The organism is Bacillus fungorum, from assembly GCF_002746455.1.
Lineage (GTDB): Bacteria > Bacillota > Bacilli > Bacillales > Bacillaceae_G > Bacillus_A > Bacillus_A fungorum.
This window is the reverse complement of the sequence record NZ_NWUW01000004.1, coordinates 287,956-344,555: the sequence shown is the minus strand read 5'-3', so window position 1 is coordinate 344,555 and position 56,600 is coordinate 287,956. Positions and strand designations below refer to the sequence as shown.

Here is a 56,600-nt window from a genome sequence, read left to right as displayed (position 1 = left end):
AAAAAAATCGCCTCTGCTTTCGTGTTTTTGTTGGTGTGGTTACTTACAATTATACAGGACAAGGCGATTTTTTTGTGCAAAAAAAGGGCTGCCCATAAGTCGGTTTCACCGACTTATGGGACAGCCCTTCTTCACTTTGTCGTACTCTTATTTAGCAGATTCCCTCTAATAATAAACACAATTGTCCCTAAAACAACTAATGCAGTATATACGATCCCAACCAGATCACCTTTTACTAATCTATATAGCTATGCCTGAATATCTGCATAATCTTCCATATCTTCGTACTCTTTTTCCAATTCCTCTAAAGACAGCTCGTATAATTGTCGGTCACGAATTTTAAACACACCTGCCCCAATTAACTCATCAATTAAATGCCTCTTACGATTTTCAACAGCAAAACGGAGTTGACTACTCATCTTTAAAAAAACTCCTTTCTACGATCATTGAAAATGATAATCTTTATCGATTACCGCTTTTGATTATAAAAGATGATTCTTTATAAGTAAAGTAATCTCATGAAATATTTACCTTACAAAGTATTTGTGGCCACATTATATATATGTATGCTGTGCGAAAAATGTTATGACACTTTTTCGTATCCTTTTTCTTTCATACTTTGCAAGTTGTCTCACTATGATGAAATTCACCATCAATTTCTACTTGAATGGTGACATGTTCTACATGAAACTTGTCCTTTAATACATCCCCCAATTACCTCAGCAATCATAAAACTTGTCGTTAATAAGAAAGCAATTAGTAACGCTTTTTTATTTTTTGAATGACCGTGATCATGTGAATGTCCCATACAAATGCTCCTTTAAGCGCAATATCTGTATGTTAGTATGAAACAAACTCCCCATCTTTATCCCGCATTAACTGCCCGTAAACGCCCACTTCCTCTGTATACACACTTCGCTACTTTTCAAACAAGTCCTTTTTCTCAACAAAAAATAAGACTACTTCTTTTTCAGCTTCATATTGTTTACTAATGAAAGAATTTTTAAGGAGGTTATGAAAATGAAACGTTTATTTCTCTGTATGGAGCGTGAACTTGTTGTAGTGAAAGAACAATATGGTAACTACGAAACAGCGTATCACTTACAAAATATGCAACCTACCTGTATCGCTGTTGATCCATTTCAAAAGAATCGTGTATATTGCGGCACATTTGGAAGAGGTCTCTGGTTAAGTGACGATAGCGGAGATTCATGGAGACCGATTGGAGATTCTTATCGTTACTTTGATTTTCCAAAAGAAGATGGTATTTTACATTCTTCGATTACTTCCATTGCGATAAGCCCTAATGAACAAGTTAACGGATATGGAGTCGTTTATGTAGGGACTGAACCGAGCGCTTTATTCCGTTCAGAAAACGGTGGTGAAACGTGGACGGAACTTAAAAATATGAAATCATTATTATCTTCTTATACGTGGGCTTTCCCGCCTAGACCTTTTACCCATCACGTACGCTGGATTACAGTGGATCCAAACAATCCAAATACAATTCATGTTTCAATCGAGGCTGGTGCTGTTATTCAAAGTAACGATAAAGGGCATACATGGATTGATAAAAAATTCGGTGCTCCTATCGACGCTCATCAATTACTCATGCACCCTGAAGCACCAGATCGCCTTTATGCATCATGTGGTGACGGATTTATGGGCGGACCTGATCGCGCATATCTTGAAAGTTATAACAGTGGAAACAGCTGGATTTCATGTAGTGAAGGACTTGAGCATCATTATTTATACAGCATGGCTATTGATCCAGCTGATTGCGATACGATTCTCGTTTCTGCTGCACCGAGTGCTGATCTCGCTCATCACCGTATTCCTTATGAATCTTATATTTATCGTAAAACGAAAGATACTCCTTTCCAGCAAGTGCAGCAAGGACTACCATCAGCAATCGGTACAGTCATTTCGATGTTTGCGACAAACGAAGCCGAACCACATACATTTTACACTTTAAATAATAACGGTGTGTTTCAATCCAATGACAGCGGCGAATCGTGGGAACAACTAAACATTCCGTGGAAAGATGAGTATAAAACGCAGCATCCGCATGCGTTACTCGTTACTAGTTCTTAACGAAAAAACGACTGCCTAATTGTTTTAGGCAGTCGTTTTTTATTTCTTTAAGTCGATTACAATAGTATCTAACACCATATCCTTATTGCCTCCCAGTCTTCGAGGTACAAAACGCTCCTTTACTTGTCCTTCAACTATTGTTACCGATCCATAATTTTCAGGAGTGTGAATTCTTAAATTAACGTGAGGTGTTATTATTAACTTAGTCGCATTCTCATTAAGTTGTTGGAATGTTTTACTCCAATTAAAATTATAAGAATCTTCACCTGAACCTCCATTTCCTTCTCCATAATACTGATTACCTAAATCATCTCTCACTTCTAAATCGACATCCCCTCCATCCCATACATCCCTTATCTCTTGAGATACTTCTTGGTTGTAGTATAGAATAAACGAAATTGGTGTTATTTCCATTCTCTCCATATTTACTTTGACACCATCTTTTTCTGTACTACCTCCAATCAATTGCTCTTTATTTTCTATTCCTTTTAGATTAATATTAAAATTCCAATCCCCTTTTATCTCTTCTTCAGTTTCTAAAATAGCTATACTTTGTACACTCCATTCAACATTCACTATAGTTTCTTTACTACCAACTAGATCGCTACTTGTTTTTATTAAACCTGTATATTTTCTATCTGCGACTTTAGTAATTTTATTGCTGCCTGATTGGGCACCTGCTCCTTTAATAGTTAAAAAATCCAACGTACTTGGATTTTCGCCTAGATCTCTGTTACTTTCTATAGAATAGTTTATTGATACTGTCTTCCCATCAAAAATCGCATCATTAATCGTTATCTTAATTCCCTTGCTTTCTTTTGTCATATTTAGTACTGTAGCGTATTGTTTATAATTATAATGAGGTTCCATTATCTTCCCTGCGTCAGCTTTAGAGTTTTCATATAACCCTGTTCTACCATTATCTAAAAATCGGAATATGTCACCTACAATTGGCAATCCCCCGGCATATGTAGGAAAACCGATACCAAGCGTTGCAACTGATAATCCTACTAAAATAGATGCAACAGCAACACCCTTCTTCCAAGTTTTCATCTTTTTCTTCGTACGTATTGATTGTTTTACATTACGCTTCACTTTTTCTTTTTCAATTTCAGAAGCCTCAATTTCTTCTACTTCTTTTTCATCTATATCAATATCATTTAATAATTCATAAATGTCTTTCATATTGCACTACCTCCAAAACTAATATTCGTAGCATTTTGTTGTAGTTTCTTTTTTCCCCGGTATACACGATTATCGATCGCTGCCCTAGTTAATCCTAACTTGTCACCTATTTCCTCAGTCTTCATACCAAGTAAATATTTCATAATGAACACCTTTTGATCTAGCGGCTCTAATTGATTAATAAGCATCAATAATTCTTCTCTATCTTCCATAACAATTAATTCGTCTTCCGCTGACTTTTCCGTACTGATATGAAACTCATCCGAAATAATTTCTACTTTTTTAGTCGCTTTCCGGTAATAATCAATTGCTTTAAACTTCGCAATCGCTGCAATCCATTTTTTAAAATCACTCGGCTCTCCATGAAACTTATTTGCGTGATTCCAAATGGATAGGAAAATATCATTTACACATTCCTCTATGAGTCCATCATTTTGAACCGGGAGAAGTATTTTGTGCGTGATTCCCTTTATGAGTGGTAAGTATGTATCGACAACAAATTCTAGCGCATCTTCTTTTTGCCGCTGTAATCTTTTTATAAAATTTTTCTCATTTGATTTCATGTAGCGATTCCCCTTATTTTTTTGTAAAAGCTTTTACACCCTATATAACGTCTTACAAAATTTTTTCTCTCATCTTTTTTATTTTTTGTATGTAATGGAATACTTTCCCTTAGCTATTGTCTCACATAACTATGCATTCAAAGAAAATTTTCTCAAGTCTGCAATTTGATTCATGTAGTACACTATTTATATAGTCATTCTTTAACTTAGTGTACATTTTACCCCGTATTAACGGGCAGTAAATCCCACCTCAAAATTGTGCGAATGCGAGGAAGTTAGGCGGGAGATAACTGCCCGTAAAAGCCCGATTGGTTCAACTAATAATCAGTGAGGGATGAAAAAAAATCCCACTGATTAAAGTTTCACTTTATTTCATTAATCTACTATTTTAAATTAGGAGATGAGATGTGTATGTGTGGAATTACAGGTTGGGTAGATTGGAAGGAAAACCTTTCAAATCAACATGTTATTTTAGAAAAGATGGCAAATAGTATTCAGCATCGTGGGCCTGATGCTGAAGGTTTTTGGTTTTCACCTCGTGCGGCCTTTGCACACCGGCGTTTAATTGTTATTGATCCAGAAGGCGGGACGCAGCCGAAGGCATTTCGTGCTGGTGATTATACGTATGCTCTTACTTATAATGGAGAAATTTATAATTTCCGCGAGCTTAGAGAGCAACTTCAAAAATGTGGTCATGCATTTGAAACGCATTCAGATACAGAAGTATTACTACATGCATATTTAGAATGGAAAGAAGACTGTGTACAACATTTAAATGGGATTTTTGCCTTTGCAATATGGGATGATCAGAAGCAACAGTTGTTTTTAGCACGTGATCATTTAGGCGTAAAGCCACTCTTTTATACAGAAAGAAATAACAGTATTATTTTCGGATCTGAAATAAAAGCATTATTAGCTCATCCATCTGTTCCTGCTGAAATTGATATGGACGGCATAAATGAAATATTTGGATTAGGCTTATTTCGAACTCCAGGATGTGGCGTCTTTAAACATATTCAAGAAGTGCGTGCTGGACATTCTATAACGTTTACACGTGGCAATAAAGTAGTTACGAAGTATTGGAACTTAGAAAGTAAGATTCATACAGATTCTATAGATGAAACATCCTCGCATATTTTATCTATTTTACAAGATACAGTAAAAAGACAATTAATTGCCGATGTCCCTCTCGTTTGTATGTTATCGGGTGGATTAGATTCTAGTGGTATTACTGCACTAGCGGGGAAAGAATTTGCTGCAGAACATAAAATACTTCATACGTATTCCATTGACTTTGTAAATAGCGCAAAAGATTTCGAACTGACATTTGCTCGCACTGGTTTAGACGCTCCTTGGGTAAAACGCGTTTCTGAACATGTAGGAACATCACATCATGATATTATTGTGAATGCTGAAGAATTAGCAAATCACTTATTCGTTCCCCTCCGTGCAAAAGATTTACCGAGTGCTGGCGAAATGGAAACTTCACTATATTTACTATTTTGCGAAATGAAAAAAGATGCAACCGTAGCTTTATCCGGAGAATCTGCTGATGAAGTATTCGGTGGATACCCATGGTTTCATCAAGAAGAATTACTATATGTAGATAAATTTCCTTGGCTAACAAATTGGAAAAATACATCTCCTCTTCTATTAAATGAAGTAAATAACCAATGTAACTTAGAAGATTATATTGATACACGATTCCAAGAAGCGATACTTGAAGTACCTACTCTTGAAGGTGAAAATAAAAAAGAAGCAAAACAACGTCAAATGTTTTATTTATTTTTAACGAGATTTCTTCCGTTCTTACTTGACCGTAAAGACCGTATGAGTATGGCTGTAGGATTTGAAGTTCGTGTACCGTTTTGCGATTATAGATTAGTTGAATATTTATGGAACGTTCCTTTCAACATAAAAAGCATTGATAATATTGAAAAAGGCATTTTACGTAGAGCACTGAAAGCTGCTTTACCTGACGATGTACGCAATAGAAGAAAAAGTGCTTATCCAACTTCACAAGACCCACATTATTTACAAACAATCCGTCATTTATCACTCGACATGTGCAGTAATAAAAACAATCCTATTTTCTCACTTATTAATCATTCCACATTACTTGCCATTGCCGATCAAAGTAATAAAGAAATTAACAATTTTGAAGCAAAAAGTGCTATGGAATACACGCTTCAAGTAAATGAGTGGTTAAAAACGTATCACATCCATATTGCTTAACAAAAAGGAGTTCAAGGATAAAAACCTTGAACTCCTTTTTTATGAATTAGCACATTGTTTATTTTCAGTATCAATGGACCATCCAATAATCGTGGCACAATCTCTCCCCTTCCACTGCAGTACATTTGTTAATACTGGTTCAATCTGCAGGCTATTTCCGTCGTGCAATATTTCTACTAAAGATTGATCATCATCAAACCTTCGTTTATCACATTCTAAAATACCATCCGTTGCCATTACAATGTGATTCATCCCTTTTTCTAACCCCCTTACACCTGACGTAAAACAAGGGGTATTTGCTGCAAAAATATTTTTCCTACCGATATATTCGTAATTCTTCCGTTTATTTAATCGTCCTTTTCCATTCTTCGTTTTTTCAGAATGGAATAAATAAGCGAAACAATTACCAACTGATAGCCAATATAAAAATTCACCTTTTCGCAAACAAATTAAACATGCAAGTTCCTCATCATCTTGATCACATTTTTCAATAAACAACTCATCTGTAAATAACGCTAATAAGTACATATGTGTATGATGAAAAGCTAAATGTATCGGGTAAGAAAATAACTCTTTTAGTTTCTCTTTTCTTTCTGAAATTGCTTCTATTATATAATCTATATTTTTTGTTTTGTGGTGTGTATCAAAAATCATAACAAATTCAAATTGTAATTCAGGATCCCACCAAGCAAGTACTGCATCTCCTCGTTCATATGCATCACTCTCTTGATTTCCCCCATATACGCCGACTGAAAGAGGACCACATTTTTCAACATGTATTTCATCTACATACATCTGTTCATGACTCATCCATTTGAATGTATTCACAGCTATCATCCTCTCTCTTGCTAAATGTATACCTTTACACATAGATTACCTTATATTTCAATAAAAATAAACTTTTTCAACATTTTTTATCCAGATAAAAGGATTTTATTTCTATATTAACGAATATATCTTATTATACGATATAAAAAGTAGGAGGATTTATCATTATGAAAGACATCAATCAGCATTGGGAGAGCATTTATTATCACTTACGATATGAATATGAAGACAACCTTTCTCACCAAGCCATTCGTATTTTACAAATCGTTTCTCGTGAGAAAGATATAACAATTGGAAAAGTCGCTGCTGAACTTAGCCTCTCTCATAACACAGCGTCTGAACACGTAAAGCGCCTTATTCAAAAAGGATTTATCATGAAAGAAAGAAACAAACAAGATGAAAGAGTTGTGAACCTTACATTAACGAAAGAAGGCATTGAAGTATTAGAAAAGCATACTTTACTAGATAAAGAAAAGATAAAAATATTAGAATCACAGTTATCAAAAGAGGAACAACAATTAATCGAAAAAGCTTTTTCGTTATTAGCGAAGGAGGCAAAATATGCATTTCCTCGTTAAAGTAATCGTTTCCGCACTTATTATCGGTGTTATTACTGAAGTCGCTAAACATTATAGTACGATAGGTGGGTTTATTGCTGCCCTTCCTCTCGTAAGTTTACTGAGCCTATTTTGGATTTCTTTCGAAGGCGGGAACAAGCAAGAATTAAGTCAATTTGCTATAGGCGTATTATATGGATTTCCTGCATCCGCACTATTATTATTTATCGTCTATATGGGTTTAAAAAACTCATTTTCACTTAGTACATCTGTCCTATTCGGTATAGGTGTTTGGTGCATTGTTTTTGCTTGTCAAAAATTATTTCAAGCTTAGGGGCATAAAAAAAGGAAGCAACTAAAGCTGCTTCCTTACTTATCTATTCATAATCTTCTTCATCATCGATTTCTTCGTAATACGAATTCCCATTACTTACATATATAGGACCATTCGCAACGTCAATACGTAATACCCATGCCCATGGCACAGCTAAACGCTTATGTATTGCTCGCCAAAAGCTCATTGATTTTCTTTCGTACTCCTGAAACTCCTGAAGTAACTCTTTGTAGGAGGAACCGTCTAACTGAATATTTGCTTCTAACAAACGAGAATGGGCATAGTACTGCAGCTCTAGTTCAGCAGCAATTTCCATTTCTTCTTCCGTTGCCATACCAATAATTGTTCCATCTGCTGGTGCAATTTCATATACGTTGTGAACTTCAATAAGCCCTTCTTTCTCTTTCTCAAACATGTAAACAGCCTCCTTTAACATATATTTTTTATGTTACAAAGTCATACTTCTACAATAACATCTCTCTTTCCTCTTTTTTTGATAAACTTTTACAAATTATTTATCTGATAATCTGCAGACTGTATTCTTTCTGCAGAAATGAAACCATTATTATCAAAAGTTAATTTATACACGTCAGGCATATGAGGGGTTTTCCAAAACTGAAAATCATATTTCGAGTCGAAATAATTCATTAATAATACCATAATATTCCCATGAGTACCTATTACAATATTCTTACCTTTATATTTTTTAAATATACTTTGCATACATATTACAGCGCGTCTTTGTGCTACATCATTTGATTCTCCGCCTTCGTATGCAAAACTCCAATCTTCCCACACATTCTCAATGGCATCATTAAAATCTGCTACTGGCTCTGAACTTAATAACCTTTCTCGTAAATCTTCTTCTATTTCTATTGATACATGATATGTATTCGCAATTCCTTGTACAGTTTGAACTGCTCTTTTGTACGGGCTAGAAATCACTACATCAATATGTTTATCTTTTAATAAGCTTGTTACATTCTCTGCATCCAAGTGTCCTTTTTCAGATAAAGGACGCTCCCGTTCTTCTTTTGTATAGGTAGAATGGGCATGGCGAACGAAATATATTGTTGTCATTTATTCATCTCCCTTTTTTATTTCTATCCAAATTCAATACATTACCATGAAATCCCTTTACCTTTATAATAAGTGCTGTCAAATTTGAATATTGATTTTCATACTAATAAAAGGGAAACACCTCATATGGTATTTCCCTCATTTAAAATAGACTACATTCAATTAAATACTTTATCAATTTTATTTCTATCATAATCTAATATCCAATCATTATATGTATGATAAATATCCCTAATTGTATTAGGAGAGGTAGCTAATACATCACAACCTCTATCATCATAAATGTGAAATATAGTATTCTTGTTAACATTTATGAAATACACCCTATGAAAAATACTCGGTTTGATTCCCATATCTTGATTACAAATTGCTTTTAACATAGGAATGTATTTCAAGTCAGAAACTTTACATTTCAAAGTAAATCTATGTGTTTTATACAATCCATCTTCATCATCTTCTGGAAAAACATAAGGGATTGTATTTTTCTGTAACTTAAATAAATCGGACTTCTCTTTCACATACTTAGAAAAGATATTCAATTTGTGTTTGAAAGTTTCACCGTCTGCATAGTCATTTACATCCACTACAATATAAATATTATCTTCTGTTGAATGTAAAAACTGAAATAAAGTAATCGCTCTGTTATAAACGCCTTCTAAATATGAACAATTTTCATAAATATTATTGCAATCATAGTCCACACCTAATCCAAAACGAATACTAATAGCCCAATTATAAAATAGAGGTGGTCTAAGTTCTAAATTTGGAAACTTTTCAAGCATATACTCATTCAACCTCATCTCAACACCTACCTTTAATAACATCTTGTTTACATAATAAAATTATTTCACTATAATTCACTTCTGAATTCCTCGCTTATAACAATATCTCGAATAAAGTAATCCATATTACTTAGAAGTTTTTCAAATACTTTTTCACTCAAATTGTTCATCATAAAGAAAATCTCAATCTTATTCCCTTTTTTATCAGTACCATAGAAACTATTTGTTAATACAAATGCCGTAGAACCACCTTTCTGTCCAGCAAATTCGAACATACCCTCTCCTACGGTTCCTTTAAATATATTCTCAATCTCACCTTGGATTTGTGGCGTAAAATAATTTCTGCTATTTATCTTTTCCATTAAACTCATGTAATCCTTCGCATTTGCACCTACGAACCGATCTGACCAAATACGTTGGAAGTCCATATCGGCTTTTAACGATATCCCCCGTTTTGTCCATTCTTTCTCGTCTTTCATCCATTCATGTATTTGCCATACATGTTTAATATATTCATCATTAGACATATTACGTAGCTTGTCCAATGCTTTATTTTGAGGAATATGCAGTTCTTTTTCAGCATAGCCCCTCATATATAATGCCCCTGTATACACTGGATAAAATTCATCGTGACTATTTAAGCCTAACTCTTTCAAACTTTCATTCACCCGTGCCGTTCCAAGCTTATCCAATAAATATGATGCATTCGCATTCGAACTATAATGGATCATTCCTTTCACTACTTCTTCTAAAGAAGTTTGCCCACCCTTCACTAACTTTTTAGCTTTTACATCATCTAGCCATGCAGGGTGTGCGCGGCCATCAGTGTTTTTCACATAGTATCTTTCTAATTCTTTTAATGAAATTTGCTCGTCTTTTCTTATTTTCCCTTCAGCTACTTGCTTAGCATATTCAATTGCTATAACGATTTTCGACATACTTGCCAGTGGTAGTTTCTCATTTTCATTTATTGATGTTAATGTTTCACCATTTCTTTTAACAATTAAAGAAGCTGTTTTATCATCCCCATGTTCTTTTATGTAATTTAGCACATAATTAGAATCTTCTTTTGAATTGACATATTCCTTAACTAAAAAGAAAGCTATATAACCTACTATAATAATTCCTACTATACTCCCAATAATCTTTAATCCTCTCATGATACTCCCCCTTAAAACAATTATATTATATATTAAATTAAAATATTTTATCTTTTTAATTAATAATTAGTTTGTTTATACAAATTTTCTAATCTTACACAATAAAAAAAACATGCCTTCATTAGAAAAGCATGATTTGTGATATTCTTCACATTGTTTAGTTAAAAAATAAACTTTTTACTTACCATGATGTAACATTAAATCACTAAGTTCTTCTTCAATGTGATTTAATTTCGCAACGCCTTCTTTCCATTTATGAATATAACGTGAAACCCCGACAATAAATAAAACAATAATTGTAGAAAGAATAATACCATATACGATTGTTACAGTACTCATAGTTACACTTCCTTGTAATTAGTTATATTTTTATTATAAACCTTTTTCTTTTAAAATACTTCGATTTCAACTTTTTGTAACAAAATTGACTTTTCTAACAATACTTCATAACATTATAACGCTAGAAGAAATCCCTGTCAGATTCCTTCTAGCATTATGATTCACAGAACTAAAACCCTCATTCATAATCCTTTTACTTTACACCGACTGAAACTGTTTCTGGCAATGTGCTACCCCCATCAATGACAATGTGTGTACCTGTTATGTAGCTTGATTCATCGGATGCTAAAAAACCTGCTAACTGACCTACTTCTTCAATTCTCCCTAAACGTCCTAAAGGAACACCCGAAGCAATTCCATTGATGACATTACTCGGCTCATTTGAATCAGATTCATTTGCTATTTGCTCTGCCATTGGTGTCATAATGTAACCTGGGCAAATTGCATTTACAGTAATACGATGTTTTGCTACTTCACGTGCTAGCGCTTTCGTAAATCCCCAAATTGCTGCCTTCGTCGTTGCATATGCAGTTTCACCTTCATCAGCAACCAATGTTCCTGTTACAGAAGACATATTCACAATCTTCCCGTAGTTTTTCTCAATCATATATGGCAATACCGCTTTAGAAAAATTCCATACACCATTAATATTTACTTGGAATTGAAAATCACGCATTTCATCTGACATATCTAAAAAATTTGCAAGTCGAATAACACCGGCGTTATTTACTAATATATCAATCTTTCCGTACTTCTCATATGCATCTTTCGTTACTTCTTTTACAGCAGTAATATCAGCCACATCGACTACATAACTCGTAGCATCTAACCCTTTGCTAACAATATTTTTGGCAGTCTCATGAACTGTCTCTGAAATATCAACAAGTAATACTTTTGCCCCCAGCTCTGCAAATACATGAGCAATTCCAGCTCCGTTCCCCATCGCAGCTCCTGTAACAAAAGCGACCTTACCATCTAATTTCCCCATTTTATAACCCCCTTATAATATATAGAAAACCTTTACATTTTTATCATACTAAATATTCCCTCTTATTCTTCACACATCTCCATTTGTTTAAAAAACGTTCAAAAACAGGAAACATTTTCACAAATTATACAAAACTTCACCATATGTACTATTACCATATGAGTTATATTATTAAATAGAATAAAGGGGATGATATACTATGACGACTTGGTTTATTGTAATGTTAGTTGTATTTGGAGCATTTAAAATTATCGTTTCTAGCCTTCCTAACACTGTTATTGAATCCATTATTAGCAAGTACGAAACACATCCACAGCTTGAAGAAGCGAATGTGACTGTTACAATCCATGGAAATAACGTAGAAGGCGAAAAGAAATCCAAAATTATTCATGATTTTAACGAAGGTTTATTTTTAGATCGCTATTATGCACCGCCACACAATGAGGGTACTCCTTTAATTATCAATGCAAAACGTGGCAAAAAAGATTTTACATTTTATATTTATAGTCACGAAGAGCATGTTGATGTTGTAAAACAACATAAAAAGAAGGTTGTTGCTTATAGTTTACGCTCTAAAAACCTTCAAAATAGTGATATGTTCGTGTCAGTTGATTTAGCTTAAAAGGCTGTCGTTATACACGACAGCCTTTTAAACTATAACTCTATTTATTTTTCTTCGCTTCAATTTTCGCTTGCGCCTCTTCAGCCTTATCTAATGCTTCTGAAACTTTCTTCTCTTTTTCTTTCGCGTCATCTATACTATCTACAGCTTTAATGAGTTTATCAATTCCTTCTTCTTCTACTTTTCTCCGCTTTGCTACTCTTTCATTCACTTTCTCTTCTACATCTTTTGCTTTTTGAAGCATATTCTCTGCATTTGATGTTACAGCTGTTTCAAGTGTATCGTCTTTTTTCATTTGTAATACTTCATTTGCAATGTCTTTCGCTTCTAAATACTTACCGTCTTTTAATGCTGTTGCTCCGTGATCCATTCTCTCGGCAACTTGTTTATATGATTTCGCTTCATTTCCTGACTTTTCTTTTTCCGCTTTTTCAAACCACATCGTTGCATCACTATATTTTTCATCTTTCAATGATTGCATACCTGTTTCAATATATGTGTCATAATTGCTACATCCAGCCATCACGACTAATAGAAAAAGCATAACAAAACTTAATTTTTTCATGATGTTGTCTCCTTTTCTTTGCCTGCTCACTTTACTGTAACATACATGAAAAAGAGTTTCAAAAACTAAAATACTAATTCGGTCATTTTTATAATGATAAGTCAATTTTTTATTATTTTTAAGCCGACACATTTACTTGTTTTTTCGCCATATGTTGCTTTACTCCAACTAATACAACTAACAATAAACCTCCGCCTATTGTCATCATAACAATGCTAGTTGGCAACATATCTAATAATAATCCATATACAATCATACCGAGCGGTGCGATTGCAGTAGCAATTGTTTCAAGTAGGCCAAACACACGCCCTAAGTAGCTCGGGTCTGTCGTTTTTTGCATATGTACTTGCATCGGAATGTTTACGATCATAATTGCTATACCCGTTAACATCATGAAAGCAATATAATAAATAAAACTTGCCACTTTTGGAATGGTAACTAACAACGGGAATACTGTACATAAACTCAAACCTGCAAACAAAAACAGTCCCGTATAAATAGAACGAAACGGATTATTCACTTCTTTACGCACTGATAAAGCAATCGCACCCATTAGCATCCCGACTGCTAACATTCCCTCTACAGTACCGAGTTGCTTTGAAGATAAATGCAATGTATGGACGATAATGTAGGGAAGTGCAACGGTTAGCCCACACGCAAAAAAATTTACCCACAATGCTATTTTCATTAAACCATATATTTCATGTTGTCGTTTTACATATGAAAAACCTTCTTTTACACTCGTCAAGAAATGCTCTTTACTTTCAACCATTTCTTTTTTATATAAATCAAATACAATAAATAATTGCAAAATAACCGCTAAAAAGAACGTAATACTATTTAACAAAAAGAACGACTTAATTGAAAAGAAACCAAATACAACTCCACCAATAATCGGCCCTAAAATATTTGATAAAGAAGCTGCTGTCTGGTTCAAAGCACTCGCTTTTTGAATACGTCCTTCATCTACTAAACTCGGAATAGATGAAGTTAATGCAACAGAATAAAAACTTGCACAAATTGATAATAATGCTGCTGAAATATAAATAAAAAGAAGTGATGGTCCAAATATAGTGGCAAAAATAAACATAATAAGCATCGTTAAGCTACTTAATAAATCAGTGCCAATGACAAGCCACTTTCGATTCACACGGTCTGCTACAGCACCTGCAATCGGACCACAGATCATCCTTGGAAGTGATCCGCAAACGAGCGTAGTAGCAAACCCCATCCCTGAACCAGTTGTCTTTAATACGTATAACCCCATTGCGAACGTATAAATACCTGCGCCTAATAAAGACGTCATCTTTCCAATCATCATTAAAATAATATTTCTCGTTGCAATCTTCATTTTTGAATCAGTTTGACCTATACTTACATCTTCCATTATGACTCTCTCCCCTTAAAAGTTAAATTGTGTTAAACTTATTATATAATCAACTTTCCAATTTTTACAACAAAAAGTTAAATACAATTTAACTTTTTAATTATAAAGGAGCAATAATATGGCAACTCTCGGCGAAAAAATTAAAGCATTACGAAAAGAAAAAAAACTTACTCAAACCGCATTGGCAGGTTCCGAATTGACAAAAAGCATGCTTAGTCAAATTGAAAATGGAAAAGCTACACCTTCCATGAAAACATTACAATATATTGCTGAAAAACTTGAATGTGAAACGAGTTTTTTATTAGAAGAAGATGAAGATGAAATTGTAGAACTCATTCAAAAAATGGAGCAGCTAATAAAGGCAAATAAATGTGATAAGGTGTATGAAACTTTACTTCCTATCGTTCAAAAGGAACTCCCTCTCACTTTAAATACTGCCCGATTATATAAACAATTTATAACTGGAGCGGCTATAATGAAAGATTACAACATTGAATCTTTCGTTGAAAAAGCAACTTCTATTTTTGAAAAATATACTTTATACAGAGACAGTACTGAAACAAAATTAACATTCTCTTATACGTTATTCTCACGTAAAAAGTATGAGGAATGTTTGCAACTTATTGCTCTTATTCGAGATGATTATGAAGCGAACCATTTAGAAATGGATCTTATTATACATATCAGATTGTGCTTAAAAGAAGCCATTATTTTACTCGCATGTGGCAAATATGAGGAATGTGAAAAAATCATATTAAAAGCATTAGCATTTTCAAAAAAACATCAAGTGTATTATAAAACAGATGAATTTTATCGCATATTATCTTATCAAAAAGTCATGATGGCTGATAAAGAACAGTATTTACATTACATTAAGAAATCTGAGCAATTCGCCATTTTTACAGAAGACACTTTATCCGTTGCAATCGTAGATATATTAAAAGCATATTACTACAACACGATTACTAAAGAATATACAATTGCATTAGAACATGTAGAACAATTTCGAGAAAAACTAAAAGACGAACCGATTTTCAAAGAGGATGGGTTGTACTATCTTGAAAAAGGAAAATCTTTGTATGGCTTAAAACGTTATAAGGAAGCATTGGAAATATTAAAACACGCTACCATACCAGATTATATGAGTCATCCACTTGACCAATCGTGGTTATTAACAGCTGGATCTTATCGTGCTCTTTGCTATATAGAACTTCAAGATAAAAAATCTGCCTTGAAAGAAGCAAAAGAAGCGGTTCAAGCGATAAATGGCTATCCTGATTCCATATTCACTTCATTTATTAAAGAAACATTACAAATAATACAAAAACTTTAAAAATGTCTCAAAATGGTATATTATTCCTCTTTTTTAGCAAAGATAATAATGATGGGAGGAATATAAATGAATATTCAACGTGCAAAAGAGCTTTCTGTGTCAGCGGAGCAAGCTAATGTTAGTTTTCAAGGCATGCCTGTTACAATTCAACACGTCGACGAAAGCAACGAAACCGCCCGCATATATGAAGTAAAAAACCCAGGACGCGAATTAACAGTTCCAGTTAATAGCTTAGAGGAAATATAAAAAATGCCACTTCAATTTTTTGAAGTGGCATTTTTCTTACTTTAATATGAATTCTCTATATCCCTTGTTTTAGAATAACTAAAAAAATAAGAATCTTCTACTTCTTTTCTTTTTTTAACCTGCTAAAATACAAACTATGAATGAATTATTCGCACTATATATTAAGGGGGAAAGATAATGAGAACTGATTTAGAAAAAAACAAGCATTATTATGCAGTTATATTCACCTCTAACTTATCAAATGATACAACAGATTATAGTACCACCTCTGAGAAAATGGAGGAACTTGCAAAGCAACAACCTGGATTTCTAGGTGTAGAAAGTGCACGAGATCATTTAGGACTTGGAATCACAATTTCTTATTGGGAATCACTTGAAGCAATTGAAAATTGGAAAACGAACGCCTTACATATAGAAGCGAAAAAAAGAGGGCGCGAGCAATGGTATGAAAACTTTCACCTGCGCATCTGCCTTGTTGAGAAAGAATTTAAGTTTCATAAAGGTACATTGTAACGATGAAGAAAAAATTAGCTCTCATTGCTGTTCATGAAATATATGGTGTAAACGACCATATGCATCACGTTACCCACCACTTCACTTCATCTCATATAGATGTATTCTGTCCTAATCTGCTACAATCGCAACATGCATTTCATTATAGTGATGAAGAAAAAGCATATCATTTTTTTATGAATCATATTGGATTTGATAATGGCAAAAAACAAATTGAAGAATTCATTACTCGTCTTTCTAGTAGTTACACACATATTGGACTTATCGGCTTTAGTGTTGGTGCTACCATCTCATGGCTATGTAGTAACAATCCGAAAATAGATTTTATTATCGGATGTTATGGTTCCCGTATACGTGACTATATTCATATGAAACCAACATGTGCTACCTTACTTATTTTCCCTGAAAAAGAAGTTAGTTTTTCAATATCCTCTTTAATTCAATCGTTGCAGCAACAAAAGAATCCTTTATTAGAAATAAAACAACTACACGGTGAACATGGATTTTTAAATCCGTACACTGAAAAATATAACGAGCACTCTACAAAGCAAGCATACAATTTAATAGATTCATTTCTTGTAAAGTGAAACTTTAATCAGTGGGGGTTGTTCATCCCCCACTGATTATTAGTTGAACAAATCGGGCTTTTATGGGCAGTTGATCCCCCACCTAACCTCTTTTCTTATGCTGAATTTTGAGGTGTGGGCCTTACTGCCCGTTAATGCGGGATAAAAACACTCTTATAAAGGAGACTCAAATGACGCTCACATTACTCTTACTTATTTTCATACTCATTGCCTTTATGTCAGCGCTAACTATCATTTTTGTAACAGGAAAAAAAGGGGAGTTTTTCAAACGCCCCTACTTACAATCTATTATCGTTTACATTTTATTTTTTACAAATTGGATCTTATATGTAACAACTTTTTATGGTTTACTTCCTGAGAAAGTTAGCGAATTCATATTCCTGCCCATTTGGTTTTTCCTTTGTATTTTAGGTTTTATCGTTTTCTGGCGCGAATGGAGAAACAATCGTGTGTTCTCCGTATGTATCGGTTTTCTTTCCTTTATTAGTTTTCTATTTGGGTTATTGTTGTTACTTCTTTCGGGGATGTAATTGTTGTAAAGAGGATAACATACCTCTTTACAACAACTTTTTTCGTTCCATGACGAAAGGAATCAGTAAATATAAAGCATACGCAATAACCATCCAAATGGTAAATGATATGATTTGCTGCGAGGATAATTGTGAGAATATATGAGAGGAATTATATAAGATGTAAGAATCTAAAATTAAACCGATGGCTGTACCACATATACCTAACTTAATAACTGCATATTTCGTAGTATCTAGTTTTTTGTATAACCACATTACAAAGTATAAAGCTATAGCCGTTCCTAATTCAAGAAACGTCATGTGTAGAAAAAAGCTATTTGAAGTGTATTCTAATAAAACGGAAGAACCGAAAATAATGAAGAATGTTGAGGCAAAAAGCCAAACGCCAATAGAAAATAAAATAGTGAGCCAAAGTTTATTATTCACTACCATCTCCTCCCTTTTGTAGCGCTGTAAACTTTTCCAAGAGCATATACAAATCACCATATACTTTATCTTTCGAAAAAGATGGATTGAATAATGCTTGCAATGCCAATCCGTCAATTAATGCATTACATAAAATGCTCCACGTTTCAGTTGAAATTTGAGATGTCATTGTATCTCCTACTTTTTTATTTAACACTCTTGTTAATTCTTGATTTTCATAATGTAACAGTTCACCAATTTTATCTTTCATTGCATCATTTTGTAATCCACTAGCTACTAATTGAAAAAACAAATGATGATACATTGAATCTTTCACACATCTACTTTCGGCAGACTGTAAAGCCTTTTCTAACTGTACATCCTTTCCTATTTGTTCCCACGACGCTTTACAAAACGATTCGGTCACTTCAAGTAATAATTGATCCTTCGTTTTAAAATGATAATATACGGTACCTTGTGTAACTTGAGCACTCTCTGCAACTGCTTTTAATGTCAACTTTTTCATCCCGTGCTGTGCAATCATTTCTTTTGCTGCTTCTAGTAACTTCTCTTTATTAACAACGTTCGGTTTTGCCACTTCTATGACCACCTTTTAAGTTAGTTGTATAACTAACTTAAATTATACAGAAAAATCAAATAAAAAGAAAGGAAGAAAAGCCAACTTTCAACTTTTCTTCCTTCTATGTTTACCTTTAGCTTTCACTGTCACTGATTCACAAGGTGTATAATATATTTGAGGTGTCGCCTTATCAACAAACATCATAAACGTGATGAAGCCGATAATAAAGAAAATAAACAACGTTAACAAAATTGCTCCTATCGTTAAAAGTATCATAACACCACCCCTATATCTTTCATGTTATTACACTTTTCGCTATTATATGAGCGTAATCCTTTTTAGAAAAAAAAACGTAACAAAATAATCACAATCACTCCCGTTAATACTGTACCTAATAGACTACGAGTATATATCGCTACAAGAAATGTTGGAATTGCTGCGATAAGGTAATCCCACTTCATCGTCTCATGCATAAATAATACTTGTGCTAAAAGTGCTGCTAATATCGCAATTGGTATGTAATTTAACCATTTTAAACCCCAGTCCGGAATTTGTAGTTTGCTAAATACGAGTAGAGGTAAAATACGTGGCACGAGTGTGACAGCTCCTGCTGCTAGTAAAAGTAGTATTACGTCCAATCTCATTTCCATTTTTCAATCACAACTCCAATCGTCGCGGCTAGTAATGTTGCGATAATAACCGCTATACTATCTGGCATAAATAAGTGTGAAACGTATGCAATCATAATCGCTACAATTGCAACAGTAAGATGAATTACTAGTTTCGGTTTACTACTTATGAGCTGAAGTACAAATAATCCGATAAACATTGCTGGTAATGCATAATCCATGCCGTACGTATGCGGATCTGGTATCCACTCACCAAACAACCCGCCAATAATAGTAGCAAGAATCCAATTTAAATATGCTGTGACATTTAAACCCATCATCCATCTGTCACCTACATATCCTTTTTGCGCTGCGTGCTGCACTGCAACGCCGAATGTTTCATCTGTAATTTGAGAACCGATCATTACGTTTTTTACTAGGGGAAGTTTCGTAAAGTACGGCGCGAGCGCAGCACTCATTAGAAGATGACGTAAATTAACAAAAAAGACGGTGAAAATGATTGCTGAAGCAGGTGCACCAGCTGCATACATACCAGCTAATATAAATTGGGCAGAACCCGCATAAATTAAAGTGGACATAAACGCAATTTCAATGACGGAGAAACCTGCTGTTTTTGCAATTACACCAGCTGCTATACCGATGCTTAAATAACCAAATACAGTTGGTAAACAATCTTTTACTCCTTGTTGAAATGTATCCTCGCTTTGCAAAGCTACATGTGCCTGAGCTTTACTCATCTCTATCATCCACCATTCCTTTTAAAGTTCGTTTTCCTGTTACGACATGAACTAAATCTATATTTTCACGCCATAACGTATCTAACTTATCAGCTCCAAATTCCTTCGTGATTTCTTCAACCATAATATCGTGCCGCACATACTCTGTAGCAACGAGAACTAACGCTGGGTCATACGTTGTAACGGCCCATGAAGTGCTATCATTTGAAAAGTTCGCAATTAATACTTCCTCTCCATCACGAGCAATAACAGTTAAATGACCACCCATTCTCTTTTCAACAACGTGGGGCGTCATATAATTATGGTGAAACGTCGCACCTATTTTTGTATTTGGAGCACCAAATAAGATTGAAAATATATGTACACCTTCCTCTTCCTTTTGATGAATATATGGTTCAATTTCATGCACTTGATCTTCCCATACAGAAATCCACAACTCTTCCTTCGCCCTATTAATTATATTGCATATTTCTTTTATAACACGATCATTTGAGCGAATATGCGAAATTACATCTATTTGTCGCTCTTGTTCTAAACCGTTTAATTTCTGGTCTAAAAATTCAAATGACTTTTCAAAATCTTTTCGCATTCGATTCATTAACTCCGTAGCTGGTACTGGTACATATTTTACTGGTTCAGTAGGAACGATATGCACTGCTCCTTTATCCATCAATTTACCGAGAACTTCATAAACCATCGAACGAGGTACCCCTGTTTGTTTACTCACTTCATATCCTGTTACTGGGGAATGTTTTAGTAATCCAATATACGCTTTACATTCGTATTGGGAAAAACCTAATTTTTGTAATTCCTTTATAATTTCATCCATTGGTAATCCCCTCTCATTCTATATAACTCTCATCTCAAAACGACACATATATATTAGTAGTTATTAGTATACCTACTAATATAAAAAAACAGACCTATAAAGTCAATTGATAATTCTGAATTTTAAACCAAAAATAAAAAGCCTCCTTACGAAAGGCTTTTCTACATAGTATCTCACTTATTTTAGCTGCAACGTATTTGATAAATTCTCCTCCAAATGTTCCCGTAAAGTAGAGCCTGTATACTCTTCCCTAAATACACCAGCCTTTACGAATAAAGGAATGACTTCACTAAAAAATAGATCTAGTGACTTTGGAGGTCCTCCTGGAATAGCGATAAATCCATCTAACGCTCCTGCCTCAAATCTATCCATAATTTGCTTCGCAACGTCTTTTGGTGTACCAACTGCAACCCAATGAGCAGAACCAACAACTTCTGGTCGTTCTAGTATTTGTTCAACGGTTGGTTCATTATTAATGATGAAATTCCGTAATAATTCTGCATGTGTTTTACTACGTACAGTTTGATCCCGACTTGGCAGCATATCTTCAGTTACCTTACTTTCTAGTGGAATTCCTCTAGCGTCTAATCCAAGCACCATTTCAAGTAAAGCGAATCTCTTCTCTTTTGTGAGATGTTGATGAGCTTGCCTATGCATTTCTAACGCTTCTTCATATGTATCACCTATAAAGAAATATAATCCAGGTAATACGCGTATATCATCTTGGTTACGACCATGTTTTTCTGCTCTTCGTCTTAAATCTTGACGCAGTTCCATTCCTGCCTCTACATCTGGCGTTGCAGCAAAAATTGCATCCGCAACAGAAGCCGCAAAATCCCGGCCCGACTCTGAAGCACCAGCTTGAAATAATGGCATTTCCCCTGAAATATGCTGCGGAATATTAAGTGGTCCTTTCACCTCAAAGTATTCACCACTATGCTCAATAGGCTTTACCATCTCTCTAATGACTTCCGTGTTATCTACTTTCAAAACTTCATAAGGATGGCTTCTCCAAAGTTTTCTTACTAACTCTGTACATTCTGCCGCTTTCGCATATCGTTCCTCAGATGGCGGCATCCCTGTCTCACCAAAGTTTCCTGCACCATCAATGGATGTGACAATATTCCAACCTACTCGGCCATTACTAATCCAGTTTAAAGATTGTAATTGCCTTGCAAGTATGTATGGTGGATAAAACGATGTGGAGGCAGTCGTAACCACTCCAATTTTTTCTGTTGCATACACAATAGCAGTAAACAATAATGTCGGATCTAAAATTACATTCCCTTTATTTCGGGCAATTAAATCAGGGTGCGCCACTAAATAATCTGCTTTAAAAACAAAATCTAACTTCGATTTTTCTGCTCGTTTCGCTAACTCTACTTGTTCATCAATTCCCGAATCAAATATACACTCTTCCTCTTTCTTTCTCGAAATTAAACATAATCCAATGCAAAGTTGTTTTTTTGTAGACATATACACACCATCCCCTTGTTTTTAATTCACTTAGTTAAATAAATATTACTGTCATTATGAAATTCCATTCTTATAAAAATAGATAAAACGATATTGATAATCATTATCATTTTATGATGTAACTGTAATAAAAGCAATAATAAAAAAAGACTCCCACTAACGGGAGTCTCCTATCTCAATATTTCATTCGCTTCTTTTTCATAAATTTTATCAAATGAAGTCATAATACGTTGTGACGCTTGAATCATCTTTTGATTCGTCATTAAATCTGTCATCTCTTTCGTCATATCTACATTTGAATTTTCTAGCATATGATTTTTTACTGTCCCTGTTCCGTTCGGTAAATTAGTAATGTTTCCTTCTGCTAGTGTAAAGCTTTTGTTTTCTCGTTGCACAAGACGAGCATTCGTTTCTGCATCTACTGTTTTTGTTTGCAAACGAGCAATATTGTTTTGTGTTACTTCATCATACAATGTACCGTCTGCTTGTACAGCGATCTTTGCTCCTTCTGGAATATGAATACGTTCATTATTCTCACCCATTACGAAAGCACCAGATGATGTTTGTAAATAACGGTCACTATTTACTGTAAAATGGCCATCCCTCGTTAAAAATGTTTCATCATTTTTTGAAGTAACGAAAAATGATGCTGTACCAGCCGTCCCGTCATCTAAGAAGAAATCTGTAGGGCTATTTGTAATTTGTATATTACCTTGCACTAAGTTCACATGCGTTGCAGCTGGCACTACAGCGTAATCGACTGAGCCGATATTTGTTACAGCCCCATCTCCGCGGCGATATGTGTCTTGTACATCAAATACTTTAGAAGTCATATTTTCTGCTTTAAATCCCGTTGTTTGGGCATTTGCGACGTTATTCGCATGTACATTTAAATGCTGCATGTAATTCATCATACCCATAGAACCTATATAAATACCGTTCATACTCGTTCGAATAAGACAATTGCCTTATTCTTCACCTCTTTTCTTACGATGTTTGTAACATTTGTTTCGCTAAATGTTCAGCTGTAGCAATATGTATATGTTGCTTTACGTCTTGTCCATCTGTCATTAACACAATTGGAGCTGATGATACTGCTGGAATTTTCAACAATTCACCACTACTTGCTGTTTCATCAAGTTTCGTAAACACGATACCATCAATATGAATATCTTTAAAGTTCGTAATGATTTCAATCATGTCTTTACTTTTCATAGAAGCTGATAACGTTAAACAAATATAATCTGGCTCTACTTGCCCCATCGTCTCAATCATTTCTTCAACCGTTTCTGACGTACGATAATTTTTCCCAGCTGTATCTATTAAAATATAATCGACGCGCGCTTCTTCTTTAAAATACGTAAGTGCTCTTGCCATTGCAGCTTCATCTCGTACAGCGATAACTTCTGCTCCAATTGTTTTTACGTAATCTTGTAGCTGCTGCACTGTCCCGATGCGAGAGTGGTCTGTGGTAATAAAACCAACTGTTTTTTTCTTACCATGAAACTGCCATGCCATTTTCGCAAGTGTCGTCGTTTTCCCGACTCCAGTTGGACCGATTAATGCAATTGTTTGTACTTCTTTTTCAAATACGTTTTCAGTATTGAAATGAGATCTCATATCTTCCAATATATAACCGATGACTTCTTCTTCAGTAATCATCGTTGCATTCTCAAACTTCACTTTTAACTTCTCAGCATATGCATGAATGAAATATTGTTCTACATCGTTTTTCTCTAGCATCCTAATTACTTTTTGAATAATAAACGGTACAGATTCTTGTTTTTCTTGCTTAACAACTACTTCTTCTTTCTTTACAGGAACAACTTGTTTCACAGCAGGCTGTTTTTTCGCTACTTTCGTCTCTCCTGTATGCTTCACAACGACAATACCTTTTTCAAACAGTTGTAATAGTTTCTCTTTTTTTCTCGTCCATTCTTTACTATTTCCTGTTTGCATCGCTGCATACGGCATAGAAGTCGTTACGTTTTCTAAATTGTGTAGTACCGACTGAATTCCATTTGCCTTCACAATTTCTTCTGAAGGTTCATTCACAATATCCATTAATTGTTCATGAAATTGATTTGCTCCTTCGCTACTTTCTCCCTGTTTATCCTCAGGAAAAGCGACTAACATTTCATAGTTCTTTTTCCAAAAAAACGGGATATTTCTTTTTACACTTTCATCGACAACGTAATAATAATCTGTACCATATTGGTCAAATAACTTTCGATACAATTCATTTTTCGAAGCTGCTTTTATTCGCAGTAACGCTTCTTTTTTTTCTGTACTCTCCATTACTTCACCTCCTACTATTCAATATAAGCAATTTGATCTACAACAATTTCTGGTGCTAATTCGCTAATACATAATACTTTTGCTTCTATTTGATAACGCTCAAGAAGTCTCACAATAGCAAATCTGAAATCTTTTCTACGCGTTAATAATACTGGTTCTCTTCCCATTAAACGAGCTTGTTTGAAGACGCGCTGTACTTGTTCAACTACACGCGTTTCTAATTCTAAATCCCAGTTTAATAAATAACCTTGGTATGAATTGTTAACAACATCCGCATCTAACTCAAGCGAATCCGCGAAGAGTGCTGCATAAATTTTTCCGTCAGGATTTTTCGCATGTTCACAAATTACTTTAGAAATACATTCGCGAACAAATGCGGTAACGCCGTCAACTTGATTTTGATAAATTTCTTTACCATCAATAATTCCTTCAATAATTGTTGGTAAATCTCGAATTGAAATACCTTCTTTTAGAAGCTGCTTAATTACATTTTGAACTAGTGATAAGTCAATTTCTTTCTTCTTAATTTCTTCTAGTAGAACACCGTGATCATTTTCAAGTGACTGAATTAAATCTTTCACATGTTGACGCTGGATTAGCTCATGAAGATTACGGCGAATCATTACATCTAAATGCGTAATTAATATACTAAGCGGCTCTAATACTTGATAACCTTTCATCTGCGCATCTTGAACCATATGCTCTAAAATCCAATATCCATCTTCACCGAAAATTGGATCTTTCGCTGGTTCCGCATCTAAATCAGCCATTACATTCGGCGTTTTCAATGCTAATAAATACCCTGATTTTAAAACACCTTCTGCGACTTTAGCACCTTTAATCCGGATCATATAACGTCCACGTGGTCTAAAACTCGTATTATCTTTAAAGTTAATTCCTGGAACATTAATACCAAGATCGGTAATAATCGACTTTCTCATAAGAACCACTTTGTCACGGGCCGTTTCTCCATTAATCTTCTGTTTCACAAGCGCTGCTAAATCCAATCCTAGTTCCACGATGATTGGATATTTATCTGTAAATACCCCAAACGAGTCTTCCACTTGTTGTAGCTGATCATCATCGCTTTGAATCATTTCTAATTCTTTTTGCATCTCATCTTCTTTTTGTTTCTTCATTCGTTGTTTATTGCGGATTCCTAAGAAGATAATGCCGCCGCCCACAAGTGCAAATGGTAAAAATGGTAGTGGCGTAAAAATACCCATTGCGATAAATAGACCACCAAGCGCGTAAACAACAACTTCATGCGCTAATAACTCTTTAAAGATTCCTTCTGTTACTGTATCAGGTGAACCGTCAAATACACGCGTTACAATAATACCTGTTGAAATGGCTAACATTAGCGATCCAATTTGGTTTACAATTCCATCACCGACAGTTAGCTGCGTATAATGAAGGGCAGCTTCAGCAAAGCTCATACCCTGCTGCATCATCCCAACAATTAATCCGAAAATAATATTAACGAATAAAATGACAATCCCGAAAATAACGTCCCCTTTAATGAACTTTCCGGCACCGTCCATCGCTCCATAAAACTCTGTTTCCATATTTAATTTTTTTCGTTTATGCTGTGCATCTTTTTCTGTAATAATACGCTGATTTAAATCGGCATCGATGGACATTTGCTTCCCTGGTAAGGAATCAAGTGTAAAACGAGCCGCAACTTCAGCGGTACGAGATGAACCGTTGGCTACAATAAACTGGAAAATAATTAATACAGTGAAAATAACGATACCAATTAATAAGTTCCCGCCAATTACAAACTGACCGAACTCCTCAATAACATGACCAGCGTTTCCGTTTGTTAAAATCGCTCGCGTTGTCGAAACGTTAATCGATACGCGGAAAATCCCGATTAATAACAGCATAGTCGGAAACGACTTTAACTCGTCCCACTCTTTAATACTTGTTGCTCGCATATAAATAAGCACTGACATGCTTAATAAGAAAACAATGACAATATCAAGTATAAATGGCGGAAGTGGAATTAAGAGCGCCACAACGAATGACGCTGCTAAAAAGATAGAAAAATAGGTTCTTGCAGAATCTATTTTAAACAAAGAGATCTCCTCCAAACGCGCTTTACACTTCAATTTGTTTCGTTTGAATTAAATAGCGCATAACTTCAATTACAGCTACATATAAATCTTCTGGAATCGTCTCCTCTTCCTCGACCTGGTAGTATAAAGACCGAGCAAGTGGACGGTTTTCCACCATCGGTATTTCTTGTTCACGGGCAAGTGTCCGCATATATAATGCGAGCTCGTCTTCCCCCTTTGCCACCACAATTGGCGCGGCGTCAACGTGTTTATTGTAACGAAGCGCAACAGAAATGTGCGTTGGGTTATTTACAATAAACGTTGCACCATCCATCTTCTTCGCAATCGTCCCTTGCAAGATGGCATGCATAAAGTTTTTTCGTTTTCCCTTTACTTGAGGATCCCCTTCATTATCTTTATGCTCTTGTTTTACTTCTTCTTTTTTCATCTTAATATCTTGCTCGTACTCCCATTTTTGATAAACAAAATCAACAATAGCAAGCACAATTAAAATAATTAAAATCGCTAAAAAGATAAACTTAATTTCCCTTATAATTTCTGTAACCGATGCCGTCCAGTTAAACCCAATCATACTGACGATTTTCTCTAAATTCTTTTTAAAAAGCACATAGGAAACATAACCAATTAAACCCATATAAAACAATGACTTTAAAATATCCACTAAACTTTTTCGACTAAACAATCTCGTAAAATAGTTTTTCGGATTAATACGCGATGCTTTCGGTTTAATGATTTTAGAAGAAAATAGGAAACCAACTTGAATCATATGATTGAATAACTGAAAAGCATAGACAAGTATCAAGATAGGCGCTGATACTTTCAAAAGCAGCATACCCATTAAATAAAAATACTCGGTTGAATCTTCATTCTTCCCAATTTGATCGAACAGTACCGCAACAGAATTTGCAATCTCATACCCAAGCCAATCTCCGAAAAAATAAACTACCACTGCTAGTACAAGTATCGAAAATAAATTATTTAAATCTTTACTCCGGGCGACATTCCCTTCTTCACGCGATTTTTTACGCTTCTGCGGGGTGGCCTTTTCTGTTTTATTATCCTTTGCCATACGCGCCCCCTACTTCGTTAAGAAAAAGTTAAATAGTTTTGTATATTCCTCAAATAATACATTTGTTAAATTTTTAAATATATAAGCCAACATTGGGACACTCATTGCAATTAACAAAATACCACATGTAATTTTAATTAAAAAAGCGTTCATAAATATATTGAGTTGTTGTGCATTTTTAGCAATTAAAATCAATACAAAATTAATAATGAATAAAGTTCCCATAATTGGTAATGCTATCTCGACAGCTGAAGTAATTACAAATAATAATGTTGCTAAAACACTATCTAGAAAATTCGTTGTTAACAATTTTGAAATCGCTTCTGTGTACTGAAAGGATTTTAAAATTGTAGCAACAAAATAATCAATTCCACCAAGCGAGACAAAAATGATAACAAAAAAGATATCAAAAATGGTTGCAATAAGCGTTGATTGTGTACCACTATTTACATCAAATAAGCTGGCCTGTGAAAAGCCAATATCAAAATCTATAATATGCCCGGCCATTTTTGGTATATTCAATAGCATTTCTACAATTTTAGCTAGCACTAATCCAATGACCAATTGTGTGGCAGCATATGCTACAACTTCTCCAATTGTTGAAATCTGGGATATATCAATTTTATCAGCCACTGTAATTGATAATCCCAGTCCAAATGTAATCTTTACCATCGCTGGGACTGATCTACCCGAAAAAAACGGTAAAAAGTATAAAAAAGTGGCAATACGACAAAACGCAAAAAAAGTGCCTGCCCATAATTCCATATTCATCTCACATCACCCTTTTCAGTAAGAGCGCAACAATGTTGGAATCTTGTCATACAAATCCAAAATGAGAGTCGTTAATTCTTGAAACATCCATGGACCTACAATAATAATAACGAGAATAATTGTTGCCATCTTTGGCAAAAATGTCAAAGTCTGCTCTTGAATTTGCATCATCGCCATTAACACTGAAATAATGATAACAACAATCATACTGACTCCAGCTACAGGGAGTACAATTTGAAATCCTTTATAAAAAAAAGTTTGAAAGATTTCTGTAATAGGTGTTATGTTCATCCAAATTTGACTCCTAACGTATATATTCTTAACTGAATGAGATATGTAATTAAACATTCATATTTCCATTTCAGCTTCACAATAATCTTTTATCCTATTACTCTAACTAACCGTTTTAAACATAATATCTACAATCTTTGTATATCCACCTAAATAAACAAAAACAAGTATTTTAAACGGTAAACTTAAAATCATCGGTGGTACCATCATCATCCCAAGGTACATTAAAAGCGTACTAATAATTAAATCGATAAAGACAAATGCCAAATAAATGAACATCCCCGTCAGCAAACCTTTTTGAATTTGTGTTAACGTAAAGGATGGTACAAGCGTAAATAACGAAATGTCTTTCATATTCTTCGGTAACTCTTCCCCACGCACTTTCAGCATCATTTTTAAATCATGCTTATACGTATGCTTTGCCATATACTCTTTCATAATGGGCGCCGTTGTCTCAGCTGCTTGACTTACCGTTATTTTCTCTTTCGTCATTGGATCCCACACGTCACCTTTTAATTGTCCAAGTACAGGCTGCATCGTAAATAATGATAAAAATAGTGCTAGTCCCACAAGAACTTGGTTCGGTGGTAAGTTCATTACCCCAAGTCCTTGCCTTGTAATTCCAAGCACAATCATAAAATAAGTAAAATGCGTGAATAAAAGAACAATAGAAGACGATAACGATAGGAGTGTTACAAGTGCAAATAACTGCACACTTGAATTACTCGTAAACTCTTTCCCATTTTCAAAATTAATAAAACCGTTTGGCGCTGCATACGCTGGATTTACAAAAATAATTGAAAAAATAATTGAAAATATAAAAATGACCGCAATTGACGATAAATATTTTTTTATTCTCATGATGGATCCTCTACTTTTTTTGTTTCACTCTTTACTGCATCTTCTAGCGCTTGTTGAAACTGATTTCCTGTTAGTTGTACAGATTGTACACCGTTATTACTCACAACAGTGAATATTTGTTTTCCATCTACTTCAAATAAAAAGGCGCTCGTTTGATGATTTAAAAACACGCCATCTTTCACTTGAATATGACCATTCTCACCTTGCTTAAAAAACTGCTGTTTGCGCGTCTTCTTCGTCATATAATACGCACCATAGCCGAGCGCACCAAACAGTAAAATAACTTGTAATAAGGTCGTCATATACGACATATGACTCCTCCTCTACTCTTTTTCCTCTACTTGCTGCTGCGCAATCATAAGCGCAGCCTTTTTCTTCTCAGCCTCGATTTCAGAAATAATAATACCAAACTTCTCGTCCATCACAATCGCTTCACCAATGCCGACTTTTATATCACTTAAATATACATCAACTTTATGTCCTAGATTCTTTTCAACTTCTAAGATATCACCGACTTTTAAAGTTTTTACATCTCCAAGCTGAATCGATGCTTTTCCAAGCTTCACACCAAGCTCAATAGATATATCCGAAACGGTTTCAATATGTGCTTTCCCAGATTCATTACGTTCTCCTGCATATTCTTCTAAGCTCATTAACGATACAGGTGATACTTCATGCTTCATATGTATCCTCCTACTCTACAAAACTTTTAAACAAGAGCGCCTTACGCGTCCCGTCTTTTCCAATAAAACAATTAAACTTATGTTTTCCATCTACATAACCACGCAACTGATTGGTTACTTTCGTATGAAGCGGAATAATATCCCCCTCTTCAATTTGCTCAATCTCACCAATCTTCATCTTCTGCTCGCCAACCGCTACATGAACTGGCTTATACACTTGATTGACTTTCACTTCTACTTCAGAAGTATACTTCTTTCGCTTATCAGAAGAGTGTTCGACAATATTTTCAGATGTTAGCTTATCCATAATATCTTCGACAGATAAGAACGGAATCCCAATACGAACTGTCGTATTCCAAAACTCTGTTTTCATATTAACGTTCAGCAAGGAAATAATATCACTTGCCGTCGTAATTTTCAGCGCATTTGGGTCTGTCTCCGTCGTCACAAACTTCGGCTGAATTGCAACAACACTTTCAAATGCTTGCTCTAAATTTTTACAAAGTAGAGAGAAAATATTATCAAGTGTTAAAAATTCAAACGCCGTTAGCGGTCTACGAATTGTAAACTCACGCTTACTATCCCCGCCAAGCCAGCATTCATGGATATAAATAATAAATGCTAAGTCCATCTCAATAACAATTTCTCCAAGCTCTGGTAACCCGAGATCAATGACGCAATATAAATAATAGTCTTTCGGCATCTTCTCCACATACTCACTTGTAAATGGAACCTGCTCAACCGTTGAAGGTTCTAATTCAATTGGAATACGCATACGCGCTGCCAGTGACTGCGACGTCTGCTTTCCAAAGCTAGCCGCAACTGCCTGCAAGCTACGTAAATGCTCCACGCCAAACTTTTCTGGTCTATTAAAATCATACTCTTGAAACTTTCCTTGTTTGTCTGCTTCTTGTGCGAAAGCCGGCATCTCTGAACCATCATTCATCGCCTTCAGCAGCGCATCGATTTGTTCTTGGCTTAATTTATCGCCACTCATGAAAATCCCCTTCCCTATCCTTTCAATTCAACAATTTCAACGTACATTTTTCCATTTTTCGTTAAAATCATTCCGGTTCCAATCTCTTCATTTTCCAACATAAGACGCACCGTATTTTTTGTTGAATTTTCAAGACGATACAATGTTCCTTTCGTAATATGAAGCAGATCATCAATTTTCTTTCTTGTTTTTCCAATTTCAAAATAAATTGTTAATGGAATATCATCTTGTAATTTCAAATCTAGCCAACTCCCATATTATGTTCACAAAAATTCCATGTTTTTCTATGTACAATAAAATTTTTAGTTTGAAACGTCGATATTTAATATTTTTTTAATATATCCTTGCGTTTCTTTAAATGGTGGTACACCTCCATACTTTCTGACATTTCCAGGTCCTGCATTATAAGATGCAAGTGCCAAGACGAGATCGCCTTTGTTCTTTTTCAAATAGCCTGTTAACTCTTTCACCCCAGCTTCAATACTTTCCGCTGGCGAAAATGGGTCTTGCACACCAAGTTCCTTCACATTTTCTGGCATCAGTTGCATTAATCCCTTCGCTCCGGCATGAGACACCGTTTTTGGATTAAAGTCTGACTCCACTTCAATCATTTTTTGAATTAATGTTTTTGGAATTCCATATGTACGACTTGTACGATCAATAATATCCATATACTTCTCTTTATTTTCAGAACGTATATTTTGAATATTATATTTCTTCGTTAATCCCCACATATCAACATTCTCATTATTCGCTTCTGAGAAACGTCGTACAAACTCTTTCTGTGCCACCTGAATTGGTTCTGCTTGTTTTGTTTCAGCTTTAGGGGTATCAACCCGCTTACTAACTTCTTCTACTTTCGTAGGCTGCACTGTAGCTTTCGTCTCTTTCACCGACGTACTTTGCAACGTTTCTTGAAAGCGACTGCTCACAAAAGCTTGTGGGCTACTTAACTTTTGCTGAATTTGTCCTTTCTTATATGAAAGAACTTCTTTTACTATATTCCCAATTACCATAATATCACCTTTTCGGTAAACAAAGATAATCTAATATTAGAGTTTTTTTTTTAAGTTTGCAATAATCCTTTTAATAATATTGTAATAAAAAAACGAACAAATTGTTAAACTGTTATTTTTTTATATTCATTAATTCAAATTTTTAGTTGACACCCGCTATAACGGTAATATACAATAAATCTCGAAATTGATTTTTTTGTATATTACCGTTTAGGGATTTACAGAAAAATTAATATAAAAAAATGGGGGTTCTTAATAATGAGAATTAATACAAACATCAACAGCATGCGTACTCAAGAGTACATGCGCCAAAACCAAGAAAAAATGAGTACGTCTATGAACCGTTTATCAAGCGGTAAAGCAATCAACAGTGCAGCAGACGATGCAGCAGGTCTTGCAATCGCAACTCGTATGCGTGCAAACGAAGGCGGCTTAAACGTTGCTTCTCGTAACTCTCAAGACGGTAAGTCTATGATTCAAACAGCTGATTCAGCATTACAAACAGTATCAAACATCTTACTTCGTATGCGTGACCTAGCAGTTCAATCTGCCAACGGTACAAACTCTGGTACTGACCGTGCAGCTCTTCAAAAAGAGTTCACTGCATTAACAGATCAAATTGATTACATCTCTTCGAATACAAAATTTAATGGCACAGATTTAATGTCTAAGACAGCTACAGTTAGCATTAAATCTACTGATGCTTCTGGTGCTACGACAATTGATGTTAATTTAAAACAAATTACTGCAACTTCATTAGCAGTGGATAATGCAAAAGCAAAAATCGACTCTAACTCTGCTGCTGATGCTGCAATTAGCAATATCGATGCTGCAATTAATTCAATCGCTGACCACCGTGCAACTTTAGGTGCAACTTTAAATCGTTTAGATTACAACATTGAAAACTTAAACAGCCAATCAACTGCTATGGCATCTTCTGCTTCTCAAATCGAAGACGCTGACATGGCAAAAGAAATGTCTGAAATGACGAAATTCAAGATTTTAAGCGAAGCTGGCGTAAGCATGCTTTCTCAAGCGAACCAAACACCACAAATGGTAAGTAAATTATTACAATAATCCATTTAAAAACTACTGACAAAAAGCCTTTCAGCGAAGTATATACTTTTGCTGAAAGGCTTTTTAATTTTTCTTCCCCTTTTATTTTCCATCAATTCTTCACTGTAGCATACTCTTTTTTATACAATAAAACGCTATTTACCCGTAGATAAAAAATTCTTCTCTATCTTATTTTCTTCCATTATTATATACAGCTTTTTAATACAGTTGGATATATAGTATCTAAAATATCTCACCTTCGTCATTTATGCTCATTGATGTGGGAAAATCTCCAATATGCAAAGTAGACTCTAAACCTCTTTCACCTTTGAGAATCCATATTTTTTCACATTTTATACCTTTCCAAATCCTATTTAGAGAAGTATTTATTCAACAAATTTAATTGAAGCGTTTAACAAGCAAATCAAAAAATATACGAAACGCAAAGAACAATTCCAAAATGAGGAATCATTAGAAAAATTTCTTGTTTCACAATTTGAAACGTACAATCAGTGCTTCACAACTCACTGCCATTTAGGCTTCGATCAAGCTCAATGAGAACTAACAGCAATGTTGCAGGTCAAAAATTAAAGAGTTCCTACAAGAAAAGAAATCCTTTATTTACACAAAATATAACATTTATAAAAATCTATTCAATTTTAATGTAAAAATTATTATATAATATAAGGATAATATAGTATAAAATCGTATTGACAAACGTTTTATTAAACGCACGCTGTTAGTTAGCAATTTCAGTTGTTATAAAGCTACAATACTGTTTATAAATATCACATTTATACATTGCAAAATAACAATTATAAAAATCTATTCAATTTTAATGTAAAAATTATTATATAATACAAGAATAATATAGTATAAAATCGTATCGACAAACGTTTTATTAAACGTACGCTGTTAGTTAGCAGTTTCAGTTGTTATAAAGCTACAATACTATTTATAAATATCACATTCATACATTGCAAATAACATTTATAAAAATCTATTCAATTTTAATGTAAAAATTATTATATAATATAAGGATAATATAGTATAAAATCGTATTAACAAACGTTTTATTAAACGCACGCTGTTAGTTAGCAATTTCAGTTGTTATAAAGCTACAATACTGTTTATAAATATCACATTCATACATTGCAAAATAACATTTATAAAAATTCATTCCATTTTAATGTAAAAATTATTATATAATATAAGAATAATATAGTATAAAATCGTATCGACAAACGTTTTATTAAACGTACACTGTTAGTTAGCAATTTCAGTTGTTATAAAGCTACAATACTGTTTATAAATATCACATTCATACATTGTAAAATGACAATTGTATTTCTAAAAAAGACATGTTAGGAGTGATTTAAAACATGAAAGGCATTCTTCTTGCTGGTGGTAGTGGTACAAGATTGTACCCTCTCACCCAAATAATTTCAAAACAATTGTTACCAATATATGACAAACCAATGATTTATTATCCTTTATCCGTATTTATGTTAGCTGGGATTAAAGAAATTTTAATTATTTCTACCCCGCAAGACATTTCTAAATTCGAACAAATACTTGGAAATGGATCACAATTAGGTATCTCACTTTCTTATGCGATACAACCATCACCTGATGGATTAGCACAAGCATTTCTAATTGGAGAAGAGTTTATCGGTGATGATAACGTCGCTCTTATTTTAGGAGATAATATATTTTATGGACAAGGGTTAACCCCTCTTCTCCAGCAAGCTGCTGCTCAAAAAACTGGCGCTACTATTTTTGGATATTATGTAAATGACCCACAACGCTTTGGTGTCATCGAATTTGATCAATATAAAAAAGTTATATCGATTGAAGAAAAACCTAATATTCCAAAATCAAACTATGCAGTAACTGGACTCTACTTTTACGATAATCGTGTCATAGATATTGCAAAAAGTCTAACTCCTTCCTCTCGTGGGGAGTTAGAAATCACCGATATTAATCAAAAATATTTACAATTAGGTGAGTTGCATGTAGAGATTTTAGGCCGTGGTTACGCTTGGTTAGATACAGGAACACATGAATCACTATTAGAAGCATCACAATTTATTGAAACAATCGAAAAACGACAAAGCTTAAAAGTAGCTTGTTTAGAGGAAATCGCTTTTCGAATGGGCTATATTTCTAAAGAACAATTGTTAATATATGCCGAACGATTACAAAAAAACCAATATGGTCAATATTTATTTAAAATTGCACAGCAAGCTACGCTAGAACACTCTACTACATCATACATACAGGAGTTGTCATTATGAAACTATTAGTCACAGGTGGAGCTGGATTTATTGGCAGTAATTTTATCCGCTATATAATAAGCAAGTATCCTACTTATCATATCGTAAATATAGATGCATTAACATATGCGGGAAATCTTGAAAACTTACAAACTGTTGAAAATGAATCATCTTATACATTTGTAAAAGGAGATATTACAGATTACTCATTCATTAATCATCTATTTGCGACAGAAGCATTTGATTACGTTATCAACTTTGCAGCGGAATCTCACGTCGATCGTAGTATTACACAACCAGATATTTTTACACAAACAAACATTCAAGGAACTCAACATTTATTACACGCCGCAAAACAATACGGCGTAAAAAAGTATGTACAAATCTCAACAGACGAGGTATATGGAACGTTAGGAGAAACTGGCTTTTTTACAGAGGATACACCGTTAGCGCCGAATAGTCCTTATAGCGCGAGTAAAGCGAGTGCTGATTTACTTGTACGTGCCTACTATGAAACATTTGGTTTACCGGTTAATATTACACGCTGTTCTAATAACTATGGACCGTTCCATTTTCCAGAAAAATTAATTCCACTTATGATTATTAATACTTTACACAATAAACCTCTTCCTATATATGGTGATGGCTTACAAGTGCGCGATTGGCTACATGTAGAAGACCATTGCCGTGCTATAGACCTTATACTACATAACGGGCGTATCGGAGAAGTATATAATATTGGTGGTAATAATGAATATACAAATATTGCTGTTGTAAAAAAAATTATAACGTATCTTGGAAAGTCAGAATCGCTCATTCAATATGTACTAGATCGTCCTGGGCATGACAGACGCTATGCAATTGATTCTATGAAGCTACAAACAGAGCTAGGTTGGTCTCCTCTGCATACGTTCGATGCTGGTATTAAACAAACAATTCAATGGTATGTAGAAAATGAAAAATGGTGGAGAAAGATTATTTCCGGACAATATAAAGAGTACTATAATACACAATATAAACCACTATTAACCATTTAACATTTTTGTATATAAATAATAAGAAGTTAGAAGGAATACATACAATGGAAAATATAACAACATTACAAAAACAAGAAACATTTCCTGAACCAATTCTAGTTTCTCGCCCTTTCCTGCCTCCGTTTCAGGAATATGCAGATACAATCCAACAACTTTGGGATACTCATTATATTACGAATAACGGTTCATTCCATCAACAGTTTGAAAAAGAATTACAATCATACTTATCTGTACCACATAACACACTGTTTGTGAATGGCCATATGGCATTAGATATTGCAATTAAATCATTACAAATACAAGGGGAAGTAATTACAACTCCTTTTACGTTTGTATCAACCACTCATGCTATTGTAATGAATGGATTGACACCCGTCTTTTGTGATATTCGTGAAGATGACTATAATATAGATGTTACGAAAATAGAAGCCCTTATTACAGAACGTACATCAGCAATTCTGCCTGTACATGTATTTGGTCGCCCTTGTAATGTGGTAGAAATTGAGAGAATCGCAAAAAAATATAATTTGAAAGTAATCTACGATGCGGCACATGCTTTCGGTGTCCGTGTTAACGGAACAAGTATTGGAACATTTGGAGACGTATGTATGTTTAGTATGCACGCGACAAAAATATTTCATTCTATTGAAGGGGGTATACTAACATACCACAATCCTCATTTCACAAAGGTATTCAATCAATATAAAAATTTTGGTATATACGGACCTGAAAATGTAGAATTAATTGGTTTAAATGGTAAAATGAATGAGTTTCAAGCAGCCATGGGGCTTATAAACTTAAATTATATATCAGAAGAAATTAAAAAACGAAAAAAAATTACACAGATATATCGTGAGTACTTACAACATATTCCTGGCATTCGCTATGTAGACGACGAACAACATGTTAAGTATAATTATTCCTATTTTTCAATTGAAATAGATGAACACTGCTATGGGAATAGTCGAGACGAATTATATGAAAAGCTAAAAGGATATAACGTATTTACAAGAAAATATTTTTATCCATTAACGAGCGACTTCACATGCTATCACCAACAATTCGATTCATGGGAAACGCCAATTGCTAAACAAGTAGCCGAACGCATTTTAGTATTACCATTGTATGGAGCGTTGTCTTTACATGATGCAAAAAAGATTTGCAACATAATTGCAGAAATACATTATGATAAGCTAGTAGACGCGAAAAAGAAAGGATGAAATTAAAAGGATATGCACAATATAGATGAAATTAAAAAATCTATTAAACAAAATATAAAATTATTAATAGAAAAGAATATGAATCATGAAGCAACTATCTTGTTAGAACAATTACAGAAAGTTGCACCTAATGACGCTTCTATTTATGCGATGCAAGCAATGATCGCTTTCCAAGAAAAACAACTTAAAAAAACGGAACAATTGCTTCAAACGGGTTTGACAATTAACGATAAAGACTCTGACTTATTATATCAATTTGCACAACTCATGGAACGAAAACAAGAATGGAAGGAAGCTAACTTTTATTATCGAAAAGCAAGTGAATATACAAATGATATGAAATTCAAAAAAAATATCTCTCAATCTCTTTTACGTGTAAACGATCGAATTTCTAAACTTGAAAGTGAAAAACAAATATTCAAAACTAGCACTCCAAAAGTGAGTGTCATTATACCTACTTACAACATGAAAGATTATTTACAAGAAGCAATAAATAGTGTATTACGTCAAGATTATGAAAACATTGAGATTATCGTTTCTGATGATTGTTCAAGTGATGGAACAGAAGAAATGATGAAACAATACAACCATAATTCTAAAGTAAGATATATTCGTAATACTGTAAACTTAGGTCCCAAAGAAAATGGCCGCAAATTATTATATGAGCTTTCAGATGGAACATACATATTGGGAATCAATCATGATGATTATTTAACACAGAACAACTATATTAGTAAAGCAGTAAGTTTACTTGAAGAAAACCCCAATGTGTCACTCGTATTCGCAAATTTAAAACTACTATTTACTAAATCTGGAAAAGTAGAATATACAAATGTGGATATACCACCTATTACAAATGGAATCGATTATTTTTTAAATTATGAAACAGAGCGATATCCTCATATTACAAGTGTATTAACATCGATGTATCGCCGAGAAGATGCAATAAAAAGAAATTGTTTCTTGGAAGACACTGAATGTCAAGATTTATTTTTATATTTAAATCTTATGTTATTAGGAGATGTTGCCTTTATCTCAGATTATGTCGGTGTTTATCGCATACATGCTAATAGTTTAAGTTCAAACATGCCGAGGGACACAGACCTTTCTACAATCCAAGAACTTGAAAAGTTACATGATAAGGCACTGAACATGGGATTAGATGATACAAAGCTACAACAATGGCTCCTCAATAGAATATATGTTTTTGTACACTGGCGTTTTTCAAATATGTGGAACAAAGATCGACAAAATGCCTTACGATTACTGACAAGCATCGCTGAAAGCTATCCAATGGTCTTTAATACAATTGCTAATCAATTGCACTGGAAATAATTGCACTGGTAATCCAAAATAATTACGGAGGTGTTATGATGAAATTAGGAATTATGCAACCTTATTTTTTCCCTTACATAGGATACTTTCAACTCATTCAGCATGTTGATCACTGGGTTGTGTTTGATGATATTCAATTTATTAGACATGGCTGGATTAATCGGAACCGAATTTTACACCCAACAGAAGGTTGGCAATATATTATTGTTCCTTTAGAAAAACATAGTCATAAAGGTTTAATTAAAAATATTAAAATTAACAATATGACCAATTGGAAATCAAAAATTATAAATCAACTTGTTCATTATAAGAAAAAAGCACCCTATTATACATACTGTATGGAAATTGTTGAAAATGCTTTATCTATTAATACAAACAACATCACTGAATTAAATATACATATTTTAAAAACTATATGTGATTATTTAGAAATATCATTTTCTTATCAAATTTCATCTCAAGCAAACTTTAATTATGCCGAGGTAACGGATGCTGGAGAATGGGCATTAACTATTAGTAGTCAATTGAACGCAACCGAGTATATTAATCCAATTAGTGGGAAAGAATTGTTTGATCCTCAAAAATTTAGTGATCAAGGAATTGTATTGACTTTTCTTCAAAGTAAAATGGAGGAAATCGTATATAAACAAGGCCACCGCTCATTTGAAGCAGGTCTATCTATTATTGATTTGTTAATGTTTTGCTCAAAAGATGAAATAAAAATGATACTTAATCAATACGAGGTGTTATAACATATGATACAAAAAGAAATTGGCGGTTTTTTTGAGCTAGAATTGCCACACAAAGGCGAATACCATACTCAAGCCATTCGTCTCAACAAGGCTAGAAGCGCTTTACATTACTTATTAAAAACAAACCGAACAAAAAAAATATACCTTCCTCATTATATGTGTCACTGTATTTTAGAACCTATTTCGGCTCTACATATAGATTATGAGTTTTATAACATTGATGAAAAATTCTATCCAATTTTTCATCAAATTGTAGATGAGAACGAATACTTTCTATATATCAATTATTTTGGACTTTGTGGGGAGAATGTACAAAAAGTAATTAGTAATATTAACAACGTTATTGTTGATAACACACAAGCATTTTTTGAATCCCCGATTGAAGAGACTAATACCATCTACTCACCCCGAAAATTCTTTGGTGTTCCGGATGGTGGGTATTTATACACAAATGTAAAATTGGAGGACAAACTGCCCAAGGACTCTTCTTTCAGCCGCTTACAATTTTTAGCAAAAAGAATTGATTCTTCCGCAAATGATAGTTATACATTATATCAAAAGAATGAAAAAATACTTACAGATGAAGCACCTAAACGTATGTCAAACTTAACACAACGCATGTTGCAAAGTATTAACTATGAACAAGTAAAAAAACGTCGCAACGATAACTTTCAGTATATACACAATGAACTGAAAGCAATAAATGAGTTAGAATGGGACACCAACAATTTAAACGGCCCTATGGTTTATCCACTATTCGTTCGGCAAGAAAATATTAAACAGTTATTAATAAGCAACAATATATACGTAGCAACATACTGGAAAGAAGTTTTACAATATACAAAGCCCAATTGGTTTGAGCATGAACTGACTCGATATCTAGTTCCGTTACCGATTGATCAACGATATAGCATAAAAGAAATGCGATATATTGTACAAACTGTAAAAAACATACTGTCTTAAATAAAGGATTGGGGGCCTACATATGAAGTTAAACGTACTTGTCTTTCCTTGTGGATCACAAGTAGCCATTGACATTAATTTCGCACTACGCCATGCTGTGCGAATTAATCTTTTTGGCGCTTCTAGTATTGACGACCACGGAAGCTATATTTATAAAAACTATATCGGAGACTTGCCAAATATTGCAGACGAAGATTTTTTACGACAATTTAATGATGTATTACAAAAGCATCATATTGACTTCATTATTCCAACGCATGACACGGTCGCTTTATATTTAAAAGAACATGAATTACAGCTATCATCAACCGTTATTGCCGCTGATATAAATACGGTACGTATATGTCGTTACAAATCATTAACATATAAGCAATTTATGGACTATACATTTACCCCGGCTACATACGCAACAGATGATGATATTACCGACTACCCTGTTTTTTTAAAGCCTGATGACGGACAAGGAGGAAAAGGAGCATATATCGCAAACAATAAAGAGGAATTACAATTTTATCTCAAGCAAAATCCGAAGCTATTAATTTGCGAGCATTTGCCAGGTGATGAACTAAGTGTTGACTGTTTTACAGACCGACACGGATTATTACGTTGCATAAGCCCCCGCACACGTGAACGAACATTAGCTGGTGTAAGTGTTCGTTCTACAGTAATAGAAGCGTCAAAAGACATACAATTTATTGCTAATACATTAAATCAGCATCTATCTTTCCGAGGACATTGGTTCTTCCAAATAAAACGAGATAGAGCAGGAAAATGGAAACTGCTAGAGGTGTCTAGCAGAATGGCGGGGACTTCTGCTTTAACAGTTGGAAAGGATGTCAATTTATCATTATTATCTATTCTTGACTTTGCTGAATTTGACATTGCATTTCAACCAAATACTTATTCTATCGAAATGGATAGAGCTTTTATTAACCGATATAACATTCATATTGAATACGAGCGCGTTTATATCGATTTAGATGACACTCTTATTGTAAATGAACAAATAAATACACAATTAGTACAATTTTTGTATCAATGTGTAAATAAAAACATAGAATTAATATTAATCTCAAAGCATGAACATGATGTACATGCAACATTACAAAAATATAAGATTCACCCTACTTTATTCACAAAAATTATTCATATGAATATAAGTGATAAAAAATTCAAATATATGAAAACCGATGTACCTACTATTTTTATTGATAACGCTTTTGCAGAGCGCCAAGAAGTAAGACAACAATTAAACATACACGCTTTTGATGTAAATAATATTGAATGTTTACTTGACTGGAGGGGATGACATAATATGTTTCAGGTTACAAATAAAAAACCGATGATATTAAAACAAAAAGAGCACTTATTTCAAAAACTATACGATTCTTCTGTCCCAAAATATATTATGGGGCGAAATAATTATGCAACACAACTTTTACAAGCTTTCTCAACCCAAGGTATAGCTGTAGCTGGTATTATTGATGATTATACAAATGAAAAGAAATATAAAGGCTTTCCTGTATATAAAACAGTTGAAATTGAATCAACCAGTCTAGTCATCGTATGCGTACTTGATGCTAGATTAGTGACTGCACTTCATAGTTTAGAATCACAAAATATTTCTCATGTTTTGACGTATTTCGATCTCGTTATATATGATGCAGAGAATTTTCCACAAGTTAAATTTTGTGAAAATAACGCACTGGACATTCAAACAAATCTCCAGCAATATGATTGGTTGTATAGTAAGTTAGACGATGAACTTTCTCGTCAAACATTACTTCACATTACAGATTTTCGATACAATTTTGATGCAAAAGTAATGGGAGTTTTCTCATGTAAATTACATGACCAATATTTTGATGTGTTCCAATTTAGTGAAAAAGAAGTATTTATCGATTGCGGTGCATATGATGGAGAAACGACAAAACAATTTATTACATTAAATCCGAACTATAAAGCAGTACATGTGTTTGAACCGTCACCTAAGCAATATGAAGTTACAAAAGAAGCATTAATAAATTATTCAAATGTACACGTTTATCCGTATGCAACATATAATCAACAAATGACAACATTCTTTGATAATGAGAAAGAGTCCGCTAGCGGACTCTCTAATGAAGGAACTATTACTGTTGAAACAATACAACTTGATGATATTATTAAAGAACGCGTTACATATATGAAACTTGATGTAGAAGGAACTGAATATGAAACATTAGTTGGAGCTGAACAACTTATAAAAACATATAAGCCAAAATTAGCAGTATGCGTTTACCATAAACAAGAAGATTTTTGGCGTATTCCGCAGCTCTTACTCCGATATAATCCAAACTATCGTATTGTGCTACGCCACTATACAGAAGGAATTTTGGAAACTGTGATGTATTTCATTTAATATATAAGAAAGAACAAGGATATACTCCGTTTAGGATACCCTTGTTCTTTCTTATTTACTAACTAAAATATTACCTTACTTGATTTTTTAATTATACTAAGTAAACATATTAAATTCCCCTTCAATGGAAGAGGAATTTAATAATATTCTCTAAAAATATTCTATCTACTTTAACTTTAACCAATTGCTATCTGGAAATTCCTGAAGAGATTTTGTAACAATTGATCTTTGTTCCGTTTGTCCAAGTTCAATCGCATACTTATAAAACCTAAAATCTTTCTTGAATTTCTTCAGTGCCTCTAGAGCAATACGATGTGCTTCTTCTCCATTCCCTTGCGCCAATAAATATTCAATAATATTCACATACCCTTGCTTTGTCACATGGTTTTCGTCTGCTAATTCATAAAATTCCAAAGCGATTTCTTCATATCCATTTTCATAAAACAAATCGGCAACTTTAGCATACACTTGTTTCGGGAATATATTTATATAAGAAATTAACCGTTCCGCAAACTCAGGTTTTTGAAAACGTAACGCTTTATCTAAAATTGGCAAGTATTCTACTTGTTTCATCTTTTTTCCTTGTTTTTTCTCATTAAATATACTATAAAACACATGTTTGAATTTAGAATTTTCGAACACATTTTGAACACGTGCATCGTTTGTTACTTCATATAAGACAGCAAGATCAGCTACATCAATCACTTCAGTTTTTACACCATACATCAATTCTTCTGTTGTAAATTGTAATAACTCTTGTCCTAAAATCATTTTTGCTTTTAACTGCAACGTAGAAACCATCAATTGTTCTTGAGTTGTAAAATCATTTGTAAGTAGTAATGCTAATTCACCTAACCCTAAATCTAATATCAACTTTAATATTTCAATACGAATATCATCTGCTTTTATAATACATCGACTATTTAAAAACTCATATACTTCTTTTGGTGTATGATAGTTGCTTAATATTTTAATAACATTAGCAATAGCTTCAAGCGATGAACTATTTTCATTTAATGCCTCAACATAATATTGTAAAGCTTTTTGATCCAGTCTTTCATACTTATATATTTCACCAAGTCGTAAATATGGTAACAGTGCCTGTGATTCAACCAAGTAAACAATATCTTTATATGTCTGACGCTCCATTACAATATTGGTATATACTTCCCTAGCATCATCAAAACGTTTTTGCCTAAAATAAATTTCAGCTTTCCAAAATGGAAAATCTGGTGCAGTAGGTAAAACTTTCTCAGCATCTTTAATAATTACTAAAGCTTTGTCATAACGCTTTAATTCTACTAAACTTTCAATAATGAAGAATAGACATATTCCTACCCACTCCTTATAAATATCTCCTTTATACTTATAAGCTGATATAAATGCATTTAGCGCTTCTTCTGTTTTCCCTAAAGCTCTAAGCTCTTGTCCATAATTAAAGTAAGTAAAGCCATTTTCTTTTTCAGATTGTAACATTTTTTTTATAATATTCATATTTCTTGTTCGTTTATTTTTCTTTTCCACTACATTTGACAAATATCCATAATGGTAAACCTTTAACAACGATTCAGCTAAATTTCGCTGATTCTTTAAGCTTACAATTTGTTCATGGATCGCCCCTTCAAAATGAACAGTACCGTCATTTTTATAAATTCTTGCCATTTTATTAATGACAGACCTTTCCCCACGTTCACCTACAAAATTTATAATGTCTATTGTATATGTATCGAATTTATTATTATGAGATTTAATTTCTTCTATTGCTGCAGCAACATTCTCTAGGTCCACACATTCATCTGCATCAAGTGCTAAAATCCACTCTCCTGTTGCATGAGAGCCTGCGAAATTACGTGCTTCCGCAAAATCATTTGTCCATTCAAAATCATAAACTTTATCTGTAAACTCTTTCGCAATTTCCTTTGTTTTATCCGTAGAGCCTGTGTCAACTATGACGATTTCATCCACTCCACCCTTTAATGATTCTAAACATCTTCGTAACATATCTTCTTCATTTTTTACGATTAAACATGCTGATAAATAAGGCTTCATAACAATTGTACTCCTTTTGTTGTCATAATTTATAATCCTATTATCATTATATTATATTTAATATTATTTTTTATGTTTTTTTAAAAAATAATTACATTTATTACGGAAATAGCAAAGTATTTGCATGGTTACTGTTATAGATCTCCTCAATAATATTTTAAAAGTACAGAATACCACTGCTTGAATTACTCAAGTAAAATCCATTATAATGCTATTTTTTACTCTGAAAAGCTGAAAGTTTATTATAAAATTCCGGAAATTTGCAATAAAGCATTCTAATATTACCGAAAATTACTTATACTAAATAATATAATATTCTTTTTAGGAGGTGCACTAAACATGCGAATCAGTACTAATATTCTTAGTATGAAAGCGCTACAATCATTACATATAAATGAAAGACAAATGAATACAGCGATGGAACATTTATCCACAGGCAAGAAACTAAACAACGCTTCTGATAATCCAGCAAATATTGCAATTGTTACACGAATGCATGCAAGAGTACGGGGAATGCGTGTTTCTATACGTAATAATGAAGACGCCATTTCTATGCTTCAAACAGCGGAAGCGGCTCTACAAACCGTTACCAACATTTTAATACATATGCGTAATTTAGCTGTTCAATCTGCAAATGGAACAAACTCAAATGAGAACCGCAATTTACTAGATAAAGAGTTTCAACAACTAGTAAAACAAATTGGTTACATTGGTGAAACGACAGCGTTTAATGATCTGTCCGTATTTGATGGACAAAGTCGTAACATTTCACTTAATGATCTTGGCCATACAATAGATATATCTATAAAAGAAAACAATATTTTTCTTCCTCCTAAACGAAACGACATCAAGATTTCAACAAAACAAGAAGCGGAAGCGGCTATTGCAAAAATCGAAGTTGCTCTGCAAAGTGTATCACTTCACCGCGCCGATCTTGGATCAATGATTAACCGTCTGCAATTTAACATTGAAAATCTGAACAGTCAAAGTATTTCACTGACGGATGCAGCATCCCGAATGGAAGATGCTGATATGGCACAAGAAATGAGCGGATTTGTGAAATATAAACTATTAACAGAAGTTGCTTTAAGTATGATTTCACAGGCAAATCAAATTCCGCAAATGATATTAAAGTTATTGCAGTCATAACTATATGCTGTATTACTCTATTAGAACGATTCCATACAAAACAAAAGGGAAATACATATCAGCTATGTACCTCCCTTTTATTTTGTACCCAATTTTTATTGCGTTACTGTCATTACTTGTCCACTGCGATCGACCATAATTTTCATTTTGCCGTCTTGTGCATTATATAATCCTAGTTTATGCAAGTCTTGTTTACACATATTCACAAAATAAGGTAATGTACGAATTTGATCAATGTCAGAGCTTGTAATGAAATGAATAAGATGATGCGTCATTTCTTTAACATCTGTGAAAAGCTCTTGTTTTTCACGCTGTAGTCGTTCATTTTCAGCTCGTAGGGACTTTAATTCACCTTCTAAATTATTGGTTTCGCATTCTTCTTTCACGTGCTCTGCGGCCATGCTAGAAAGCTTATAGATTCCTTCCATAAATCGATGCAGTTCACGTTCTTTTTTTTCACTATACTCGCTAATTGTTTCAAAGTTACCCACGATACCTGATAAAACTGTCACGAGATTGTTTTCTACTTCTTCATTTGAAACCGCTTTACTTATTCTTCGACTTTGTACTTGCTTTTGCCCTTTGCTAGTTTCTTTTACAGGTGCATATTTCCGTTTTCGCCCTGGTTTTTGTTTCTTAATATCCGCAAATGGTATTTCTTCTTTTTTTAATTTATAATACGTGTTTTGTAATTGACTCTCCGTTTTTTGAAAAAGTTGCAGTTCTTTTTTACTCACATACTTTGAAATGTTAGCAATGTTTAAGCCGTGACGCTGACAAAATTGATAAACAGCATATAAAAGCTCTAGTTCTGATTTTAACCATGTAATAGTTGATTTCTCATATGCAAATATGCCCCCCATTGTTTCAATGTCCATTTGAAACAATACCATTTTATTATATAGTTCAAGTAACTCTTCATACCCAATTCGGAATTGCTTCTCTATTTTTTGAAATTCCGCTTCTAGTTTTATATCATTTTTTTTATTTTTTGACATGTTTTGTAAAAGACTCAATACATTAATTGCTATATGGTGATACATAACCTGTGCCACTTTTCCTCATCCTTTCACAATTCTCATATTACTCCCATGTCTTTCTAAAAAAATAGAATTTTTTCATATCCATATTATAACAGTTCTAAATTATCTGTCAAATAATTAACATATAAAAATGTATAAAAATGATGAAAACTATTAAAATAAAACAAAAATATACCATACGGTTAAATTTTCAGTCGATTATTCTTTTAAACTCAAAAATAATTTTTACTTTATCACACATTAACAAACAGTAAGACCCCCACCTCAAACTCCAAAGGGAAATGAGGTGGGGGAATACATATCAAAAGGAGAGAAATCCCTCTCTAATAAAAAATATTTTATAAAACGAGTTTATCAACAAGGCCAATTAATTCTTCAATATCTGGTTTACTTACTTGAGCATTTGCTCCCACAGATTCACCTTTATGATATAGTTCATTTGTAATTAAAGAAGAGAAGATAATAACTGGTAGTTTATTTATAATTTCATGCTCTTTAATTACCTTTGTTAAATGATGACCATCCATTTTCGGCATTTCAATATCTGTAATCAGTAGCTGAATATGTCGGAACATATTTTCACCTTGTTCTTTTGCTAGTTTTTCAATTTGTGCTAATGCTTCTGCACCATTACTAAAGAATTGCATTTTTTTATAACCAGCTGTTGTTAATGTTTCTTCTAATATTTGACGTAGCATTGCAGAATCTTCAGCAATATATATAATCTTTTCAGATCGATCTATTTTTTGATCTAATCCTGCTAATTTTTGTGTTTCATAACCTATATTACTAATCTCAAAAACAATTCTTTCATAGTCTAATAATAAAATAATTTGTCCATCTAACTTCACGATACCTGATGTTGTTTCTTCCAATCCCATAGATAATGAACCTGGCTCATCGATTTGCTCCCAAGAAATTCGCTGAATACGGTGTACTTCATCCACACGGAAAATGACTTTCATTTGATTTAATTCTGAGATAATAAATTTCGTTTGATCCAGCGGCTTAGATGATTTTAAATTCAACGCCGTTGCGAGATTAATAACTGGTAAAATTTCTCCACGCACTTGTACAACACCTTCAACCGCATGATGTGCTTCTGGCACAGTTGTAACAGGAAATGGATTAATAATTTCACGCACTTTCATTACATTAATACTAAATAGGTTTTCACCAACAGTATATGTGACGATTTCTAATTCATTTGTTCCACTTTCTAATAAAATACTTTGCGCTTGTGACATATAGGTGTCGCTCCCTTTCCGATAATTCCATATATATATTTATTAAATTTTAATAGGCATAAAGACCACCTATTTGAATGAGATTAACATACAAATAGATAAAGTGAAACCTTAATCAGTGGGGGCTTTATTCATCCCCCACTGATTATTAATTGAACCAATCAGGGTTTTACGGGCAGTTGATCTCCCACCCAACTCCTTTGCTTTACAGCCGAATTTTGAAGTGGGAGTCTTACTGCCCACAAATAGCGGGATAAGTATATATAACCTTATTCCTTTATAAATGAAGCAAGTGCCTCGAGTACTACTTCTTGTGCCTCAGCAATCTCTGATGGAAGTGCTTCCCAGGTTTTTGCAAGCTCTGTTTCCACCTTAATACGCAGATTAGAATCCATTTGTGCTAAAACATATTCTTTTGTCGCTTCATCTACATCAAGAAGAGAAAGTGCATACAGTTCTGGGTCATTTACCTTTTGAAATAACTGCTGCAATATAGCGGGGGCGATATGCTTTAATTTTTCAACATGAATCTCTTTATCAGAGAATAGCAGCTCATATTGAATAAATGTTACGTTTTCTTTAATTACTTTAAAATAACAATTGTTCTTTTTATCATTAACAAAGTAACCATTTGGATCCGCGATAATACTTTCTACTTTTCGAATTAAATTTGGCAAACTATTTGCTGCCATTACAGTGCGCTGTTCGATTTCACTAGGTGAAATGAATGTAACGCGGTACTTATTTTGCGCCATATCTTCTTCTCTCCTTCTATATAAATCCATTTTGATTTTTCAACATATAAGTCACTGCTTTACAGAACAAAAAGTAACCTCGTACCCATTCTCTCTCTTTGTTTTAGTTTTACATAGGACAAGAATAGTGTTTGGCCACTTCTATTCATAGGAAAATACTATCTTCTGCCTAAAAAGAAAGGTTTTATGTCGTTTTTTCAATTTGTATTTATATACTATTGATTATAGATTTTGATAAGAATATACTACGCCGCTTTTAATAGTTCAATATTGTTAAACCAAAAAGCAAGTTGTTGATCTGTAATTTCAGGAAGCATAATGAAAAACTCACGGCATTTCATTTCATCTTTAAATGTTTGATATTTCCATGTGTTACCGCTGGAAATACTAACAAAATAAAATTCAGAAATACGACCAATAGCTGCCTTCTTTTCACCGAATGAATAAGGCGGCACTTGCTTAATAACAAATTGATCCGGTAAATATACATGTGATTCTTGCTCTAATTGCAAAATTTGCTGGGCAAGCTCTTGTTTATCTTGAAAAAAAGGCAATTGTAAAATTCGTTCTTGTCTTGTCATACGAATAAAAACCCTTTCTACGATGATCACAATTTTTCATCGGTACAAATTATCGGATTAAGTTTACAACTTCATTTAATACGTCATCTGATACTTTGATCACTTTCGCATTTCCTTGGAAACCGCGTTGATATAACATTAAATCAACAAACTCTACAGATAAGTCGACATTTGAACTTTCCGTTGCACCCGCACGAATTGTCCCCGCACCATTTTGACCTGAAACCCCTATTACACGATTACCTGCTGCTGGTGTATCCACATAGTTACCATTCCCTACTTTCATCAGTCCACCTTCGTTAGGATACATGACTACAGCAAGTTGTCCGATGATTCTACTGCTACCATCATCATATTTTGCTGTTACATAGCCACCTTCTGTTATCTGACAATCTTTAACAATTGCTGCCTTTTGTCCATCAATATCTGAAGGAGCTAACGTATTTTTAGTAGGATGATTCGTGATTTGACTCATATCAAGCGTAAATGAAGGGTTTCCATTAAACTGGAATGTTTTCGTTTGACCACTTGTCATTTGACCAACTTCATTAAATTCTAAATTTCCCTTATCAATTTCTTTAAATTCTTTTTCACCTTTTGAATCATTTCTTACTTTTACTGTATATGAATACTTATGATCAGCATCTTTTGTAAATGCAAATTGAACAGTTAATGCATTTCCTGCACTGTCAAACACTGTAAGTTCTTGAGTTGCGCCTTTTTCTGCAGCATCAAGATTACCCTTTAGAACCCCTTTTGTTGATTGAATTCCACCAACAGCCGTCCCCATTGGTACTTTTATAGGTCCTGGCGCACGATTAAAGTCTACTTCACCTGTAGATGGATTACCAGGATAAGCTAAAACATACTGTCCTTCTGAATTTGTTAAATAATAGTTATCAGACACACCAAACATTCCTTTACGTGTGTATTGAACATTTCCACCGTTCAAATCACCTACAGCAAAAAAACCACTACCTTCAATGGCTACATTCGTTTTCCCACCATCCAATGTAATAGAACCGTTATTAAAATCTGTAGACGTTCCACTCAGCTTTACACCGTTACCAATACTTTTCGGATTCGTACCAGCATACATATTATTTCCTCTTGAACCTACTGAATTATTATATAGTAAATCATCAAAAATAGCTTTTTGCTTCTTATACCCAACTGTTTGTGCGTTTGCAATATTATTTGACGTAACACTTAATGCATTTTGCGTTGCATTCATTCCTGTAATACTTGTATATAATGCTTTAATCATAATTTAAGTACACTCCCTATTTATTTATAATTGAACCGCTTTTTGTTTTGTCATCTTCTAGATTTGCTGTGTCTAGTTTATCTGTATCTGGTTTATCTTTAATTGGTTCATCAGAAACATTTACTACATAATTTAGTGAAACGATATGGTCACCGACGGCAAGCTGTATTTCGTTATTTCCAGCAAGACGAACAACATCAACTTTACCAGTGACCTGTTTCCCTTCACTATCCACGCCTTTTATATACTTACCAAGAAATTTCATTCCTCCGTCAAGCGGGTTTGTAGACACTGTTTGGCGCAATAAATCAACAGCTTTTGTCATATTTTCCACTTGTTCCATAAGCGAAAATTGTGCCGTTTGATTCATCATTTGATTCATATCCATCGGATTGGATGGATCTTGATATTTCAGACTTGCTAAAAATAATTTTAAGAAATCCTGTTTTCCCATAATGCCAGACATTATTTGACCGGTTTCTGATTTCGTTTCATTTGATTTTTGAACTTGCGTCTCTGTTCCATTAACAGCAGAAGCCCCTTTTGTTTTGGCCTGTGTTTGTGATGGAATATGGTTTGTACTCGTTGTATTTAATCCAACTGTTGGCACGTTTTATCCCTCCAATAATCCAACAAATTCTTGTTTTGCTTGTTGCTCTTTCTTTGAATGAGCTGTTTTTTGTCGTTGTCTTTGGTCCTGTTCTTGTTTCTCTTTACGCTGCTCATCTTTATCTGAATAACTAATTTGAATATGAATGTCTTTTTCTTTTAATTTTAATTTTAATTCCTCAAAAATGACTTCAACACGTTTTTTTGCATCATGTTTTTCCATTTCTACATGCACATCAATTTGATCCCCATGCTTTTTCATAAATACGGTTAACGTACCTAGCTTTTCAGGATTCAACTGAAATAAAACGCGTTCTTGTTTGACAACAAACTTTTGTAATGCTTCAACTTGCGCTTCCATTTTCTTTCCTAAGTCAGGTAGCGCTATCTTTTCCGCCCCACCATTTTGTTTTACAGCTTGATCCGTTCCTGCTATATGCGGCTTACCGAATGATTCAGCTCCTGTCGTTCCCGGGTCTACGTCCAGTAATTCAAGATTCACATCATCACTTTCCGCTTTCGACACTTCTACTTCCTTTTGCTCGTCTTGTTTCTTCCCAATATCACAACTCTCAGTTTCGACCATAGTTACTATTTGTATCATTTTCTCTGGTGTCGCTACCTTCTCTAAAGCTATTTGCATTGTATCTTCTAAACATATAGCATTTTTAATATTCATATTAGAAAGAAGCTCTTGTAACTGCTGTAATTCGGCAACTGGCAATTCATTCAATTTAATATTTCCATACTCTTTATATAACTCTTGTATTTTTTGTATGTATTGATATAGCAATTCTGGTTGTGCACGTAATTGCTCAATTGTAACCATTTGCTCCGATACAGCTAACAATAATTGTTCTGTCTCTTTTTTTTCTTCTTTTTGTACAGTTGGTTCTTCTTTTTTTGTAGTTTTTTTTGCTAGAACGTATTCTTTCTTCTCTTCGTTTGGTACTTCTTGTTGTTTCGTTTTCTCCGTTTTCGGCTGTTTCTTGTCTTGTTCATTCATTTTACTTATAAATGAAGATTTTTCATCTTTTGACTGCACTTCTAGCCCTCTATCTTTTTGCGGAGGTAAACTCGGTTGCACCGGCAACACAGGTTCTATCACTATATTCACCTCATCCATTCATACACATTTTCAAATCAAGAAGCATTTTTTCTTCTAACTTTTCTTGTATTTTCACAAGCTTTTTACAATCTTCTTGATACATTTCATCAATTACACGCTCTTTTTCTTTTATTTGTTCTAAAAGACTCTCATTTTTTTGAATAAACCCAACTATTTTTTGTATTTTCCGATTCCATTCTTCTATTCTCTCAGGCGAAAATGTATGAGAAGAAAGCATGCCAACCATAATCCGTTCTCCAGTTTGTACGATTTTACTACGCGACTGAAAAACACGTAAATCATATTCTTTTCTTTGTTCCGTTTTTCTTTTTTCAGCTGTTAATTCATACACTTCTTTCAAAACATGCTCTTTTTCTTGATTGATTTGCCATTTTATCGTATCATACTGTTGCTTGTTCACCTGTTTTTATAACCCCTTTCTATTATAACGCTCCCTTTTTTTATTATATAGTTTTTTTGCAAAAAAATCTGCGAAATAATAAAAAAACAAAATAGGACCTCAAACATGAGGTCTCTATATAATATGATGCATCGCTTGAACGATATCATCAAAATGATAACTGTCCGTTCGACCTTGTTTTAAAAATGTATTTATATCGTCTATTTTATTTTTACATTCAAATATATAAGCATTTTCTTCATTTTCTTGAATTGTTCCTAATTTGAAATACAATTCATTCTCTTTATAGATAGATAGTGTTTTTCTTATTTCATTTGCAAGCTGCCAATGATTTGGCGACACAATTTCTTCCATAATCCGGCTTACAGAATCTAGCACCGAAATGGCTGGATAATGACTAAGTGTTGCTAGTTCCCGCTTCAATACAATATGTCCATCTAAAATACCACGGGCTAAATCTGGTATCGGACCATTTAAATCATCACCGTCAACAAGAACAGTGTAGATACCTGTTATCGATCCTTTTTTCGTTTTACCAGATCGCTCAAGTAATTTTTTCATATAACTTTCCATGAGAAGCGTCTTTCCGCCAATTGGTAATTCCTTTACCGCAATATCAACACTTCGCCTTGCATCAGCAAAACGAGTAACGGAGTCCATCATGAGTAGTACATTATTTCCTTGGTCTCGAAAATATTCGGCGATTGATGTTGCTAGCTTCGCTGCGCGAAGCTGCATAAGGTGGCTTTCATCAGAAGTTGCTACAACAACAACGCTTTTCCTCATACCCTCTTCACCGAGTTCTTTTCGAATAAAATCTTTTACTTCACGACCACGTTCTCCCACTAAACTAATAACATTAATATCCGCTTTCGCATTTTTTGCAATCATTCCAAGTAATGTGGATTTACCAACACCTGAACCAGCGAAAATACCAATCTTTTGACCAATACCAATGGTTAACATCGAATCAATGGATTTAATACCCGTTTCAAAAACTTCGGTAATCTCTTCCCTTTCAAACGCATGGATTGGAGGGGCATCTAGTTTTACTTTTTGAAGCGGTCCATTCTCATTTGCTTCATTTAAAACCGCCCCGTTCGCATTTAGTACTTTCCCCAGTAAATGGTCTCCACGAGGCACAACAACATCTTCAGCAATTAACGTTACTGAATCACCGTAGCATACTTTTTGAGTCTGTTCAAATGGGAGCAACATATTGTTTTCTTTTTCAATTGCAATGACCTCACATAAGACACGATGTTCCCCCACAAGACAAACATCCCCAATTTTTGCTTTCGGTCCTTTTGAAATAAAGAACTGTTCCTGTACACTATGAACTTTTCCATTTTTTATATAAAATGGGGTTTCGATAAATGCATTCCATTTATTATGTTCATTCATCAACTTGCTGCTCATACGTGTTGCTCCTCAAATAACTTTTGTTCTTCCCACTTTTGACGAAGTTTCTCAAATATAGGCGCGAATTTAAATTCGAAAAACTCTTTTTCTTCTTCGATTACAAACTCTCCAAATTTCATAGAAAAATCATATTTCCATTCTACAAGCTGCAAAAGCCAATATTCTTTCGTATTTTCCTTTTCCTCTTCAATTCGTTCAAATGTTTCCGGATGAACTGTTATAATCAACTTTTCAAATGAAGTCGGAAGCGTTTGAATAATCCCTTTTAAAATAGGTAGAATATCTAACTCTCGTGTCTCCACTGCTTGATTGACAACTTTTTCGGCAAGTTGAATTGATTGATTCCATAATAATTCAGCCCATTCATACGCCGTTTCTTGTTGCTCCTTCTGAAATTGCAAACGCGCCGTTTCAAACTGCTCTATTTGCTCTTGAACATGTATTTGGAACTGTTCTTTTTCCTCTAGAAGTTGTTTATGTTCCTCCTGCAGCATTTTCTTTTCTTTTCTTAATTGGCTCATTTCAGCGTACAATGCTTCTTGCTGCGCAATTAATTCTGCACGATCTACTTCTACTTCTATTTCTTCCTCCATGTAAACCTGCATCGGTTTAGGAAATTGCAACTCATACGTTTCCTCAGAAAAAGAAACAGAATTCTTAGGAATTCTGTTTTTAAATAAGGACATCCTCTTCACCTCTTTGAATGACAATTCTTCCTTCTTTCTCTAGCTTTTTAACCGTACCAGTAATCGTTTGCTGTGCTTTTTCAGCCTCCGTCATTTTCAGTGGTCCTAAGCCATCTAATTCTTCGAGAATCATCTCTTTACGGTTTGAAGACATACAAGTAAATAGTTTTTCTTTAATTTCTTCTTTTGCAATTTTTAATGCTTTCGCAATGACGCCATTATCAGTAATTTCTTCTAATACACGGCGAAGCGCAAGAGGTTCAAGACCAAGCAAATCTTCAAAGACAAACATATTTTCTTTAATTTTTTCAGATAGCTCATAATCCACTTCATCAAGTTTTTGAAAGACTGTTTTTTCGACACCGCGTGAAACGTTGTTTAAGATATTAACAATCGTTTTAAGACCATCTGTTTTGTTAATTGCACTAAATGCCATATTATTTAATTTTGTTTTTAATAGATCACCAATTTGACCAATTAACTCACTATCTACTTGCTCTAATTTAGCAATGCCCATTACCGTTTCTACACGCTTATGATCTGGTAACCTTTCAATTAATTGAGATGCAAGC

63 protein-coding genes and 3 pseudogenes (1 of these 66 running past the window's edge) are annotated in these 56,600 nt (G+C 33.9%); 21 read left to right on the top strand and 45 right to left on the bottom strand.

All coding sequences use genetic code 11. The features are described from left to right. Positions 1-131: 131 nt before the first annotated feature. The 3 genes and pseudogenes from CO726_RS32950 to CO726_RS33140 all read right to left on the bottom strand — a co-directional run. Positions 132-230: pseudogene (locus CO726_RS32950) on the bottom strand (DUF3784 domain-containing protein); the annotation flags it as partial. Between the two features lie 18 nt (positions 231-248). Beyond that, on the bottom strand, positions 249-419 hold the full coding sequence (fbpA, locus tag CO726_RS08555; protein WP_000098301.1) for a Fur-regulated basic protein FbpA: 171 nt from the start codon (positions 417-419) through the stop codon (positions 249-251). A 233-nt stretch (positions 420-652) separates the two neighbouring features. Further along, positions 653-808, bottom strand: a complete 156-nt coding sequence (locus CO726_RS33140) for a hypothetical protein (RefSeq protein WP_425427776.1) — start codon at positions 806-808, stop codon at positions 653-655. A 212-nt stretch (positions 809-1,020) separates the two neighbouring features. Here CO726_RS33140 and CO726_RS08545 point away from each other — a divergent pair, with 212 nt between their 5' ends. Beyond that, positions 1,021-2,094 (top strand): WD40/YVTN/BNR-like repeat-containing protein, encoded by a 1,074-nt coding sequence (locus tag CO726_RS08545; RefSeq protein WP_099683968.1) that lies wholly within the window; start codon positions 1,021-1,023, stop codon positions 2,092-2,094. 39 nt (positions 2,095-2,133) lie between these two features. Here CO726_RS08545 and CO726_RS08540 read toward each other — a convergent pair whose 3' ends face one another. Continuing rightward, entirely contained in the window at positions 2,134-3,279 is a 1,146-nt protein-coding gene (locus CO726_RS08540; protein WP_099683967.1) for a DUF4179 domain-containing protein, read from the bottom strand. Further along, positions 3,276-3,842 (bottom strand): sigma-70 family RNA polymerase sigma factor, encoded by a 567-nt coding sequence (locus CO726_RS08535; RefSeq protein ID WP_099683966.1) that lies wholly within the window; start codon positions 3,840-3,842, stop codon positions 3,276-3,278. Before CO726_RS08535 ends, CO726_RS08540 begins: the two co-directional genes overlap by 4 nt. A gap of 411 nt (positions 3,843-4,253) precedes the next feature. Here CO726_RS08535 and asnB point away from each other — a divergent pair, with 411 nt between their 5' ends. After that, entirely contained in the window at positions 4,254-6,077 is a 1,824-nt protein-coding gene (asnB, locus tag CO726_RS08530) for an asparagine synthase (glutamine-hydrolyzing) (RefSeq protein WP_099683965.1), read from the top strand. 39 nt (positions 6,078-6,116) lie between these two features. Here the strand turns inward: asnB and CO726_RS08525 are convergent, their stop codons facing one another. Continuing rightward, complete coding sequence (locus CO726_RS08525; protein ID WP_099683964.1) at positions 6,117-6,947, bottom strand: PP2C family serine/threonine-protein phosphatase; 831 nt, start codon at positions 6,945-6,947, stop codon at positions 6,117-6,119. Between the two features lie 125 nt (positions 6,948-7,072). Here CO726_RS08525 and CO726_RS08520 point away from each other — a divergent pair, with 125 nt between their 5' ends. Both CO726_RS08520 and CO726_RS08515 read left to right on the top strand, forming a co-directional pair. Next, positions 7,073-7,483, top strand: a complete 411-nt coding sequence (locus CO726_RS08520) for a MarR family winged helix-turn-helix transcriptional regulator (protein WP_099683963.1) — start codon at positions 7,073-7,075, stop codon at positions 7,481-7,483. Then, positions 7,467-7,796: a DUF3147 family protein gene (locus CO726_RS08515; RefSeq protein ID WP_074609900.1), complete on the top strand. Its 330-nt coding sequence runs from the start codon at positions 7,467-7,469 to the stop codon at positions 7,794-7,796. The genes CO726_RS08520 and CO726_RS08515 overlap by 17 nt, the downstream gene beginning before the upstream one ends. Positions 7,797-7,839: 43 nt before the next feature. On the opposite strand, the gene CO726_RS08510 is transcribed toward CO726_RS08515, so the two are convergent. The 6 genes from CO726_RS08510 to ucpA form a co-directional block, all read right to left on the bottom strand. After that, positions 7,840-8,211 carry a hypothetical protein gene (locus CO726_RS08510; RefSeq protein WP_000461767.1) on the bottom strand — a complete coding sequence of 124 codons (372 nt, stop codon included), beginning with the start codon at positions 8,209-8,211 and terminating at the stop codon, positions 7,840-7,842. An 89-nt stretch (positions 8,212-8,300) separates the two neighbouring features. Continuing rightward, positions 8,301-8,876: a histidine phosphatase family protein gene (locus tag CO726_RS08505; protein ID WP_099683962.1), complete on the bottom strand. Its 576-nt coding sequence runs from the start codon at positions 8,874-8,876 to the stop codon at positions 8,301-8,303. Between the two features lie 158 nt (positions 8,877-9,034). Next, on the bottom strand, positions 9,035-9,676 hold the full coding sequence (locus tag CO726_RS08500) for a DUF3885 domain-containing protein (protein WP_099683961.1): 642 nt from the start codon (positions 9,674-9,676) through the stop codon (positions 9,035-9,037). A gap of 50 nt (positions 9,677-9,726) precedes the next feature. Continuing rightward, positions 9,727-10,818: a serine hydrolase gene (locus tag CO726_RS08495; protein ID WP_099683960.1), complete on the bottom strand. Its 1,092-nt coding sequence runs from the start codon at positions 10,816-10,818 to the stop codon at positions 9,727-9,729. Positions 10,819-10,995: 177 nt separating this feature from the next. Next, positions 10,996-11,157: a hypothetical protein gene (locus CO726_RS08490; RefSeq protein ID WP_000109008.1), complete on the bottom strand. Its 162-nt coding sequence runs from the start codon at positions 11,155-11,157 to the stop codon at positions 10,996-10,998. Between the two features lie 193 nt (positions 11,158-11,350). Next, positions 11,351-12,145 (bottom strand): SDR family oxidoreductase UcpA, encoded by a 795-nt coding sequence (ucpA, locus tag CO726_RS08485; RefSeq protein ID WP_099683959.1) that lies wholly within the window; start codon positions 12,143-12,145, stop codon positions 11,351-11,353. 199 nt (positions 12,146-12,344) lie between these two features. Between ucpA and CO726_RS08480 the strand changes: the two genes are divergently transcribed. Further along, on the top strand, positions 12,345-12,767 hold the full coding sequence (locus CO726_RS08480; RefSeq protein WP_099683958.1) for a YfmQ family protein: 423 nt from the start codon (positions 12,345-12,347) through the stop codon (positions 12,765-12,767). A 40-nt stretch (positions 12,768-12,807) separates the two neighbouring features. Here the strand turns inward: CO726_RS08480 and CO726_RS08475 are convergent, their stop codons facing one another. Both CO726_RS08475 and CO726_RS08470 read right to left on the bottom strand, forming a co-directional pair. Beyond that, on the bottom strand, positions 12,808-13,332 hold the full coding sequence (locus CO726_RS08475) for a COG3014 family protein (RefSeq protein ID WP_099683957.1): 525 nt from the start codon (positions 13,330-13,332) through the stop codon (positions 12,808-12,810). A 118-nt stretch (positions 13,333-13,450) separates the two neighbouring features. Further along, positions 13,451-14,719: an MFS transporter gene (locus CO726_RS08470; protein WP_099683956.1), complete on the bottom strand. Its 1,269-nt coding sequence runs from the start codon at positions 14,717-14,719 to the stop codon at positions 13,451-13,453. Between the two features lie 118 nt (positions 14,720-14,837). Here CO726_RS08470 and CO726_RS08465 point away from each other — a divergent pair, with 118 nt between their 5' ends. From CO726_RS08465 to CO726_RS08445, 5 genes are all read left to right on the top strand, one after another. Further along, positions 14,838-16,052: a helix-turn-helix domain-containing protein gene (locus CO726_RS08465; RefSeq protein ID WP_099683955.1), complete on the top strand. Its 1,215-nt coding sequence runs from the start codon at positions 14,838-14,840 to the stop codon at positions 16,050-16,052. 66 nt (positions 16,053-16,118) lie between these two features. Then, positions 16,119-16,298: an H-type small acid-soluble spore protein gene (locus CO726_RS08460; protein WP_001025744.1), complete on the top strand. Its 180-nt coding sequence runs from the start codon at positions 16,119-16,121 to the stop codon at positions 16,296-16,298. Between the two features lie 177 nt (positions 16,299-16,475). Next, positions 16,476-16,811: an antibiotic biosynthesis monooxygenase family protein gene (locus CO726_RS08455; protein ID WP_099683954.1), complete on the top strand. Its 336-nt coding sequence runs from the start codon at positions 16,476-16,478 to the stop codon at positions 16,809-16,811. Between the two features lie 2 nt (positions 16,812-16,813). After that, complete coding sequence (locus CO726_RS08450; RefSeq protein WP_099683953.1) at positions 16,814-17,398, top strand: dienelactone hydrolase family protein; 585 nt, start codon at positions 16,814-16,816, stop codon at positions 17,396-17,398. 170 nt (positions 17,399-17,568) lie between these two features. Continuing rightward, positions 17,569-17,928, top strand: a complete 360-nt coding sequence (locus tag CO726_RS08445; protein WP_099683952.1) for a hypothetical protein — start codon at positions 17,569-17,571, stop codon at positions 17,926-17,928. Between the two features lie 27 nt (positions 17,929-17,955). Here CO726_RS08445 and CO726_RS08440 read toward each other — a convergent pair whose 3' ends face one another. The 19 genes and pseudogenes from CO726_RS08440 to CO726_RS33135 form a co-directional block, all read right to left on the bottom strand. Next, positions 17,956-18,354 carry a DUF5367 family protein gene (locus tag CO726_RS08440; RefSeq protein WP_136699474.1) on the bottom strand — a complete coding sequence of 133 codons (399 nt, stop codon included), beginning with the start codon at positions 18,352-18,354 and terminating at the stop codon, positions 17,956-17,958. Further along, positions 18,347-18,931 (bottom strand): TetR/AcrR family transcriptional regulator, encoded by a 585-nt coding sequence (locus tag CO726_RS08435; RefSeq protein WP_099683950.1) that lies wholly within the window; start codon positions 18,929-18,931, stop codon positions 18,347-18,349. Before CO726_RS08435 ends, CO726_RS08440 begins: the two co-directional genes overlap by 8 nt. A gap of 87 nt (positions 18,932-19,018) precedes the next feature. Continuing rightward, positions 19,019-19,189: a DUF3951 domain-containing protein gene (locus CO726_RS08430; protein ID WP_064476524.1), complete on the bottom strand. Its 171-nt coding sequence runs from the start codon at positions 19,187-19,189 to the stop codon at positions 19,019-19,021. Between the two features lie 62 nt (positions 19,190-19,251). Then, positions 19,252-19,563: an AzlD domain-containing protein gene (locus CO726_RS08425; RefSeq protein ID WP_099683949.1), complete on the bottom strand. Its 312-nt coding sequence runs from the start codon at positions 19,561-19,563 to the stop codon at positions 19,252-19,254. After that, the gene (locus tag CO726_RS08420; protein WP_099683948.1) at positions 19,554-20,279 is read right to left on the bottom strand and encodes an AzlC family ABC transporter permease; all 726 of its coding nucleotides are present in this window, start codon (positions 20,277-20,279) and stop codon (positions 19,554-19,556) included. Before CO726_RS08420 ends, CO726_RS08425 begins: the two co-directional genes overlap by 10 nt. Next, positions 20,272-21,108, bottom strand: coding sequence for a TrmB family transcriptional regulator (locus CO726_RS08415; protein WP_099683947.1), 837 nt, complete (start codon positions 21,106-21,108; stop codon positions 20,272-20,274). The genes CO726_RS08420 and CO726_RS08415 overlap by 8 nt, the downstream gene beginning before the upstream one ends. Positions 21,109-21,285: 177 nt before the next feature. Next, on the bottom strand, positions 21,286-22,584 hold the full coding sequence (locus CO726_RS08410; protein WP_099683946.1) for an NtaA/DmoA family FMN-dependent monooxygenase: 1,299 nt from the start codon (positions 22,582-22,584) through the stop codon (positions 21,286-21,288). Positions 22,585-22,754: 170 nt separating this feature from the next. After that, the gene (locus CO726_RS08405) at positions 22,755-23,528 is read right to left on the bottom strand and encodes a flagellar basal-body rod protein FlgG (protein WP_099683945.1); all 774 of its coding nucleotides are present in this window, start codon (positions 23,526-23,528) and stop codon (positions 22,755-22,757) included. A 43-nt stretch (positions 23,529-23,571) separates the two neighbouring features. After that, positions 23,572-24,882: a flagellar biosynthesis GTPase FlhF gene (flhF, locus tag CO726_RS08400; RefSeq protein ID WP_099683944.1), complete on the bottom strand. Its 1,311-nt coding sequence runs from the start codon at positions 24,880-24,882 to the stop codon at positions 23,572-23,574. 14 nt (positions 24,883-24,896) lie between these two features. Then, positions 24,897-26,963: a flagellar biosynthesis protein FlhA gene (gene flhA / locus CO726_RS08395; RefSeq protein ID WP_099683943.1), complete on the bottom strand. Its 2,067-nt coding sequence runs from the start codon at positions 26,961-26,963 to the stop codon at positions 24,897-24,899. 22 nt (positions 26,964-26,985) lie between these two features. Continuing rightward, complete coding sequence (gene flhB / locus CO726_RS08390; RefSeq protein WP_098760431.1) at positions 26,986-28,032, bottom strand: flagellar type III secretion system protein FlhB; 1,047 nt, start codon at positions 28,030-28,032, stop codon at positions 26,986-26,988. A 9-nt stretch (positions 28,033-28,041) separates the two neighbouring features. Further along, positions 28,042-28,803 carry a flagellar biosynthetic protein FliR gene (locus tag CO726_RS08385; protein ID WP_099683942.1) on the bottom strand — a complete coding sequence of 254 codons (762 nt, stop codon included), beginning with the start codon at positions 28,801-28,803 and terminating at the stop codon, positions 28,042-28,044. Between the two features lie 15 nt (positions 28,804-28,818). Next, positions 28,819-29,094 carry a flagellar biosynthetic protein FliQ gene (locus tag CO726_RS08380; RefSeq protein WP_098760433.1) on the bottom strand — a complete coding sequence of 92 codons (276 nt, stop codon included), beginning with the start codon at positions 29,092-29,094 and terminating at the stop codon, positions 28,819-28,821. Between the two features lie 102 nt (positions 29,095-29,196). Next, complete coding sequence (locus CO726_RS08375; RefSeq protein ID WP_099683941.1) at positions 29,197-29,955, bottom strand: flagellar type III secretion system pore protein FliP; 759 nt, start codon at positions 29,953-29,955, stop codon at positions 29,197-29,199. After that, positions 29,952-30,266 carry a flagellar motor switch protein FliN gene (locus CO726_RS08370; RefSeq protein WP_098760435.1) on the bottom strand — a complete coding sequence of 105 codons (315 nt, stop codon included), beginning with the start codon at positions 30,264-30,266 and terminating at the stop codon, positions 29,952-29,954. Before CO726_RS08370 ends, CO726_RS08375 begins: the two co-directional genes overlap by 4 nt. 12 nt (positions 30,267-30,278) lie before the next feature. Further along, positions 30,279-30,638 (bottom strand): flagellar motor switch protein FliN, encoded by a 360-nt coding sequence (locus CO726_RS08365; protein ID WP_099683940.1) that lies wholly within the window; start codon positions 30,636-30,638, stop codon positions 30,279-30,281. Positions 30,639-30,648: 10 nt separating this feature from the next. Next, a complete protein-coding gene (gene fliM / locus CO726_RS08360; protein WP_099683939.1) occupies positions 30,649-31,635 on the bottom strand; it encodes a flagellar motor switch protein FliM in 987 nt (328 codons plus the stop codon). A 14-nt stretch (positions 31,636-31,649) separates the two neighbouring features. Next, positions 31,650-31,874 (bottom strand): flagellar motor switch protein FliN, encoded by a 225-nt coding sequence (locus CO726_RS08355; RefSeq protein ID WP_098760438.1) that lies wholly within the window; start codon positions 31,872-31,874, stop codon positions 31,650-31,652. Between the two features lie 84 nt (positions 31,875-31,958). Continuing rightward, positions 31,959-32,306 (bottom strand): annotated as a pseudogene (locus CO726_RS33135) (lytic transglycosylase domain-containing protein); the annotation flags it as partial. Positions 32,307-32,909: 603 nt separating this feature from the next. Here CO726_RS33135 and CO726_RS08345 point away from each other — a divergent pair. The 10 genes and pseudogenes from CO726_RS08345 (at position 32,910) to CO726_RS08300 (ending at position 43,691) form a co-directional block, all read left to right on the top strand. Next, complete coding sequence (locus CO726_RS08345; RefSeq protein ID WP_099683937.1) at positions 32,910-33,728, top strand: flagellin N-terminal helical domain-containing protein; 819 nt, start codon at positions 32,910-32,912, stop codon at positions 33,726-33,728. A gap of 312 nt (positions 33,729-34,040) precedes the next feature. Continuing rightward, positions 34,041-34,265, top strand: a pseudogene (locus tag CO726_RS08340) (transposase); the annotation flags it as partial. An 824-nt stretch (positions 34,266-35,089) separates the two neighbouring features. Next, positions 35,090-36,004, top strand: a complete 915-nt coding sequence (gene rfbA, locus CO726_RS08335; RefSeq protein ID WP_099683936.1) for a glucose-1-phosphate thymidylyltransferase RfbA — start codon at positions 35,090-35,092, stop codon at positions 36,002-36,004. Continuing rightward, complete coding sequence (gene rfbB, locus CO726_RS08330; protein WP_099683935.1) at positions 36,001-37,020, top strand: dTDP-glucose 4,6-dehydratase; 1,020 nt, start codon at positions 36,001-36,003, stop codon at positions 37,018-37,020. The genes rfbA and rfbB overlap by 4 nt, the downstream gene beginning before the upstream one ends. A gap of 44 nt (positions 37,021-37,064) precedes the next feature. Next, positions 37,065-38,240, top strand: a complete 1,176-nt coding sequence (locus tag CO726_RS08325; protein WP_099683934.1) for a DegT/DnrJ/EryC1/StrS family aminotransferase — start codon at positions 37,065-37,067, stop codon at positions 38,238-38,240. 12 nt (positions 38,241-38,252) lie between these two features. Next, entirely contained in the window at positions 38,253-39,575 is a 1,323-nt protein-coding gene (locus CO726_RS08320; RefSeq protein WP_099683933.1) for a glycosyltransferase family 2 protein, read from the top strand. Positions 39,576-39,613: 38 nt separating this feature from the next. Further along, entirely contained in the window at positions 39,614-40,327 is a 714-nt protein-coding gene (locus tag CO726_RS08315) for a WbqC family protein (RefSeq protein ID WP_169513024.1), read from the top strand. A 3-nt stretch (positions 40,328-40,330) separates the two neighbouring features. Then, on the top strand, positions 40,331-41,290 hold the full coding sequence (locus tag CO726_RS08310; RefSeq protein WP_099683931.1) for a hypothetical protein: 960 nt from the start codon (positions 40,331-40,333) through the stop codon (positions 41,288-41,290). Positions 41,291-41,312: 22 nt separating this feature from the next. Continuing rightward, positions 41,313-42,599: an ATP-grasp domain-containing protein gene (locus tag CO726_RS08305; protein WP_099683930.1), complete on the top strand. Its 1,287-nt coding sequence runs from the start codon at positions 41,313-41,315 to the stop codon at positions 42,597-42,599. Between the two features lie 6 nt (positions 42,600-42,605). Next, positions 42,606-43,691, top strand: a complete 1,086-nt coding sequence (locus CO726_RS08300) for an FkbM family methyltransferase (protein ID WP_099683929.1) — start codon at positions 42,606-42,608, stop codon at positions 43,689-43,691. Between the two features lie 165 nt (positions 43,692-43,856). On the opposite strand, the gene CO726_RS08295 is transcribed toward CO726_RS08300, so the two are convergent. Beyond that, positions 43,857-45,740, bottom strand: coding sequence for a tetratricopeptide repeat-containing glycosyltransferase family 2 protein (locus CO726_RS08295; protein ID WP_099683928.1), 1,884 nt, complete (start codon positions 45,738-45,740; stop codon positions 43,857-43,859). A gap of 339 nt (positions 45,741-46,079) precedes the next feature. On the opposite strand from CO726_RS08295, the gene CO726_RS08290 reads away from it, so the two are divergent. Next, positions 46,080-46,889: a flagellin N-terminal helical domain-containing protein gene (locus tag CO726_RS08290; protein ID WP_099683927.1), complete on the top strand. Its 810-nt coding sequence runs from the start codon at positions 46,080-46,082 to the stop codon at positions 46,887-46,889. A 95-nt stretch (positions 46,890-46,984) separates the two neighbouring features. Here CO726_RS08290 and CO726_RS08285 read toward each other — a convergent pair whose 3' ends face one another. The 11 genes from CO726_RS08285 to CO726_RS08235 form a co-directional block, all read right to left on the bottom strand. Further along, positions 46,985-47,932, bottom strand: coding sequence for a DNA-binding domain-containing protein (locus CO726_RS08285; protein WP_099683979.1), 948 nt, complete (start codon positions 47,930-47,932; stop codon positions 46,985-46,987). Between the two features lie 338 nt (positions 47,933-48,270). After that, positions 48,271-49,179 (bottom strand): chemotaxis protein, encoded by a 909-nt coding sequence (locus tag CO726_RS08280; protein ID WP_098760451.1) that lies wholly within the window; start codon positions 49,177-49,179, stop codon positions 48,271-48,273. A gap of 269 nt (positions 49,180-49,448) precedes the next feature. Beyond that, positions 49,449-49,934 carry a FliG C-terminal domain-containing protein gene (locus CO726_RS08275; protein ID WP_099683926.1) on the bottom strand — a complete coding sequence of 162 codons (486 nt, stop codon included), beginning with the start codon at positions 49,932-49,934 and terminating at the stop codon, positions 49,449-49,451. Between the two features lie 245 nt (positions 49,935-50,179). Further along, a complete protein-coding gene (locus tag CO726_RS08270; RefSeq protein ID WP_099683925.1) occupies positions 50,180-50,515 on the bottom strand; it encodes a DUF3964 family protein in 336 nt (111 codons plus the stop codon). A 49-nt stretch (positions 50,516-50,564) separates the two neighbouring features. Further along, complete coding sequence (gene flgE, locus CO726_RS08265) at positions 50,565-51,782, bottom strand: flagellar hook protein FlgE (protein WP_099683924.1); 1,218 nt, start codon at positions 51,780-51,782, stop codon at positions 50,565-50,567. Between the two features lie 16 nt (positions 51,783-51,798). Continuing rightward, positions 51,799-52,392 carry a flagellar hook capping FlgD N-terminal domain-containing protein gene (locus tag CO726_RS08260; protein WP_099683923.1) on the bottom strand — a complete coding sequence of 198 codons (594 nt, stop codon included), beginning with the start codon at positions 52,390-52,392 and terminating at the stop codon, positions 51,799-51,801. Between the two features lie 3 nt (positions 52,393-52,395). Then, the gene (locus CO726_RS08255) at positions 52,396-53,517 is read right to left on the bottom strand and encodes a flagellar hook-length control protein FliK (RefSeq protein ID WP_136699472.1); all 1,122 of its coding nucleotides are present in this window, start codon (positions 53,515-53,517) and stop codon (positions 52,396-52,398) included. Continuing rightward, positions 53,510-53,920 carry a cytoplasmic protein gene (locus CO726_RS08250; RefSeq protein WP_099683922.1) on the bottom strand — a complete coding sequence of 137 codons (411 nt, stop codon included), beginning with the start codon at positions 53,918-53,920 and terminating at the stop codon, positions 53,510-53,512. Before CO726_RS08250 ends, CO726_RS08255 begins: the two co-directional genes overlap by 8 nt. A gap of 114 nt (positions 53,921-54,034) precedes the next feature. Further along, positions 54,035-55,339 carry a flagellar protein export ATPase FliI gene (locus tag CO726_RS08245; RefSeq protein ID WP_099683921.1) on the bottom strand — a complete coding sequence of 435 codons (1,305 nt, stop codon included), beginning with the start codon at positions 55,337-55,339 and terminating at the stop codon, positions 54,035-54,037. Next, entirely contained in the window at positions 55,336-56,028 is a 693-nt protein-coding gene (locus CO726_RS08240; RefSeq protein WP_099683920.1) for a FliH/SctL family protein, read from the bottom strand. The genes CO726_RS08245 and CO726_RS08240 overlap by 4 nt, the downstream gene beginning before the upstream one ends. Next, on the bottom strand, positions 56,015-56,600 hold the 3' portion of the coding sequence (locus tag CO726_RS08235; RefSeq protein WP_098760460.1) for a flagellar motor switch protein FliG. 419 nt of this gene lie beyond the right edge of the window; 586 of the gene's 1,005 nt are visible here — the last part of the coding sequence; its start codon lies off the right edge, out of view — the gene reads right to left on this strand; its stop codon occupies positions 56,015-56,017. Before CO726_RS08235 ends, CO726_RS08240 begins: the two co-directional genes overlap by 14 nt.

What these genes read in the sequence shown, in the direction of transcription:
- fbpA (WP_000098301.1), bottom strand. Translation starts at nt 419, where the DNA reads ATGAGTAGTCAACTCCGTTTTGCTGTTGAAAATCGTAAGAGGCATTTA.
- CO726_RS33140 (WP_425427776.1), bottom strand. Translation starts at nt 808, where the DNA reads ATGGGACATTCACATGATCACGGTCATTCAAAAAATAAAAAAGCGTTA.
- CO726_RS08545 (WP_099683968.1), top strand. Translation starts at nt 1,021, where the DNA reads ATGAAACGTTTATTTCTCTGTATGGAGCGTGAACTTGTTGTAGTGAAA.
- CO726_RS08540 (WP_099683967.1), bottom strand. Translation starts at nt 3,279, where the DNA reads ATGAAAGACATTTATGAATTATTAAATGATATTGATATAGATGAAAAA.
- CO726_RS08535 (WP_099683966.1), bottom strand. Translation starts at nt 3,842, where the DNA reads ATGAAATCAAATGAGAAAAATTTTATAAAAAGATTACAGCGGCAAAAA.
- asnB (WP_099683965.1), top strand. Translation starts at nt 4,254, where the DNA reads ATGTGTGGAATTACAGGTTGGGTAGATTGGAAGGAAAACCTTTCAAAT.
- CO726_RS08525 (WP_099683964.1), bottom strand. Translation starts at nt 6,947, where the DNA reads ATGTGTAAAGGTATACATTTAGCAAGAGAGAGGATGATAGCTGTGAAT.
- CO726_RS08520 (WP_099683963.1), top strand. Translation starts at nt 7,073, where the DNA reads ATGAAAGACATCAATCAGCATTGGGAGAGCATTTATTATCACTTACGA.
- CO726_RS08515 (WP_074609900.1), top strand. Translation starts at nt 7,467, where the DNA reads ATGCATTTCCTCGTTAAAGTAATCGTTTCCGCACTTATTATCGGTGTT.
- CO726_RS08510 (WP_000461767.1), bottom strand. Translation starts at nt 8,211, where the DNA reads ATGTTTGAGAAAGAGAAAGAAGGGCTTATTGAAGTTCACAACGTATAT.
- CO726_RS08505 (WP_099683962.1), bottom strand. Translation starts at nt 8,876, where the DNA reads ATGACAACAATATATTTCGTTCGCCATGCCCATTCTACCTATACAAAA.
- CO726_RS08500 (WP_099683961.1), bottom strand. Translation starts at nt 9,676, where the DNA reads ATGAGGTTGAATGAGTATATGCTTGAAAAGTTTCCAAATTTAGAACTT.
- CO726_RS08495 (WP_099683960.1), bottom strand. Translation starts at nt 10,818, where the DNA reads ATGAGAGGATTAAAGATTATTGGGAGTATAGTAGGAATTATTATAGTA.
- CO726_RS08490 (WP_000109008.1), bottom strand. Translation starts at nt 11,157, where the DNA reads ATGAGTACTGTAACAATCGTATATGGTATTATTCTTTCTACAATTATT.
- ucpA (WP_099683959.1), bottom strand. Translation starts at nt 12,145, where the DNA reads ATGGGGAAATTAGATGGTAAGGTCGCTTTTGTTACAGGAGCTGCGATG.
- CO726_RS08480 (WP_099683958.1), top strand. Translation starts at nt 12,345, where the DNA reads ATGACGACTTGGTTTATTGTAATGTTAGTTGTATTTGGAGCATTTAAA.
- CO726_RS08475 (WP_099683957.1), bottom strand. Translation starts at nt 13,332, where the DNA reads ATGAAAAAATTAAGTTTTGTTATGCTTTTTCTATTAGTCGTGATGGCT.
- CO726_RS08470 (WP_099683956.1), bottom strand. Translation starts at nt 14,719, where the DNA reads ATGGAAGATGTAAGTATAGGTCAAACTGATTCAAAAATGAAGATTGCA.
- CO726_RS08465 (WP_099683955.1), top strand. Translation starts at nt 14,838, where the DNA reads ATGGCAACTCTCGGCGAAAAAATTAAAGCATTACGAAAAGAAAAAAAA.
- CO726_RS08460 (WP_001025744.1), top strand. Translation starts at nt 16,119, where the DNA reads ATGAATATTCAACGTGCAAAAGAGCTTTCTGTGTCAGCGGAGCAAGCT.
- CO726_RS08455 (WP_099683954.1), top strand. Translation starts at nt 16,476, where the DNA reads ATGAGAACTGATTTAGAAAAAAACAAGCATTATTATGCAGTTATATTC.
- CO726_RS08450 (WP_099683953.1), top strand. Translation starts at nt 16,814, where the DNA reads ATGAAGAAAAAATTAGCTCTCATTGCTGTTCATGAAATATATGGTGTA.
- CO726_RS08445 (WP_099683952.1), top strand. Translation starts at nt 17,569, where the DNA reads ATGACGCTCACATTACTCTTACTTATTTTCATACTCATTGCCTTTATG.
- CO726_RS08430 (WP_064476524.1), bottom strand. Translation starts at nt 19,189, where the DNA reads ATGATACTTTTAACGATAGGAGCAATTTTGTTAACGTTGTTTATTTTC.
- CO726_RS08425 (WP_099683949.1), bottom strand. Translation starts at nt 19,563, where the DNA reads ATGGAAATGAGATTGGACGTAATACTACTTTTACTAGCAGCAGGAGCT.
- CO726_RS08420 (WP_099683948.1), bottom strand. Translation starts at nt 20,279, where the DNA reads ATGAGTAAAGCTCAGGCACATGTAGCTTTGCAAAGCGAGGATACATTT.
- CO726_RS08415 (WP_099683947.1), bottom strand. Translation starts at nt 21,108, where the DNA reads ATGGATGAAATTATAAAGGAATTACAAAAATTAGGTTTTTCCCAATAC.
- CO726_RS08410 (WP_099683946.1), bottom strand. Translation starts at nt 22,584, where the DNA reads ATGTCTACAAAAAAACAACTTTGCATTGGATTATGTTTAATTTCGAGA.
- CO726_RS08405 (WP_099683945.1), bottom strand. Translation starts at nt 23,528, where the DNA reads ATGAACGGTATTTATATAGGTTCTATGGGTATGATGAATTACATGCAG.
- flhF (WP_099683944.1), bottom strand. Translation starts at nt 24,882, where the DNA reads ATGGAGAGTACAGAAAAAAAAGAAGCGTTACTGCGAATAAAAGCAGCT.
- flhB (WP_098760431.1), bottom strand. Translation starts at nt 28,032, where the DNA reads ATGGCAAAGGATAATAAAACAGAAAAGGCCACCCCGCAGAAGCGTAAA.
- CO726_RS08385 (WP_099683942.1), bottom strand. Translation starts at nt 28,803, where the DNA reads ATGAATATGGAATTATGGGCAGGCACTTTTTTTGCGTTTTGTCGTATT.
- CO726_RS08380 (WP_098760433.1), bottom strand. Translation starts at nt 29,094, where the DNA reads ATGAACATAACACCTATTACAGAAATCTTTCAAACTTTTTTTTATAAA.
- CO726_RS08375 (WP_099683941.1), bottom strand. Translation starts at nt 29,955, where the DNA reads ATGAGAATAAAAAAATATTTATCGTCAATTGCGGTCATTTTTATATTT.
- CO726_RS08370 (WP_098760435.1), bottom strand. Translation starts at nt 30,266, where the DNA reads ATGTCGTATATGACGACCTTATTACAAGTTATTTTACTGTTTGGTGCG.
- CO726_RS08365 (WP_099683940.1), bottom strand. Translation starts at nt 30,638, where the DNA reads ATGAAGCATGAAGTATCACCTGTATCGTTAATGAGCTTAGAAGAATAT.
- fliM (WP_099683939.1), bottom strand. Translation starts at nt 31,635, where the DNA reads ATGAGTGGCGATAAATTAAGCCAAGAACAAATCGATGCGCTGCTGAAG.
- CO726_RS08345 (WP_099683937.1), top strand. Translation starts at nt 32,910, where the DNA reads ATGAGAATTAATACAAACATCAACAGCATGCGTACTCAAGAGTACATG.
- rfbA (WP_099683936.1), top strand. Translation starts at nt 35,090, where the DNA reads ATGAAAGGCATTCTTCTTGCTGGTGGTAGTGGTACAAGATTGTACCCT.
- rfbB (WP_099683935.1), top strand. Translation starts at nt 36,001, where the DNA reads ATGAAACTATTAGTCACAGGTGGAGCTGGATTTATTGGCAGTAATTTT.
- CO726_RS08325 (WP_099683934.1), top strand. Translation starts at nt 37,065, where the DNA reads ATGGAAAATATAACAACATTACAAAAACAAGAAACATTTCCTGAACCA.
- CO726_RS08320 (WP_099683933.1), top strand. Translation starts at nt 38,253, where the DNA reads ATGCACAATATAGATGAAATTAAAAAATCTATTAAACAAAATATAAAA.
- CO726_RS08315 (WP_169513024.1), top strand. Translation starts at nt 39,614, where the DNA reads ATGAAATTAGGAATTATGCAACCTTATTTTTTCCCTTACATAGGATAC.
- CO726_RS08310 (WP_099683931.1), top strand. Translation starts at nt 40,331, where the DNA reads ATGATACAAAAAGAAATTGGCGGTTTTTTTGAGCTAGAATTGCCACAC.
- CO726_RS08305 (WP_099683930.1), top strand. Translation starts at nt 41,313, where the DNA reads ATGAAGTTAAACGTACTTGTCTTTCCTTGTGGATCACAAGTAGCCATT.
- CO726_RS08300 (WP_099683929.1), top strand. Translation starts at nt 42,606, where the DNA reads ATGTTTCAGGTTACAAATAAAAAACCGATGATATTAAAACAAAAAGAG.
- CO726_RS08295 (WP_099683928.1), bottom strand. Translation starts at nt 45,740, where the DNA reads ATGAAGCCTTATTTATCAGCATGTTTAATCGTAAAAAATGAAGAAGAT.
- CO726_RS08290 (WP_099683927.1), top strand. Translation starts at nt 46,080, where the DNA reads ATGCGAATCAGTACTAATATTCTTAGTATGAAAGCGCTACAATCATTA.
- CO726_RS08285 (WP_099683979.1), bottom strand. Translation starts at nt 47,932, where the DNA reads ATGTATCACCATATAGCAATTAATGTATTGAGTCTTTTACAAAACATG.
- CO726_RS08280 (WP_098760451.1), bottom strand. Translation starts at nt 49,179, where the DNA reads ATGTCACAAGCGCAAAGTATTTTATTAGAAAGTGGAACAAATGAATTA.
- CO726_RS08275 (WP_099683926.1), bottom strand. Translation starts at nt 49,934, where the DNA reads ATGGCGCAAAATAAGTACCGCGTTACATTCATTTCACCTAGTGAAATC.
- CO726_RS08270 (WP_099683925.1), bottom strand. Translation starts at nt 50,515, where the DNA reads ATGACAAGACAAGAACGAATTTTACAATTGCCTTTTTTTCAAGATAAA.
- flgE (WP_099683924.1), bottom strand. Translation starts at nt 51,782, where the DNA reads ATGATTAAAGCATTATATACAAGTATTACAGGAATGAATGCAACGCAA.
- CO726_RS08255 (WP_136699472.1), bottom strand. Translation starts at nt 53,517, where the DNA reads ATGGATGAGGTGAATATAGTGATAGAACCTGTGTTGCCGGTGCAACCG.
- CO726_RS08245 (WP_099683921.1), bottom strand. Translation starts at nt 55,339, where the DNA reads ATGAGCAGCAAGTTGATGAATGAACATAATAAATGGAATGCATTTATC.
- CO726_RS08240 (WP_099683920.1), bottom strand. Translation starts at nt 56,028, where the DNA reads ATGTCCTTATTTAAAAACAGAATTCCTAAGAATTCTGTTTCTTTTTCT.